The organism is Novipirellula aureliae, assembly GCF_007860185.1.
In the GTDB taxonomy this organism is placed as follows: Bacteria; Planctomycetota; Planctomycetia; order Pirellulales; family Pirellulaceae; genus Novipirellula_A; species Novipirellula_A aureliae.
Genome location: NZ_SJPY01000008.1, coordinates 294473 through 337357, shown reverse-complemented (window position 1 = coordinate 337357; position 42885 = coordinate 294473). Strand labels below are relative to the sequence as shown.

The window sequence follows — 42885 nt, the reverse complement described above, 5'->3', positions numbered from 1 at the left end:
ACACCATCAAACGCTGTTGAAAACCTGTTAGAAACCACCACTTTATCGGTGCATAAAATGTCAAAAAAAATCCATCACGCGCTAGAACCGCCCTAGACAACGTGCCTCAGATGTCTCCGTTGCAACCGATGGTTCCCCATCCGTTTGGTTCGTCAGCTGTCGAAGTGGGGCGTCGCCTTGCTCGTCGAAGAGTTGAGCACCATCGGGGGACGCAAGCAATTTCTTCAGCATTTCCGAACTCTTGAGGTGGACGTCAAAACGGTCATTCTTTCGTACTTCAACGGTTCCGTCTAGCGTTCCAGAAGTTACCGCCTTGCGAAAAGCGTCTGCGTTGCAGGCTCTAGCGAATATGGAGCCATCTTTGATCTCGGAGAGCCAAAAGAAAACAAGTTTGTCGTTCTTGCGAGTGTCCTGCGGAATGAACAGAAATGTTCGATTGTGTATTGTCCGTACAGATATAGGAACGCTTTGCGTTTCAAAAACGTTTGACCCAGAATTCCATTCTGTGAAGCCAACGACGAGGTCGCTCGTCGCACCAAGTTCGACGAAATAGACGTTCCCCTGCTTGTCAGCCCATGTTCCACGAAAGGATTTAAGGGTAGAAGTCCGTACGGAGTCACCGAAAGGAGCGTCAACGGTAACGTTGTTGCATCCGAGCGTACATGCGATTAGCGTTACAATTAGAGCGGTGATGGAACGCATGGTATTCGATTGACGAACGCCGACGATAACCGCGTCGGCTAGATTAACGCTGACCACAGAGTAAACGCTCGTGGCCGACTGCGGTTCATCGATTGGTTATCGGACAGTATGGGGATCGACGAGATGTTGGCGACGCAGAATTTCAAGGATGAACTAAGCGGCGGCATTGGATCAGAGTCGGTCCAGTCTTCGACCCCTTCGGTGACACATTCGCCCCGATTCGGTATCGCGATCATTGTAGCAGATAGAAGCGAGACATATCAACAATCGAACGAGTAAACATTGCAGACGGGACATCAGCGCATCAATCGACCGAGCAACAACATCGCACCAATTGCAGCATGAACGCCAGCGCATCAATCCGATAACGGCGGTCGTCACCGAGGACCGCGAATGTGGTTTCCATTTGTAAATGCCGTACGCGGTCCTTCGGTGCACGACATGGTTCTGGGCATTTCTGAGTGTGACGACTGTGTTTCGGTCACGGCAGTTCAAGCCCGTCAATAAGTGACTGCAATTGTGGCGGAATCTGATTGTCGGTGCTAACAGGATAGTTGAGTTGGCACGCAATACAGAATTCGCCCGTCCGACGAATATATGCCACCTGTCGAAAATCGCCATCGAATTTTGGGTTCGTCATGGTGAAATGCATACGGTGATAGCGAGAGCCAACAAATTCTGTTTCAGATTCGTCGAGCAATGTGTTTCCAGAAGCGTGGGTGAGCATCTGGTTCCGAACGGCTTCAAAGTAGGTCTCATCAGAAACCATGGTTTTCGGAACATCTTCTGTTAGTTTGATAACGAGCGACATCCCAGTTGTGTTATCGATTGCACCAGCAGTTACTGCCTTCTCAGAATCCAAGAATGGTTGTAATAGCGTCCAGTCACGCGGGTATTGAAAGCTGACATCGTGATGATCACTACGCCAAGTCGCTGGTGTTGTTTGCTCATGATTACGCTTGTTGCACCCAGCTTGGGTAATGGCGATCAGAACAAGTATGGAGAGCCAAAACGATGCGTAACGCATTGCCAAGAGGTAATCCTTCGCGTTTGAGAGTGTCGAAAATCTCATGCCCCAGAACATCTAAAATCACCGGGTCGCGACGAGAGATTCTCCATTGCCAAAACGCCCGACTTCGCGACTCGGGTGCATTTTTTTGTTATGCCTTGTATCGGTCGCCAGCGATCTGGCAAAGCTCGATACATCGATCAATCCAGTTTTCGTACCAATACCAAACACCCTGGACAAGGGTGCCGTAGCCTTTAGCCGGGTCCTTGGCGTCCTCTGCATTCCACATTCCAGAGTGCTCCGGCGTCGGTCGAAATTTTGTGAAGCCGGCCTCTTTTACTCGTTTGCAGACGTCGGTAGCCCGGAACTTAGGTTTCTCAACCTGTTTCTGTACCCAGTACTCTTTGTCGATCTGCTTGGCGAGGTCTGAGTCTGGTTTAATAAATTCAATAACGCGGTCCGCCTGACCGGGGCGGTTTACAAGTTTCTGCTTGAACACCATGCGGTATGAGTAATTTGGGCTGTTGTATTCGTCGTGTTCGAGTGCACCGTCAAAAACGGAAATGTACGCTCGAAGCCGCGGTGGAATATCGACCTCCGGGACCGGGCCCGACATTTGTTCTTGCGACAGTTGAAGAAACTGAATGCTGTACGTGATCTGTGAATCGACACCGAATTTGTCACCAAAAAACTGCTTGATGTATTGGTTGTAGTTGAGGGCGCAAGCCTGATACCTGCCGCTCAAGTAGTTGTCGAGGCTGAGCGTCATCTGATGTTCGATCTCATGACGCAAACCGATCAGGAATCGCAGGTTGTTGCAGGTGTCTTTGTCGATTGGGCATGCGTCGTCGTTTAAGCAGCGTTCGAGTTCCCAATACTTGTACGCACCGTGTTTCGTTCTATTGAAGACGCGTCGAGTGCTGCGTTGTCTGTGGTAACGATACTCGATCCCCTTTTCTCGGTAGTACGCGTGCAGCAGGTACGTCCATGCAATGTTCATTAGGACGATGAATGACTCGGATTTGAATGTGACCTGCGGGTCGTTGAAAATCCGAATCGCACCGAGTGCTGCTTCACGCGACTTCGTGAGCAACTCGTGCTTCAGTGATCCGACACGGCGTTTACGTTTTTTCTTTGCCATGTTGGTTCAGTGAAGGCATAACGGTGCCCGTCACCGGGCCGGGAGAAAAAATCAACCATTGCCAAAACGCTCGCAAGCCCGGCTCCGGTGCACGGGATGGTTCCCCGCATTTCCTCAGAGATTACCAGAACCCCGTTCGTTGAAACATTAGGCCAGCATCAGCATCAAAATAGTACGTCGCGCCACCGCCATCACCCTCGGATGGGCTGTAGTAGACGATAGCGGCCGACGGACACGTCCAGTTTAGTCCGTCAAATGTATGGTTGAATAGTTCAGGTGACACCGCTTGCCCCTCGTCCATGAAACCGCCACGTTCAACGGCGGAATACTCACCGTATTGCGTCCACAATCCGTCGAGATAGGTGTCAAAGTCAGTGGCGGATATGTCGTACCGTGCTCTATAGCCATTGGCGTGCTTGTGCATCTCAATGTTCGATGCGGCCTTGGGCAAATAGCGTTGCGATCGAAGGTCGGGAATTGCGTCGAACGAGTCGTAATGAAAGTGCCCGAAGCGGATTGAGTCAGCGACCAGCATGACACCAGTGCACGAGGGTATGAAAAGAACGATCGCCGCGGTGGACGAAATCAGCAGTGTCTTGATGCGACTCCATTTCCGCGGCGTTCGGCTGGCAGTCAGCAGTACGACCACAAGCAGGAAAGCAACGCCTGTAATTTGAAACGGTAGGACAATCGGCCAAAGCATGAAGCGTATTCAGTACTGCCATTCAGTCGGGGAACGTTAACGATCACGTGGTCGTCGCGAACGACGTACCACTTCAATAAGCTCAGTTCGGCGACTCACGTGCATCGTCTGGTTCGCCGTTCATTTTTTGCTGGTTGATCCAATCACGGAACTTTCGGGTAAGCACGTCACGCTCCCGCAATCCGACCAGCGTGTCAACATGTGAACGCCCACGAAAGAACCCGAGTGCCGGCAGATTGAGAACGCGGCATGCTCGAATGAAGTCCCAAGCTTCTTTGCGATCGGTATCCATGCACAGGAAAGTGATCTCCTGATCAAATCCTACCCTGATTGCGGCAAGGTCGGCGTCCATTGCTTTGTCTATATTGTTCCACGTCGCCCAGAAATGTACTACGGACAAGTGATTGCCGGAAAGCTCATGATCGAGCGTCTCCATTGTCATTGCTCGTGTTGAAGGGTGCCAATGCTTAGGACAAAACGGTTGCATTCGATTTCGGTTTGGTCGTCGGCGAACGACACGCGTCAGCCGGCACGCGCGAAAGATTCTCAATGTCAAAACGCTCGGCTCGCTTGCCGCTAGGACGCTTGACAAGCAAGCGTAAAGCGATGTCATGGTTCCCCGCTCCTTCTTCGCGTCTTCATCCAGGCTGAAATCGTCTGTGAACCGTAGACGCGCGTTCTGGAATAGGCCCAGTCGTAATCATCTGGAAGCACGACGCTGCGTCTCCGGTTGCTCGAAGGATACCAGAAGTCGCCATCGGGTTCACGCACTCCGCACGAGAGTGTGGCAAGTTGAAGATCGGTATTTGTAGGGTCAGGAACTACGGAAAACTGCCCTGGTGCTTCCCAGAATCCATCCGGAGCGTCAAGGAACAGCAGTCGAAAATGCAGTTTAATCGACCGACAGAAATCGATGGTCACGCTCTCTATTCCAATTCCATCCGATGTGACGCATTCACCGTTCGTTTGTTGCGCAACCGCGTCAGCAAAAAGATCGTCGGTGGTTCGGACAAAGCTATCGTCGGCTTGAAAGTCGTCAATCAATGCAGAGTTCCAACGTCCGCACGCATCGACGGAGTTGAAGCGGTGGAGCCGATCATCGATCGACCGGAAAACAAGGTCAAATTTTTGGTTGAACGCTGGGACTCCAGTGTCTGTCGGGGAACGTCGGCGATGTGCGGGCGGCGGGAGTTAAGTTTTCATTTGAGAGCCGCGTCCACCGCCGCTCCGTCACCATTGCATGGTTCTGGCTTTTGGAGCAAAAGCAAACTTGGCCAATCCAAATCGACTTGCCTGCTCACCAGCAACTCACCGACCACGCAACTCTTCGTAGCCACCCTCTCTGCGACACTCTGCGTCTCTGTGATCTCCGCGTTTATTGTTTTTTTAACGCAGAGTGCGCGAAGACGCAGAGAAACGCAAAGGAAACGCAAAGCGTTGGCGAGATTCACAGTGCCAGAACGGTACGCGTTGTATGGTTGAAAGTAAGCGATTTCCAATATAGCCAGATAGAGGCTTTTGGTAAACTAAAATGTGTCGTGCGTTCCAGGTGGAGACTGGGCGTTTGATGTTTTTTCTGCTCGGTGGCCATGATCGCCGCTTGGCAGGATTCGGTGTCGTGAGGCGAGTCCCTTTTACGCGTTGTTGCTCTGACTACCTGCGGTTAGATTGGACACCTCCGAACCCACTTCCTAAGATCGATAGGTATATCTTGTGGCTCTGACCACCCTGATCACAAGGCTCATCCCTGAAGCGGGTAAGTGGCCCTCGACATTCCAGGGCCAAGCCGAGGAACTTACGTCGCGCAGCACATCGAATCGTCGACTACTCTAACCGGGAACGCGCGGAAAAGTCTCTAACAACCAAATCGCTCAGCTCGCGTTCTCCGGTTCACGCGATGGTTACCCGCCGCATTGTACGGTTCGTGAAAGACCGATGTCACGTCCCGATTGAAGAATCGACAAGCACGCGACGCCCGCAATTGGGGCAATTGCCGGTCGCAATGATAACGGATTTCATGCGGGACAGATTTCCGTCGCAGTGCGGGCAAACCAACGCTGGGAAATTGCGATAGGTCCTATCGGCACGGACAAAGCCAAGCAGCATGATCGGAAATCCGACTGCAAACATGATGATCGGAGCGAGAATGTCGGCGAGGTCTGGGTTGTTGTAGCGAACAATCCCCGCAACGCCCAACGCGGCAAACATTGGTGCGAGCGCGCAGGCCATGCGCCAGGACAGCTGGCGTTGGCATCGGCTGACTTCGGTGTTGTATTCAGCTACGGTCATGCGTATCTAGCAGCATGAATTTCAGTCGGCGAACGGCGGTCGTCACCGAGGACCGCGAATGTGGTTTCCATTTGTAAATGCCGTACGCGGTCCTTCGGTGCACGACATGGTTCTGGGCATTTCTGAGTGTGACGACTGTGTTTCGGTCACGGCAGTTCAAGCCCGTCAATAAGTGACTGCAATTGTGGCGGAATCTGATTGTCGGTGCTAACAGGATAGTTGAGTTGGCACGCAATACAGAATTCGCCCGTCCGACGAATATATGCCACCTGTCGAAAATCGCCATCGAATTTTGGGTTCGTCATGGTGAAATGCATACGGTGATAGCGAGAGCCAACAAATTCTGTTTCAGATTCGTCGAGCAATGTGTTTCCAGAAGCGTGGGTGAGCATCTGGTTCCGAACGGCTTCAAAGTAGGTCTCATCAGAAACCATGGTTTTCGGAACATCTTCTGTTAGTTTGATAACGAGCGACATCCCAGTTGTGTTATCGATTGCACCAGCAGTTACTGCCTTCTCAGAATCCAAGAATGGTTGTAATAGCGTCCAGTCACGCGGGTATTGAAAGCTGACATCGTGATGATCACTACGCCAAGTCGCTGGTGTTGTTTGCTCATGATTACGCTTGTTGCACCCAGCTTGGGTAATGGCGATCAGAACAAGTATGGAGAGCCAAAACGATGCGTAACGCATTGCCAAGAGGTAATCCTTCGCGTTTGAGAGTGTCGAAAATCTCATGCCCCAGAACGTTTAAGTTCACCCCTGTTCGGCCGTTGGAGTTTGACTTTCAAAAGACGTTTCACGCCGAACGGGGGTGCAACGATTGGTTGCACGGGCCGGATCATCGAGTGGAGTCTTGAATCGCCGATCGAGCCCTCGAGCTTAGGATTTTACCAGCGAGCTGGAACGCTGTAAAGCAAGTTTGGCTGCGCGAAACTCGCTGCCGCGAAGAGCCGACAGCGACGTGTCGATGCAGCTTCGTTAACGTCGGTGACATTGGGTTGGGTGTCCATTGTTGATTCATGCAATCATGCCTCCTGCAACGATGCTTTGTTTCTTCCTGGGTCGCGATGACAAAGCCGCCAGCGGTGGTCCGCGACCTGCCGAGAACTCGTGGTGACTGATCAATTGCTTGCCGCATTTTGGACAGCGACACGCTTCGCTCATCCCTGCTGCTTCGCACCAATCCTGCCAACAACGAGCTTCTTCGACCTGCTTGGCCTCAACGATGCCTAACGCCTTGGCGGCCTGTTCCCATTGCGAGTGCTGGTTGCCGCTGTAGAGCCCGTAGCCACGCACGGTCTGAAAACGCCGTGGCGGCACATGTTGTAGCCAACGACCGATAAACGTTTCGACCGGTAGACGGGTCTTCCCTTGACGCTTCCCGTCGCCTCCTTGTCGCTCGGACAATCGATAACGAAACCTGACTTGCCCGTCTTGTAGCGAAAGCAAGCGAGAATTGCCGATCGGCCCACCTTTGATGTAGCGTGCCAAATACGTTGCGACAGTGACGCCATTACGATAGGCGTTGTAGACCTTCACGTTCCAAGGCACAGCCGTAAGCTTGCCCAACAATCGCTCGAAGTCATTGCATGTGAAGTCAGGCGGCAGTTTCAGGACTCCTCGCCGAAGTGTGTCTCGGAGCATGGCTTTGAACTTGCCGCGAAACTTGATCATCAGGACCTTTCGCGGTAGCAAGCATTTCTTTTGCGGTTTGTGCCATTGCCCATCACTGGCGAGTCCTCCTGCAGTGACAATCGCGTGCAAATGGACGTGCCGTTGCAGCCTCTGGTTCCAGGTGTGCAGTGCCGCCAGGATACCGATGCGGCCCCCTAGGAACTTGGGATCGCCGAGTAGTTCCGTGAGTGTCTGTGAAGCGGCGGCAAACAGCGTATCGGCGAAGACAGCCTTGTTGAATCTCCAGAGGTCGTTGAGTTCGTGAGGGACGGTGAAGATCACGTGATGATGAGGGCAAGGCAGCAGTCGCTTTCTCCAGCCATCGAGCCACAACTCTTTGGGCAACCATCCGCACTGCGGGCAACTTCGGTGTCGACAGGAGTTGTAGGCGATTTGATGGTAGTGCCCCTCGGGGCAACTGTTGACGTGCCCGCCGAGTTCGCGAGTACGGCAATGTCGAACGGCCCAAGCCGCGCGATACATGTCACGCGTGCAACGGTGCCTTTGAGAGAAACCGTCGAAATGTTGTTGGAACAAAGTTTGAAGCGTGACAGTCATCTACGATCAGTCAATCATCAAAGCCGCGTCGAATTCAAACCCCCGAAGGCCAGTGCAACAATTAATTATTAGATAAACAACTGCAGATAATACCACATTATCGGTAGTTCAACAACGGATAATCGGAACCCCCTAGAGGTATGCCACCCATCGGGTGGTGTATGCTTGACAACTCGTGTTTTTTGTGGCATAAAAGTGGTTCGGTAAAGTTGTTTGTCTGTCTAAGGGGGGGAATTCAGATGTCTTTGGATCGGTATCGGCAATGTTTGGCTGTGATGAACTTGCCGGAAAATGAGCGAACTTGGTTTCCAAAGTGGATGGGGAGCTACGCGGCTAGGAAATCGGTTTCTTCGGCAACGGGATCGGAAGGCCCGATCGCGGTCAGCGAGGAGTTGGTGATCGAGTTTTGAGGAGCTTGCGTGACTCGAAGATACCAGCTTGGCGTCGGTTGCAGGCCGCTCGCGCGATTGAAATTTATCAGGCCACCGTGCGGCAATCGAATGAGGTCGACTTTCGGCCAATCCGAGAGACATTGCAGGCGATTGCGCGGCGTGAGAAATCGGCAGGCGCTGCAGAACTTGATTATCAACCTAATTTGGTGGCGGGCGAAGGCAATCCAGGGCAAATCGACCTCTCGGAGCCTAAGTGTATCCAGCGAATGCGGGCGACGCTCCGGCGGTTGCATCATCCTAAAAGTACGGAAGACGCCTATGTGGGTCAGGTTAAGAAATTCATACGCCATTTGGACGATGATCGATTGGAACGATTTGGCGAACCGGAAATTGGTGATTTCTTAACGGATCTGGCGATTGAGCGAAACGTCGCAGCCAACAGTCAGAACCAGGCCCTCTCGGCGATTCTGTTCTTCTATGAAAAAGTTCTGGGTCGAGACTTGAAGTTTGTGCAGGCGGTTCGCGCCAAGGCAAGCGAGTACCGACCGGTCGTGCTAACCAAAAAAGAGGTGAGAAGTCTCTATCCGTCTTTCTCGGGCGTCTATCGATTGATGTTTTTGTTGATGTATGGAAGCGGATTGAGGCATCGCGAGTGCCGAACGCTGCGCGTGAAAGATATTTGTTTGGAAACGAGACAAATTCTCGTCCGCGACGGCAAGGGTATGCTTTGGCACGGAAGTACCCCAATGCTGCTCGGGAATTCGGCTGGCAGTATCTCTTTCCATCGGTTCGACTTTCGCGTGACCCGCGTAGCGGAGCGACTCGCCGCCATCATCTGCACGAGAAGACCTTTCCACCCCATTTTGCCAAAGCACTTCGCAGAACAGCGATTGTGAAGAACGCAAAACCGCATTCTCTACGACATTCGTTCGCAACTCACATGCTTGAAGATGGCGCGGACATTCGCACGGTTCAAGAACTACTCGGTCACAAGGACGTTAAGACGACGATGATCTACACGCATGTGATGAACCGACCTGGTCTGGTCGTGACGAGTCCAGTGGATCGGTTGGAGTTCGCAAGTTAAGGCAGCGTCCGTCTGCACTTCGTGCTCTTGGGTGACAGCAGCAGCCTGTCAGCTCCGGCGAGTTGAGTGGAATCGTGTTCCCGATAAGTTCATGTTATGACGCGGGCGGTGGGAATGCAACTCGTTATCACCGGTTCGAGGAGGATTATCACCGCTTGGAATTTTCGTCCCGTGTCGGGCACCTCCAAGCCCAGGTCAAGCAATTTTTGCTCAAACTTTTTACTGCGTTTGCTGGCCGGCTCTATGGAGGGGCGTGAACAATTGAAGACATCATCGAATCATCCCTACCTCGAAGCTGGCACGTGATGGGAGAAAAAACACGGGAGGATGGCACCGTCCCGTTGACTTTGGAATTAGACGAAGGTTCCGCCTCCTCTTGCCCTCGCTCCCAGCGAGATGAGGCGGACGGAGCAAGCCAAAACGATGACGATTTGGCAGAGGGCATGCTCGATTTTGTTCACCTTCGCCAGCGATCAGGTGCCAGCGATCAGGTGCCAGCGATCAGGTGCCAGCGATCAGGTGCCAGCGATCAGGTGGTTGTGACGACGAGACGAAACAAGAAATCAGCCGAGTTCTGATAGGGGGAATGCGTCGTTCGGATGACCGAGCTCGACGATGGTCTGCGATGCGGCGCCGCAATCGCGACGGCGCGAGCGGCTCACACGGTAAAGGGAGGCGTCGCGTTCTTTGCGGCCAAAGCCTTCGTGCATCAAATTGAACGATTCCTCGAACGATTCCTCGAACGATTCCTCGATGGCGATGGTTGCACAGAGTAAGCATGGATAGTAAAAACGCGTGCCTCCGATGGGGCGGCAAATGCAGTCAGGCCGTCTTGCGGGAAAATGATGCCTCCTATTATCGGCACTTAACATGCAAACAGCAAACGTCACGGATGAGTTCACCGATGATTTTGATGGCAACGGGGTCGTCGAGAAACCGCGAGTGATGCTGGCGTCATTTTGGCGTGTGATCGAAGTTCCGAATTTGATCGCTCTTGATGCACCGATCGTGGCGATTTGTTGGCAATATTGGCTGTCGGTCACTCTCAGTGAAAAACCCAAACCGCTGATTCATTTGCTGCTGTTTCTCACCGTATGGTTAGTCTACATTGCCGACCGTTTGCTGGATTGTCGGCGATTAGATTTTCAGTTGGACGTTCCCCTGCGGCACCAGTTTGCCAACAAATGGGGATGGGTTTTGTGGCCGATTTGGTGTGGGGCGTTTGTCTTCAATGGCCTATTAGCGATTCTGTTCGTTGACTCTTTCTTGGTGATTGCCGGAGCGATCCTGTTTAGCGTTGTGCTTTTCTATGGCTGGGTGGTTCACGGACGACCTACAACTGGGCAGTGGTTGCCCAAGGAATTCTTTGTAGCAGGGCTTTTCTCGCTCGGTGTTTGCTTACCCATTTTTGTGTCGAAGAACACCTTATCCACGCTCGTGTTGACGGCGCTTTTGTCATGGCTGTTTTTATTAAATTGCTTTTGCGTGGCAGCTGCTCAGCGAAAGAGCGATCAATTACAAAACATCGGTTCGGCGATACGCTTGTTTCCGAGTCTTTGCTCACGCATCCCGCTGCTCGCTTTTTTGCTAGTCGCCGCAGCGATGATAGCCAACCATGCTGACATCGTTTCGTATCCGATCACATTAGCAATCTCTATCAGTAGCGTCGGGTTGATGTTGCTTTCTTATGCCATCGACCGTGCCAATGATTGGAGCAAGAAAACTCGCTACGGCTTGTTGGCGGACAGTGCACTGTTATCGCCGCTAGTGGTATTGGTGTTGTACCGATGAGTGACAAGTTGCGATCGGGCTACGATCGATTGGCTCCTTGGTATCAGATGATTGAGCGTTTGCGTTTCGGAGGAACACTCGATCGCGCCCGCGTCTCGCTGCTTCCGACCCTGCTCGAACAAGCCAAGTCGAAGCAGCATCAAGAGCGGTTGGAGGTGCTGTTTCTGGGCGATGGTGATGGCAGATTGCTAGCCGCTTTTTTGGAGTGTTGTCCAGACGCGAACGTTTTCAGCGTTGACGTCAGTGCGAAGATGTTGGCAATTCAGCAGCGTCGCATTAAAAGACTCGGAATGGTTAAACGCGTCAACTGGCTAGCTGCTCCGGTCGATTCCGTTGCACTACCATCCTCTCGTTATGACATCGTTTTCACCGCATTCTTCCTTGACTGTTTCGATGAACCGGTGTTCTCTCATGTGGTCTCAAGCATTGCGGATTGGCTGCGTCCTGAGGGCATCTGGTATCTCGTCGATTTCCAAGAGCCTGGGGGCGGGATTCGGCGAATTTGGGCGAAGTTTTGGCTGCATGTGATGCACGTTTTCTTTCGTTGGCAAACGGGACTCGCCTCGCGTCGGATCATTGATCCACAGCCGTTGCTGAAATCGTTAGGGTTTCGTGAGTTGGCGGAGCACCGGCTACATTTTGAAATGATTCGTGCGAGTTTGCACCGCCGTGTTTAGGAGCGGATGGTCTACATCACTCGTTCTGGCACCGGTTTGATTTCGTCGCACATTCGGCGGATCAAGTCGTCAATGGTGATGCCTTCGGCTTCGGCGGCAAAGGTGGGGACGATGCGATGCCGAAGTACAGGCAGCGACAATGTTTGAACATCCTCCATCGAGACACACGGCCGTCCATGGAGCAGGGCTCGAGCCTTCGCGGCCAGCACTAATTGCTGGCTCGCTCGCGGTCCCGGTCCCCACTGAATCAACTCGTTGGTCCATTTGGCGGCTTGAATGTCGCCGGGGCGAAGGGTACGGACAGCATCGAGGACCCATTGTTTGACGTGGGGTGGCAGCGGAACGTCGCGGACGGTTTGTTGAAACCCGACAATTTGTTCGCCCGTCATCACTGGTTCGACCGACGCTTGAAAGTTGGATGTCGTACGATCAACGATCTCCGCTTCCTCGTCACGCGAGGGGTAGCCAACCAAAACGTGGAACAGAAATCGGTCACGTTGGGCCTCGGGCAATGGGTAGGTGCCTTCTTGTTCGATCGGGTTTTGCGTTGCCAAGACGAAGAAGGGTTCGGTCAAGCGAACGGTTTTTCCAGCGGTCGTGACCTCGTGTTCCTGCATCGCTTCGAGCAAAGCCGCTTGCGTCTTCGGTGGTGTACGGTTGATTTCGTCCGCCAACAACATTTGGGTAAAAATCGGTCCACGTTCGAAGCGAAATTCGCGTCGTCCTGTCGCCGGATCTTCTTGAATAATCTCGGTCCCGGTAATATCGCCGGGCATCAAGTCGGGAGTAAACTGGATTCTGCGGAACGACAGATGCATCGAATCCGCCAACGTGCGGATCATCAGAGTCTTGGCCAGTCCAGGCACCCCTTCGAGCAAGCAATGGCCACGAGCAAGGATAGCGATCAAGAGTTGTTCGATCACTTCCTCTTGGCCGACAACCACCCGAGCCACCTGTTCACGAACTCGCTTGCACGCAGAAACCAAGCGAACCGATGCGGTCGCGTCATCAGTCGATTCAATCGGTGGCGGCTGGACCAAGACGATTCCTTTTGGGTAAATCAAAGAATTTGTGAGGAAAAGATTGTAATCGGCAGAATCTTTCCCTGCCATCCTATTAACTGCATCCTCTTAGCGAAACGGCGGCAAGCGGGCTGTCGATTTAATCGGTTTGACTCGACTTATTGTTTAACGCCAAGCCATAGGCGACCGCTTATGAAAAAGCTGGCGTCTTCGGCTAAGCGTTAAACGATTCAATCGACAGCCCGCTAGCGGCCGATGTTTTATCCTATTCAGGTTGGTAGAATACCGCAGAAAAGGTACTCCGCCAGAACCACAGAGACAAAACGGTTATGTCACCCTCAGCCTATTCCATTCCTCTTTCGAAGGCCCCATCGCCAATCGATCGCCGCTTTCAACAGGGGGGCTGGTTGCTGCTCGCGTCGCTGGTGATGTTTTTCCTCAGCAGCGTTCTGCTTTACGGATTCTATGCTTATTGGCGGCGTGATGACCCATTGTCGCTTGTACCGCTACCGATGGATTACCTGTTCAGCACCGTCATGCTGTTTGCAACGAGCGGGACGCTGCATCTGGCGACTTTAGCAATTCGCCGCGAAAAACGAGTCCGCACGGTGTTCTGGATCATCGTCAGTTTAGTGTTGGCGATCGGCTTTACCGGGATGCAGTTGACGGCAACCAACGAAATGCTCAGCGGCCCAGCGTTAGCGGAGGGCAACGGCAAAGGCTTGGCGGGGATGGTTGCCGTCTTGGTATTCTTGCACGCACTGCATGTCGCAGGCGGGATCATCGCTCTAGCGATCGTCTTGGTGAGGACACTCAGGCGCAAGTATGACCATGAGTGTTATTGGCCGATCCGGTTTGCAGCTCAGTATTGGCACTTCTTAGATCTGGTGTGGATCGTAATGCTGATATCTTTCTGGTCCACCACTGGTGGCTTTGTGATTGGTCATTAGTCATTCGATTCACGGTAGAGCCACGGTAGAGCCACGTAGAGCCACGGTAGAGCCACGGTAGAGCCACGGTAGAGCCACGAGGGGGTGCGTCAGGTCTCGTTTAGGGTAGTGGACGACCAACCCTGATTTTTGGCCTCTCTGGGCTAGTGGGTCGATGGTGCAACTATCCACGGATTCTTCTATCCACGGATTCTTCGGTGGAGCCTGACTTTTGATCTAGACGCAGCACTAGGAGGTTGGCGGTTCGCTGTGACGATTGGCGACCTCTTGGCGAAGGTCGATCACTTCTTTGCGGAGTTCATTGTAGACCTCTGCGACGTCGCTCCAATGATCGTGTTCTCGAAAGTGCAGTTCGGAGGCGCTTTGATTGTCAATCAGTAAACGCATTTCCCGCCGCAAGCGACAAATCGGTCCTGCGAAGCGATTGGTCATCGTTAGCAGATCGTAGGCGGCGATTGGGCCAAGCACCAACAGGCCTGGCAACCAGGTGATTGCATCATCGATAAAGGTCAGTAGGCGTTCGGAAGGCGGTGTCTGATTGTCCGAGATGTAAACCGAAAAAAAGATCACAACGACGTAGTAGGCGAACGCTGCCATTGCATACAGGGCGACTCGCCGCAGAATCGCTCCTTGGACATAGGGGTCGGCAATCAGGTATTTTCGAGTCGACAGAGAGGGGAGCGATTTCCAATTCATGGTATCAGCTGCCAAATGCGCCCGTGATCGCGTCGGCTGAATCGTCAAAGCTCGCGCTTGTCCTGTCTGACAGCACTCCCACGCTTCCAATACAAGCAAGAACAATGAGCGCCAGCATGACGGCATACTCGACCGCAGTCGTAGCGTCTTCTTCCGTCAGGAATGACAGGACGGCATTTCGTGCAGATTGCTTGGTCATGGTATTGCTCGTGATCTGTTCCATCGATGGCTTCAAAGTCCGCTCGGACATCAAAACCATAGTGCGCCGCACAGCGTAGAGATGGTATCAAGCGAAAAAATCGTTGCGGAAACAGGCTGGTTCGATTGCAAATTGATTTAGATTTTCCGGCGATGACGGTCGTAGGGCTCACCCAAGCGGCCACGGTTTGGTAATCTAAGCTCCTCGGATTTTCATTTTTCCTTTTCCCACGCTAGCCCACTCATGTTTGGCCCCGTATTTAATCGCGAAGCATCGGTCGTGCCTTTGCGTCCAAAAACCTATCTCAGCCGAGCGGTTTATGTTCTGGTTCTGTTTCTGTTGTTGTGTACCGGCTATTTGGTACTTGACGGTTCTCGATCGCTATTGGCGACATCCGATTCCGCTCGTTTTGGCGGATGGATGTTTGCATTGTTGTCACCGCTTCAATTGTTGGTACTCGCTAGTCTGGCGGCGGTTGGCGCGGCCAGCAGTGTGGCCCAGGAAAAAGATCGCCGCACCTTAATCTTACTCTTGATGACTCGGCTGAGCGGGTTTGAGGTCGTCGCAGGGAAATTAACAGCCAGTTTGCTGAACCCCCTGGCGATGCTATTGGCGGCGTTACCTCTCTTTTTGGTACTGCCCTTGATGGGTGGGGTATCCCCCGAGCAGGTGTTGGGGGTCTTCATCGTGACCGCGGCTGCCATCTTGTTTGCCGCCAGTGTCGGGACGGTGGTTGGTTTGTGGCGTGAGAAAACGTTTCAAGCCATCGCATTGACGGTACTGTTACTTTTAATGTACTTGGCCTTTGGTGAATGGATAACGCTTTTGGGAACGGTTCCCGAAACGATCTCATTGGCGTTTAGCCCCCCACGTGCTTTGTTCGCGGCCTCGTCTCCGTTGGCAAGTTTGTCCAACCAAACCGCGACTGGCGTTCAGTCGTTTGTGGTGATGTCCGTTGTTTTGTCGGTAGTCGTAATCGCATTTGGCATCGCCAAAGTTCGTGTTTGGAACCCGTCGCGTGAACTTCGCCAAACTCAATTACAAAGCGAAGCATCGGAACAGGGAGAGCCAGCGAGTTGGAAGGTTCGTCAGCCAAAGCATGTTTGGAAGAATCCCATCCTCTGGCGAGAAATCTGCACGTGGGCCTATGGACGCAAAGTCGTGATGATTCGTACGGCATTTGTCATTCTCTTTTTACTAACGACCGCCACGGTTTTTTTTCAAGTTCAAAGTGGGGTTGCCTTCGAACCGGCAGGCCGAGTCGGACGTGCATTGCCAGCCGCGACGTTGCCGTTGGCATTGCTCGGCGTGATCAGTTTGGTGCTCGTCAACGCCTTGGCCGTCAATGCGGTCACGGGCGAGCGGGATGGATTGGCATTGGATCTTTTGCTGGTAACGGACATTTCGCCACGTGAGTTCGTGTTTGGAAAGCTACTGGGGGTGCTCTACGTCGCCAAAGAGATGATCATTTTGCCACTGTTGCTAGTTGGGTACATGGCCTATGCAAACGTCATATCAGCTGAAAATGCGACGTACCTGTTTGTCGGTGCGATCGTCTTGTATCTTTTCGTCACGATGCTTGGGATCCATTCTGGGCTCAACTATGTTGCAGGCCGAACCGCGACGTTGGCCAGTCTCGGGACGGTATTTTTCTTGTGCGTTGGGATCGCGATATGCATGACGATCATGGTCAGTTTTCGAGGTGCATTTCAACTACAGCTCGCGCCGTTCTTGGTAATGATTCTTGGTGGTGGTGCGGCATTGTTCGCGTCACTTGGTTGGCGAAATCCGTCGTCTGCGATCTTTTCCGCCTCGTTTTTGTTGCCGCTCATCACATTCTATGCGATCACGCAATTCCTGCTGCAAACCGATCATTTGCTTGTCGTCTTTCCATTGGTCGTCGGCTACGGCTTTACGATTGCGGCGATGATGATCCCGGCGTTAAGCGAGTTTGATGTATCGCTTGAAAAAGACCGTGGTGGGGCAGGAGATTCCGCTTGAGTGCGCTGGCCGATGTGTGGATTTTGCTACTAGCAATGGCGTTACTCATGGGCATGAGTGCCTTGTTTAGTGGCAGCGAGGCCGCTTATTTTTCACTACCGCCTCGTGAACGAGAGCGTCTGAGGCGTCGTGGCGTTCCTGGACGTATCGCGGCGAGTTTGTTGTCCGATACCGATCGCTTGCTTTCTGCGATCTTGTTTTGGAATCTGCTGATAAACATCATTTACTTTGCCATTGCCTCGATTGTCGGAGGAAAGTTTCGGGAACACCCGACGGCGGGCCCCTCGGTTGCGATCGGGTTTACATTTGCCAGCGTGATGATGCTCATTTTCTTTAGCGAAATGTTGCCAAAGAGTATCGCGGTACTTTCGCCAACGCGAATCTGCCTAATCGTTTCGGCTCCACTCAGCGTCGCGGTCAAGATTGTCAGTCCGGTTCTTCCTTTGGTGCGGACGACCAATTTGGCCGTCAGCCGTCTGCTTTGGCCATCGTTTCAGCCGGAACCCGAGATTGATTTGGCTGATATTGAACGGGCAATTGAATTGGGCACCGACGACGCCGCACTGCTGCAGCGAGAGCGACTCGTGTTGCAGGGACTTGTCGAGATGGCTGAAATGCGAATCGGGGAACTGATGCGACTTCGAAGTAGGTTGCAACTTTGCCGGGTCGATGATTTGGGAAAGACGTCACTTACCGAATATCCACCAGGCGGCTATTTGATGGTCACCGATTCCGACGGCGATCTCATTACCGGTTCCGTTCCGATTCGGCTGTTACGGCCGAGTCAAATGGATGATTGGGTCGGTTCGATGGAGCCCGTGATCTACGTTCCTTGGTCAGCGAGGACCGCACAGGTGCTCGATCAACTCAATCAAGAAGACCGCAGCGTCGCCGTCGTGGTCAACGAATTCGGTGAAGCACTCGGAACGGTTGCGATTGATGACATTCTATCGAGAGCCTTTGCAGCGCGACACGATTTCGACAACGAAGTGCTGGGAGAAGCGTCTTTTCAAGAACTCGCCCCCGATCACTATCGGGTTTACGGGACGGTTAGTGCGCGCGCCCTCGCCAAGCGTCTTGGAATCGAAAGCCGAGAAGAAGGGGTCACGACCGTTGCTGGTTTGATCCAACGTCACAACGAGCGTTTGCCGCGAGTGGGCGACCGTGCACCGCTTGATCGATTTGAACTCCAAGTCGTCGAAGCGGTAGATAGCGGCGTTTGGGTGGAAGTCAAAGCCGGTGAAACGGCTGCGGCGGAGGAGTTCAAAGGATGACCATTGCGATCATCACATTCGTCGTTGGCATGATGCTAAGTGCCTTTTTTAGCGGCAGTGAAACGGGGCTGTACCGAGTCTCGAGGACTCGTTTAGTGCTCGACGGGCTTAGCGGATCGCGGATGGCGCGTGCCATCGTATGGTTGCTCAACCATCCCGCAATCTTTGTGGCAACGATGCTCGTTGGCAACAATGTCGCGAATTATTTGGTTTCTTTTTCGATCGTTTCGATCGCGGTTCTACTGTTCGGAGCTGACTCGATCGCTGAGATCATCGGCCCCATTTTGTTAACTCCCTTCGTGTTTGTACTCGGCGAGTTGTTACCGAAGTACTTGTTTTTTCATGCACCCTATCGCATGTTGAACGCGGTGCGGCCTGCATTGTTGTTGGCGACTCTCTTCTTTGCCCCGATCACGGTAGTTCTAGGACTACTTGGCAACTTGCTACGCTGGATTACCGGCGAAACGCCTTTCCGCGTCCGTTTAGTGATGGCGCGCGGTGAATTGGATCAAGTGCTTCGCGATGGCCATGCAGCGGGGATTTTGTCTGCCGGGCAAAGAGTGTTGGCACAAAACCTTTTCGAGGTCGGCAACCTACCGGCCGTTTCATTTGGCGTCGCACCAAACCGATTGGCGATCGTTGATTCTCCCGTCGATTTGAAAGCGGCCCGACATCAGGCAAGAAGGCGGAACCACCCGATCGTCTTGGTTGAACGGCAAGGTCGTATTATTGGCTATGTCCGCTTTGCGGATTTATCGTTGGCGGAGCCGGTGATCGACATCCGACCGGTGATTCGAGGTCGAGTGGGCGATCGGCATTTACGAATTCTGCTCCGTCTCTTCGATGCCGCGACCGACGTTGCCGTCTTATATGACGAAAACGGTGACATGCGAAGCGTTGTCACGCAACGTCAATTGTTACAGCCGCTAATCAAGTAGCGCTAATCAAGTAGCGCGCAAGCCGGTTGGCTCTTCCCCGCCCTCAATGGCCAATCCCAAGAACGGGATCGTCTTCTTGAAAGGGGTGCCATTGAACAGCACCCCATACACTTCGATATTGCGGAAAGGCGATAATCGCAATGAAACGACGGTCAGAATTCGCTGTATTTCTGTAAGCAAATCAAGATTTAACACTTGGATAAATACGCAAAACAGGAAGTGTCTTCTAGATATGCCGGTTTTGCAGATATTCTGACCCCAGAACGAAAGAACCGGGACAAATTAACACGCATTTGTCGGTTTCGCTCTAGTTTGTGACCGATGTTAATACAGACGAATAAGCCTTCCTAACACTTTCCGCGATCGACGTTCGGTCGCAAATTTCGGGCAGCGTCTATTTCGCCGGTCCGTCGCGGCCGGATCCAAAACCAGTAAGCGATTCGCCGCACATTAACACAGGGGTTTATAGCCATGACCAGAATTAACACCAACGTATCCTCACTTGTTGCACAAAACCGCTTGATGCGAAGTAACAATGACTTGCAAGAAGCGATGACTCGCCTAAGCACCGGTCTTCGCATCAACAGCGGTAAGGATGACCCCGCCGGTTTGATCGCCAGTGAAGCACTGCGAAGTGAAATAACGAGCTTCAACAAAGCGATCAGTAACACGAACCGAGCCAACCAGATCATCACCACCGCGGATACTGCACTGGGTCAGGTCAGTTCCCTCTTGGGCGACGTGCGCGGTTTGGTCGTTGAAGCGGCTAACACAGGTGCATTAAGCGATAATGAAATTGCAGCGAACCAACTGCAAATCGACAGCTCCCTCGAAGCGATAAACCGAATCGCCCAAACGACCACCTTCCAAGGTCGAAAACTGCTTGATGGGGGACTCGACTTCTTGACCACGGCGGGCACCAACTATGACAAAGTTGCAAATTTGCAGGTCGACCAAGCCAACTTGGGACCAAGCGGCTCCTTAAAGGTTTCCGTTTCGGTTACCGCTGCTGCGGAGCAAGCACAGATTACGGTTGCCGACATCCCAGCCGCGACGGCTGCTGTCAAGTCGACCGGTTCCCTTGAACTGACGGGCGCTGCGACCGTCGATGCGAAAGCAACCGCTGCGATCAACTTTTCGCAAGACAATCCGGATGTGAACGCTGTCGGTAGCATTGTCCTCGATGATGGCTCGGGCAACGGCGTGACCTTGGACATCACGTCCGATTTGGTCGGTACCGCTGGGGACGGCAAAACGATTACCTTTGTCGAAGCAAACGGTCATGGAACCACCCCGACTGCGGCTGTCGACGGCAGTGGTAACTTGACGGTGACCGTCGATGATACGGCTGCTACGGCGATTGCCGACATCGTCTCGGCAATCGAAAATGAAGGTTACACCGTCGCTTCCACAACGAACGGTACCGGCTTGACCGACTTCACCGGTGCGAGTGATTCGGGAACCGAGACAGACTTCGCCAATGGTGAAGACGCTGCAACAGTGACCGCATCGATCTCGCTCGAAGCCGTCGCCAATGGGACGGATGCCAATGGTGCAACGATCACCTTCAGTCAGGTTGATGGTGTTACCACACCAACGGCCGTCGTCGATTCCGATGGTAACATTACGATTGAAGTCGAAGACACCGATTCCGTCGATTTTGCTGACATCAAGACAGCGATCGATAACGAAGGCACCTACGCGGCAACGATCGACACCTCCGGCGGATTGGCGGCATTCGATGGTGATACCGCGACGGCGACGCAAACCGCGTTTTCAGGTGGCTCCGCAGCAGGAACACCGACGTCGACGATCACTTTGTCCGCAAAACAAACCGGTGCGGATGCGAACGCGGCAACGATTACTCTCGATACAACCGGTACCGGAGCGCCGTCCGCCGCCGTCGACAGCGATGGCAACATCACCGTTACAATTGAAGGCGGAACGGATGTCAATGTTGCCGACATCGTCAGTGCGATCAACAGTGAAGGCACTTACGAAGCGGAAGCGGATGATGCCGACACGATGACCGCCTACAACTCGACCGACGGAACGGCCACACCCACCGCGTTTGCTGACGGCGTGGATGCAGCAGGCGGACTCGCCGAAGACGTTGTCTTCGAACTGCTGGGCAAATCAGGCTCCGAAGTCTTGATGCGTGTACCTTGATGCGTGTACCTTGATGCGTGTACCTTGATGCGTGTACCTTGATGCGTGTACCTTGATGCGTGTACCTTGATGCGTGTATCACCCAAATTCTTTTCAAACGTTCTCAAATCAGAACGCTCGTGAATAATCCGGGTTAGGGAAAAGGCAAATCCGCCAGAATCATGCTCTGTCCCTTTATGCGTGATTATGCTCTGTCCCTTGATGCGTGTATCACCCAAATTCTTTTCAAACGTTCTCAAATCAGAACGCTCGTGAATAATCCGGGTTAGGGAAAAGGCAAATCCGCCAGAATCATGCTCTGTCCCTTTATGCGTGATTCGCCAGAATCATGCTCTGTCCCTTTATGCGTGTGCGTGATTCGCCAGAATCATGCTCTGTCCCTTTATGCGTGATGTGTCTCTTTATGCGTGCGTGTCATGCTCTGTCCCTTTATGCGTGATGTGTCCCTTTATGCGTGCGTGTCATGCTCTGTCCCTTTATGTGTGTGTCCCTTTATGTGTGTGCGTGCCTCCCTTTGTGCGTGCGTGTCCCTTTGTGCGTGCCTTTATGCGTGCGACGTGCCCCAGTTTCGGGGAAATTGAATAAAGACATCAGTCCGCTGATTGCGAAGGGCTGTTTAGCGACGGCGCACGGCGAACCACAGCACGAAAAATCCGATGACGCCACCCAGTACATACGGCGGTATGTCATTCCAAACAAACTCGCTACCCAACAGCGCCGCGCCAAACCGTGTCGCGCGGAAGTGTGCTAACCAATCCGGTTTCCAAAGCTGCATGAATTCCAAAGCGCAAGTAACCAAAGTCGCACCAATGCAAATCGGCAAGATGGTCTTTCGACTAGGAAAAAACATGATCAAAAACGTGATCCAAAACACCACGTAAGGAATTCCGCCGCCATGATGCCGCCACCAATCGGGCAATGAAGCTCGAAAGAATGCATAAGCGATACAGACCGCAGTCGCGAAGATGCACAGTACAAGCCCAATCAGTCGGTTGACGTTCTGAGGCGAATCGGATGGCGAATGATTCATGAACGTTCGACGGTTTAGACGCAAAAAAACGTCGCACACCGCGGGAGGTGTACGACGTTAGGATGGGCGACGCTTTTTGAATCTCGTTCAAAGCAGCCGTTGATGGGCAAGCCCATCAACGGCAAGCAGCGAACTAGACCAATTCTTTCTTGCTTCCGACGAGGGTTCGAAGTCGTTCGGCGAGCAAATGCGCGTCGAAAGGCTTCTTGAACGTCTCGTTGATACTGCTTCGGTCGAAGCTCATCGGTTGCCCGTCATCGGGAAGCAATGCAATCAGGACGATATCGGTAAAGTCGATATTCTTGCGCAGATTTTGACAAATCTGAACAGCCTCGATCTTACCGATCGAGAAGTCAACAATGATACAATCCGGATTAAAGCTTTCCGCTTGAATCCCCGCTTCGAAACCGCTCGCAGCGACAGCCACTTTGAACGCTTTCTCAGGCGGTAATTCTCGCTTGAGGTTCTCGATCAGCACCTGGTCTTGGGCAACGATCAGGCATTTCGCCATCGCTTCGTCTTCCAGATCCCCCAGGGGCATACCGTGTTCCTTAAGGAACTTAATCAAATACTCTCGCGGGATTCGCCGGTCCTGACTTCCAGGAATGCGATAGCCCTTTAAACGCCCCGAATCGAACCACTTTGACACGGTTCTCGGAGCCACTTTACAGATCTTTGCGACCTGTCCAGTTGTGAAGACCTTCATTATAGGTTCTCCATAACGCCTCGTTAATTTCCCTCGAACAATGGTGCGTCGGTAACCATTTGTTCTAGCGGCCTTCTTCGTTGTCAAGAGATTTTGCTCGCCCGGTCCTGAAGCGGTCGTGACATTCGAAATGTGGGTGAAATCGAATGAGTTGGCAAAACGTCTTTCTTACGCTGGGTCGGGCCTGCCGGCTCGCGTCCTGCGACACTTACCGAACGGGATTCCTCGCGGTTGGTTGTAAATTTAGCACGACCAATCATGACGAATGGTCGGTTTTCAGGGGCACAGAAGCTGCGTGCAGTGATTTCGCGCAATATCGCATTTCCAAAATCACTCTTCGCGAAGCGTTTTCCAATCAAGTGCCGAAGTAAACACTCAAAGGGTCCACGTTATTTCGTTTCGAGCAATCAAAAACGATCGAACGATAAATCAGTGCTGCTTACTTCGTCGTCGGTCTTGAGCTTGTCGTTTCCGATCAAGGCAAAACTGAAAAGGAAGTAACGCGTTTCCCAGATTCCCCCCTGGGGTGGCTCGAGTGGTGATGTGTCGTCTCTCAAACTTCGATTCGCATCCACAAAAAACGTCTGGTAAACCAAACAAGTAACAGGAGCAAAAAGTTGCGTGGGAGAAAACACCTCGATCCCAAGTTTATTGTCGAGCCAAATAGGCCCAATTCTTTAGTGCGTTTGAGCACGAAAAAGCAGTATCAACGGTTTCTCATGTCAAGAGCATTTTGCCGACTCGAACGACTCGATCGGGGCAAACGCAAAAACACCGAGATTATTGACGTATTCAAGACTTTCAAAGACCAAAACAGCCAATAACCGAGTCGCGAGTGCGGGCAAATTTATTTTCTTGCTGGACAAGAAACGGCATCACCGCAGCCATTCCTAGCTCGGTAATCGTCGTGTGAGCACTGCCTTCCATTAAGTTTACTCAATTCCTACAATCGGCAGCTCTTTTTTCTGGTTCGATTTCAACCAATTTCAGTGAATCCACCTATGTCGAAACCCTCCTCGTCTCAGCCTAACCGTTCCCTTGACAACCCTCACGCGATCGATCCAGCCGCATTGGCCTTTTTTCAATGCTCCATCGAAACCCCAAGTCCGTCGGGTTACGAAGAGCCAATCCAGGCATTGATTCGAGACTACATCACTCCTCATGCCGACAAGGTTCACACCGACGTGCATGGCAACGTGATCGCATCGCGAGGGGACGCCGCTGGCCCACGTCTCATGTATGCAGGGCATTGTGATCAAATTGGGTTGCTGATTTCACATATTGACGAGCAAGGTTTTCTGTACGCCCAAACCATTGGTGGTTGGGATCCGCAGCAATTGGTCGGACAATCGATGACCATTTGGACCGGTTGCGGCCCTGTCGCTGCGGTCATCAGCCGCAAACCGATCCATTTGCTCTCCAGCAAAGAACGCGAAGAAGTCGTTCAGCTCGGGCAGATGTGGCTTGATATCGGTGTCGAAAATCAAGAGCAGGCGAAAGAAACCGTTCGCGTCGGCGATCCGGTGACATTGGATTTGCGCTATCGCCCACTGATGGGTGATCGTGTAAGCGGTCCTGGAATGGACAATAAAACGGGGATGTGGACCGTGATGGAATCGCTGCGTCGCTGTGCGGCCGCGCCCGATCCATTGCGGTGTCATCTGCACAGCGTGGCAACGGTCCAAGAGGAAATTGGGCTCCGAGGGGCCAAGACCGCAGCGGGAAGTATCAACCCCGATGTTGCGATTGCCGTTGACGTTACTCATGCTTCCGATTGTCCCACGATCGAGAAAAACCAACAGGGGGACATCCGCATTGGCGGAGGCCCCGTGATTTTCCGAGGTCCGAACATCAACGCCAAAGTTGCCTCGCGATTAATCGAGCTCGCAGAAAGTCATTCAATCCCCTATCAATTGGCTGCCATCGGGCGGGCAACCCCCAACGACGCGAACGTTTTGCAACTTCATGGATCGGGGGTCGCAACCGGCCTGGTCGCAATCCCGAATCGCTACATGCACTCGGCGGTGGAAGTGATCTCGTTGTCGGACATCGACCGTATCGCGGACTTACTTTCCCTGTTCGCTCAGAATTTGTCATCCGACGATGATTTCGTGCCCTCTTGATCGCCATCTCCCTTCACCCCATCAGCGATTACGGCGGCTGAGTTTTTTTAGCGGACGATTTGGACTACCGATTTGCCATTCGAAATTTTTTCATTTTCATTTTTGCTTGCGGTCGACGGACGGATTCGTTGTTGGACCGTGTTTTCGAATTTATAAATTTCAAATTTGGAACGACCAATTTGGAACGACAAATTCCTACCTGATGGCGACTCATGCCCACACGGACTATGATCGAGTGTTAGGAAGGACACTAGCTAGACTCCCACACAAAAAGCATCATCATGTCAGAAAATAGCGGATTTCTGAACCGTGTTTTTGCGAACGCTCGCTCAACCTATCAGGCGCTCGCGGATGCCTTGCCGGTCAGCCTCGTTGTCAAAGACCTAGAGGGTCGCCGACTGTTTGCAAACAAGCAATACCTAGCCTTGGTCGACAGAGCGATTGAAGACATTCTCGACAAGGACGATTTTGATTTGTTTCCTGTCGAAGAGGCAACGGGCTACGTTGCTGACGATCAGGTGGTCATTCGAGATGGTAAAACTCTTCACAGCGTCATCGAAGTCATGTTCGCTGATCAAAAGTTGCATTGGATCGAGAAGTTTAAGTGTCCGATCTTCGACGAGCAACACCAGGTCATCGGCATCCAAGTGATGTTTTGGGATGTAACCGATCGGGTTCGAGCCAACGAGAAACTCCGCGACGAGCAACGCCTACTAAATACGCTCTTAAGCAATATTCCTGACAGTATTTACTTCAAGGATACCGAGAGTCGGTTTTTGCGTATTAGTAGAGCGATGAGCAAAAAGTTTGGAATGCTATCGGAAGACGGAGTGATCGGCAAAACGGATGCTGACATCTTTACGAGTGAACATGCCAAAGCGGCTCGCGATGATGAGCTTCGAATCATGCAAACGGGGGTCCCCCTCGTCGATCGCGTTGAACGCGAAACTTGGCCCGATCAAGAAGATAGCTTTGCAATGACGACCAAGATGCCGCTTCGTGACGAGGCGGACAATATTATCGGCACATTTGGTCTTAGCCGCGATGTGACCGAGCTAATGAAGTCACAAGAAGCCCTTCGCGAAGCACGTGATGCCGCGACCAAGGCAAACGAGGCGAAAAGCAATTTTCTGGCCAACATGAGCCATGAAATTCGTACACCGATGAATGCGATTATCGGCATGTCGGAATTGTTGGCCATGACGGACTTGACCCCTGAACAGCGGGATTACAATCGTCTGGTCAGCGATTCGGCCGATTCGCTGCTGCGACTACTCAACGAAATCCTCGACTTTTCGAAAATCGAAGCCAACCGGTTGGAGCTAGAAGAGATCCCGTTTTCCATTCGTGACGTGATCGAAAAGTCTGGCCAAACATTGGCATTGAGAGCTTCCGAAAAGTCGCTCGAACTGCTTTGCCGCGTTGCCCCCGAAGTCCCTGACCAATTTGTGGGCGACCCCGGTCGACTTCGTCAAATCTTTGTCAATTTGATCGGAAACGCAGTCAAGTTCACCGAACAGGGAAGTGTTTTTGTCGATGTCAATGTGGCAGATCCGCTCGAGGCTGACTTATCGGATGCCGAGTATCGTGAGCACGCCTCAAGCTCCCAAGAGATATTTTTCTTGAAATTTGTCGTCTCGGATACCGGGATTGGTATTCCGGCTGAGAAAAGGGATGCCGTGCTCGAAGCGTTCACGCAAGTCGATTCGTCAACGACTCGCCAATTCGGTGGTACAGGGCTTGGATTGACAATTTCCCGTCAATTAGTCGATTTGATGGGCGGTAATTTAGTGTTGGAAAGCGAAGTTGGCAAAGGCACGACTTTCCAGTTTGTACTGCCCATGAAGGTTTCCGAGACTCAACATGTTCCAGATGGCGAATTAAAAGTACTCAAAGGAACGCGAGTACTTGTGGTTGATGACAATGAGGTGAATCGGCGAATCCTAAAGGAGATTTTCACGAATTGGGGATTCGATGTGCAATTGGTGGCAAGTGGTAAAGAGGCTCTTCACTGCTACGAGATGGCCAATCAAACAGCGAAACCTTTTCAATTGGCTATCCTCGATTGCATGATGCCTGAGATGGATGGTTTTCAATTGGCCGAGGCGATACGTGACAATTATCCAAACAACGTTACAAAAATGATCATGCTGTCCTCCGCCGGTTGTCATCATGAGCGTTCGGTTTGGAAATCGCTGGGGATCGCGCGGTACTTGGCCAAGCCAGTCGTTCAATCCGAACTACTCGATACGATCGTGCATGTTCTTGAGGCCAATCGGTCATCCAAAATAGATCAAATTTCACCGGAAATCGCCGAGTGCAAGCCATTGCATGTGCTGGTTGCCGAAGATGGGCTTGCAAACCAACAGGTGGCGATCGGAATGTTGTCCGCTTGCGGCCATACCGCTGCAATTGCAAAAGATGGTGCCGAAGCGGTCACCCGTTGGCAGGCCGAGCCATTCGATATCATTCTAATGGATATGCATATGCCGGTACTCGATGGCATCGAAGCGACCCTTGAGATTCGTAAACAAGAACGACAAAAAGGCGGACATAGCCGAATACCGATTATCGCGTTGACGGCCGCTGCGATGCAGGAAGACGTCAATGCATGTCAAAGATGTGGCATGGATGGTTATCTGTCGAAGCCCGTTCATGCACGCAAACTACAAGAAATGTTGAATACTCACGCACCGCCCGTTACGGTGAAGGAGCAGCTAGGAGCAGAGCAAATGAAAAGGATGGACGCGACGGATGCTGCTGTGCATGTCGGTGAAAGTGAAAACAAGCTCAACGACATTGACGTGGATGCGAAAGACATCGTCGATCTCCAGGCCGCAGAAGAACAATTGCCCGGCGGAAGAGCGGGACTCGTCAAGCTAGCCAGCGTCTTTATAGCGGAATGTGAGTCGTTAATGAAAAAGCTTCAAGCGTTGGTTCCCGACGGGGATTTGGGTGAACTTCAAAGGGCAGCCCATACGCTAAAAGGATCATCCGATTTGTTCCTTGCCAAGCAGGTTTGCGAGACATCGCGGTTGATCGAAACAGCTGCGAAAGAGAGCAATCGCAATGATTTGACATCTTTGTTTGAAACGCTCAAGCCGCAAGTCAACGCGATGCTACGGGTGTTACGTAAGGTCACCGCCGACGTACAGAGTTAGTTTACCCGGCGTGTCCAACGGAACCGCGTCACATCCACGCATCCCCCCCGACGCCTGCCTGAGAATGCACTCCAAGCGAGGCTCCCGTCCCCCACGAAACACTCTGCAGGCGGCGGCCCGCCATCGATCGGGTTCCCAGGCAGGGGTTCCCAGGCAGGGGTTCCCAGGCAGGGGTTCCCAGGCAGAACCTTGATCCCCGTGGTAACATTTCAACGAACATCCATCGCAGACTCTCACAAGTTAACATTATGTCCTCCGCGTCCAATCCCATTCAGATTCTCGACTCCCTAAACGATCCACGGTTGGCACCTTATTGCAATCTACGCAATCAACCTCGTGGCAATTTGACGGGCATGGATGGTCAATCAACTTTCATCGCCGAAGGTCGATTGGTGGTGGACCGGTTGCTCGAGAGTGACTACGAAATTGAATCGCTGCTATTGCAAGCCGGATCGCAACAATCGTTACTCGATGGTATTCCCAATCACATTCCCGTTTACAGTTTGCCGGGCGACGAAATTCGCTCTTTGGTCGGATTTGATTTTCATCGCGGGGTCATGGCCTGCGGCTATCGAAAACGGCTAAGTTCGATCGAGGAATTTTCGGAGAGGCATGTCATTCCGAAGGTTGCCGTCGCGATGCTTGGGGTTACGGAGTTGGAGAATGTAGGAAGTATTCTACGGTCTGCGGCGGCATTTGGGATTCATGCTGTTCTTGTCGATCAGCTCACGGCTGACGTTTACTCACGGCGTGTTATTCGAGTCAGCATGGCGACGGTTTTTCAACACTCCTTTTTTCAATTCGACGATGTGGAATCACAGCTGCGACGATTGGCCAATGATGCGAGTTTCAGAATAATCGCCACAGCGCTTGGAACGGATTCGATTCCGATTAACGACTTTGTTCATCGCGACCAGCCGACGATTTTGATGGTCGGCAACGAAGCTCAGGGACTTAGCGAAAGGGTGAAAAAAATCGCGACCGATAGACTGACCATTCCGATGATGCCTGGAACGGACAGTCTAAATGTGGGGGTCGCAACCGCAATTTTTATGCACGAACTGACGCGGCAAAAAAGCTAACCAATCCGAGTAAATGGAACTCCTTTCGAACCACCGAAAAAATGCGTAGAATGTTCGCTCGATGTTTAACGTCTCACTTGACGTTCGTGCTATCAAGCAAGAAATAAACCAACTTTTTTCACTTACAACCGAAAACGGTGTCACCATGAGTGTACTTGTTCAACAACAGGCTCCTGAATTCACGGCCCAAGCGGTCATGCCCGACGGTCAATTCAAAGAGGTCTCTTTGTCAGATTATCGTGGCAAATATGTCATGCTTTTCTTCTGGCCACTCGACTTTACTTTCGTTTGCCCAACCGAAATTATCGCGTTCAGTGATCGTGCGGCCGACTTCGAAAAACTGGGCGTGCAAATCCTTGGCGTTTCGGTCGACAGTCACTACACCCATTTTGCTTGGACCAATACTCCTAGAACCGAAGGCGGGATCGGAAAGACCGACTATCCACTGATTGCGGATTTGAACAAACAAATCGCTCGCGACTACGATGTGCTACTCGATGCGGGTATCGCACTTCGTGGATTGTTCCTGATTGATAAAGACGGTGTGGTACGTCACCAAGTCGTCAACGATTTGCCGCTAGGTCGGAACGTGGAAGAGGCGTTGCGGGTTATCAAGGCACTCCAGCATTTTGAGCAGCATGGAGAGGTTTGCCCAGCGAATTGGCAAGAAGGCGATCGGACGATCAAGCCAGGCGTCGCTGAAAGCAAAGAGTTTTTTAGTGCCGAGTACAAGGCCTAACCAGTATGTGGAACGTGAATGAGCAAGGGCATGGATCGTGGACGGAAAACACGAACACTTGGTGGTTTGACGCGCGAGGAGGAACGCGGGGCGTTTCGATCGGTTTCGGCCGCTCCGAAGAACCGCTTGTGCAGTTGACGGCAGCCGACCAAGATGCGATGCCAAAATTGGCCGAGCAATTCGTACGTGGTGATCAGTGGCATTTGTCGTTTCCTGAGACCGACGATGATACGTATTCACTAAAAGTCGTGCTGCGTCCAATACCAATCAATGGCGAAGGGCTGCTGATTGAGTTCATTGTCTCGTTGCAAACACGTCTCCTCGATACACACCCTACCGTGGACCTTGTTGCGGTTGGCAACAAGAATGAGTCGATTTCGCCATCCGAAGTCGGATGCGCAGTGGCAGCCGAAAGTGGCTCCAATCCAATCACGATCACTCACGATTTGAACCGTTCGGTGGCTATCGTGATGGGCACACGCGACTATCCGTTTACGACGGATCGCAGCAATGCCGATGGGATCCGACTTCGCTTGTTTGGCGAGTTCTTGGAGAAGGGTGTGATCCGCAAAGCAAGATTCTGGACAAGACTGATGCCCACGTCGAGCTCGATCGATCGCGAAGAGCTAGTGGGTATTTTCCAAGAATTAGAAAACGCAGCGCTCCCGCTCAGGTCCTAGTAGCGGCGTCTCTCCGAGACGCCGAAGATGGATTCAGCGTCTCGGTGAGACGGCGAAGATGGATTCAGCGTCTTGGAGAGACGCCGAAGATGGATTCCAGCGTCCGGTGAGACGGCGAAGGTGGATTTCAGCGTCTCGGTGAGACGGCGAAGGTGGATTCAGCGTCTTGGTGAGACGGCGAAGGTGGATTCAGCGTCTTGGTGAGACGGCGAAGGTGGATTCAGCGTCTTGGTGAGACGGTGAAGGTGGATTCAGCGTCTCGGAGAGACGCTGCTACTGAGACGCTGCTACTGGGCGTCGGTTAGTAGTCTTAGTGTTTCGTCGAGCGGATCGAAGTCGTCTCGATCCTCGCCAGCGGTCGTCTGGCTGGGGTTCTGCACTTCATCGGACGCACGATCGATAGACCAGGACGGGTGATTCGCTTCGGTTTTCTCCGTCGTCTCGACAATCGCTCGATCTTGCGTTTCGGTATACTGGCGGGCATCGGGCGAGAGATCTTCGCCCTCCGAGAGCGTATCGGATTGTTTGGCTTCCGCTAGCGCTTCGCCTTCGGCATCGGTACTCGATTCCTCTCCACCAACCGTCCCCGTATTTTCCGAGGTTCGGTTGATTTCGTTGATCACAAGTAGCGCGTCGACCGCTGTGATTAAACCATCCGCGTTGACATCTAAACCGAACCTTGGGTCACCGTGGCCGATCGGCCCCGAGCCGAAGTCATTCAAGTGGTTGATGATCATTAACGCGTCGGACGCGGTTACTCCATCAACCAAATTGACATCGTAGGGGTTGTCACGATTGTGGAACGGCGAGCGATTCCGTATGACGGAAATGACGTAGGGAGCGGAGGTCAGAAGCACAGTCCCGACGGCGTCCTCGGCTCGAATGGTCAATTCAATCTCATTTTGGACCGCCCACTCGACCGATTCGTCGTCACGTAACTTGAGTGTTTGCCCATCGATTTCAAAGCGAGAATCGTCAACCGTTAGAACCACGCCTTGCCCTGGTGCAGTGCCATCGACGGTTACCGTTCCGACTTCTTCACCAGGGATTAGTTCAAGGATCGTGTCGCCCACTAATTCGATCGTTTGCGGTTGCTCGAACACGTCGTTGATTCGAATCGTGATGGGCTGGGTAAATGTTTCCTTGGTGTCAAACTCGGTCGCCGTAACGTTGATCGTGACGACCGTCGACGCCTCGTAATCGAACGAAACCCCCGGCTTAATTCTCAAGTCAGCATCTTCGACCACAAAGCGATCATCATCGACCGTGTATGTATGAAATTGTTCGGTATCTTGATCGATCACGAGAAGTTCAGCGATCACTCCGAGTGTTCCCCCATCGACATTCTCGTCAATGGATATTTCATGCGGAATGATTTCCGTCATCGGGTCGTTGGCGTCATTGATCGTCAATACGGAATCACGAATGATCTCCGTTTCTGTTTCGGAGTCGGTCACCGAGATTCGAAGCGGTATTCTCGGCTCGGTTTCAAAATCCAAACCGTCGCCCATTGTACCACCGACAAAGATAATCACGCCATTGTCGATGACAAAGCGGGGATCCTCTTCAATTCGAATGACATGGTCCCCCGGTTCGCCCGGTTGGCGCAGTCCATCAACATCGATCACCTCGACGAGGCCAACCGGTCCGTCTAAACCCAACGCTTCGCTGGAGGGATAAAGCGTAATGACGACATCCGATGGCGGATCTGGGACAGGGGTCACAAGAAGATTCAATACGACAGGTCCGGTCCGATTGATGCCATCATGAATAACAACCGATACCTCATCGACACCAAAGTAATCGGCATCAGGCGTGTAGATGACACCGCCGTCGACATCGATGGTGATCGAACCGTGTAATGCACCACCTTGTTGAATCACTACCAGATCGTCGTTTTCATCATCGACAACGCCATGGAGAGCGGCACCGGGAGCGTTCAATGTCACGTCTTCGATCGTCGTCAACGACGGCGTTGATTCATAGAGTGGTGCTTGATTGGCAATGTCATCGATCTGCATAGCAAAGCCAACCGGTAACGGATCTTGATTGTTCTCGACGGTAACTCGATGAGCATCAGGACGTTTCAGGGCCACTTCCATCACCCCTTCGTTACCGAGGATGGTGACCGTGCCTGGACTACCATCGGTTGCAACCGCCGTTGCTCCACCGATCGAGGACAAATCGACAGCTAAGTCAGTGACAATATCACCACTGCGAAGATCGGTAATCCGCAAAACACTTTCGTTTGGCAGGATACTAAAGAGCAATTCTCGTTTCGCATCGAGTGAGACAGGTCCCGTCAAATCATCAAACGAATACAGCGGAGCGAAGCCATCCGTATCGACCACCGTCACGCCGCCGTCAAGTTCGCGAAGAACAGCCAAACCGTGCTCATCATCAAAACTCAACAATTTACTCGTTCCACTCACCTCAACCGGTTCGTCCGAGATCATCGACTTCGATGTATTGCTCCAAAGCGATAATTGAATTCCACTTTCTCCCGCCCAAGCCAAGACGGTCCGAGTTCCGGTCAATGGGTCGTTTGAGGAACTCGACGCCGATGCCGTCATAGCGACCGTTCCGTTTGGTACAGTCGTCAACGTATCGGTCACCACAATCCCAATTTCGGGGTCCGATGCATCGATCGAGCGAAGTGTCGTCGTTTCCCCCTCTGACGCCGCTTCGATCAGCACACCGATCCCGTTCGGATCGATCGCAACATTGGCCCAGGAGGGCTGAGTCACAGCCGTTTGCAAATCAACCCCCGCAACGGTCGCCGTACCTGAATCAACGATCCAAGCCGACGGCCCATCGCTTGCGTCTCCTACCAACAGCAACCGCCCGTCGGGCAACCGTTGTGAATTCGCAAGCGTGCCACCAACCGATAAAGATTGTGCCGACGATGTCTCGAAATCGAGTATCTCGACCGAAGATTCTGTTTGGACGATGGTTTGGCCATCGGTATCGAAGAAGACGGCAAGTCCGCCAGCAATTTCAATTGCATCGGATTGCCCACTCACGTCGATCGGGAACAATTGATGTTGGGTCTGGGTGCCGTTGAAAAGCCGAACTTGGTAGACCCCATCGGCAACGCCATCAAATGAGAATTGGCCGATTTCATCAGCAAAGGCCACTCTTTCGCCGCCATCAAGCGAACCGTTCTCGTTTGCATCGATGTAAGCCAATCGGTTCGGCAATGCGACCTCACCCGGTTCTTGCCGAAACGAGTGGTCAACGTCGTCAAAAACGACTCCCGTGATCGCTGCTAGAACACGACGATCCCCCAAATGCTCCACTAGCAACCGACGCCGTTTCGTCCGACGATGCGATTCTGGGGTTGCAGCAAAATGCAGTTTGCGTCCAGGTTGCCCTAGGGAAATGCCGAGTTTCGCGAGTCGTCGGATTTTTATCGACATAATTCTTAAATCAAGTAAATGCAAACTTTGGAGTGTCGGTTCGAGTTTGACTCGCCAGGAGTGCAAAAAGTTCCACGCAATGACGCTCAATCATCGACGCAACCCCCCGCCTAACGGTTATCATAGTCACAAGGCTGCCCAATTCGGCATCACGATGGACAAAACGACCCTCCTAGCAGAAGAATCTTAGCCCTTTACGATCAATTTAACCATTGTACCAGCATTTTTTAGGGTTTGCCTTCCGTCTTTAAGCATCGCGATTCGCAAATGGGACTCGCAAGTTGCATATCGAACAAACCTGAACTACAACAGAGAATATTCTTGCAGAGAAACCCCAGGGATGGAACCAGCAACGTCAAACGCGATGGACATGGAGTATTCATGAATCAACTCAACCAATTATTCCATTTTCCGTTGAACCGAAACAGGTGAAATCATGCCGTCCATTCCCCTTTTTTCTTTGCGATTTGCTCGCATTCAGCCGTGGCATTTTGTCGCTGCCGCGTTGTTCATTTGCATGATGCCCCTCCCCCTCAACGCTCAAGGTTGGGACGATGAAGATGAGTACGGGCTATACGGTGACGAGTATGACTCGAACGGCAACGCAGAACCCACGGCGATCAAAATAGGATCGCTGGATCTTACGCCACTGTTTGCCCCGCAAATCGATCCGTCACTCAAGGACAATCGGCCGCTGCTTAAGCAGCAAGTCGAACAGGCTTTCCGCAATGGCCAGATGGCAACAGCAATGGAGTTGTTCTTTGGGCATTTGGTTGTCGATTACGATGCCGCCTCAGCAGACCTTGACTCGGTGAAATTCAGTCCTGTCTTGAAACGTCCTGTTTGGCAATCTCGATGGGCCGTTTCGTTGGCAGTTCGAGGGGACCAAGTGATTTCCAAAAGCCCGATCCTAGAGGACAAGGGGGCCATGACGACGCGTCAGGAGTCAATGGATTATGACTCGGAGTTTGATGAAATGGGTTATGGCCACCAAGATAGACCCTCGAATAATACCGCCGCGACTGAAATGCTCAGCCGCACAGCCGACGAGATGCTCCAAGAGACACTCGGTCTTGTCGCCAAGGTGACCGCGGAGCAGTTTACGCAACGATTTTCAAACGGGGTCTTTGGGCCGGCGTTAGCGTCGATCATCCCCCAACCCATTGTCGAGAATTCGGAGGCGAATGGCGTCGGCGGGGCAGCCGATCCGACCCGCCGCACAGGCTCGGATTTCCCCCGTGGTCGACCCGCCCCAGGTCAAATGCCTCCTGAAAGTGGTTATGAAGAGGAATACGAAGAGGATGAGGAGGAGGATGCGTTCCCGAGCGAAGAGAATTCGCCCGCCCGCCAAAACGAAAGCGGATTCAATGCTAACCCCAACGTATTTCAGCTCGGGAGCGGAATGGAACCTTTTCCAATGTGGCAACCGGGCTTGGTTTATCTCGGTGAATGGAGTTCGGCCGAAGCGATCGAGATGGCTCAGAAGAACAAAATTGATTTCGTCCTGCACTTCGACGTGACATTGAAGGAGATCCGCAATGCCCGCAAGCCAGACGCGGCCGCGTACACCCAAAACATTTCACGATGCCGCTTGATTCGGGTCGGGGATGGAAAAACCGTTACGGTTTCAAAACCGATGGACAACCTTGAAGCGGCGAGACAGAAGCGGACGAGCCGAGAATACGTGGACGAACAGATGGGCAACTTGTTTGCCGTTATCGATCACCAATTAACATTGCAGGAAATGCCTGCTTTAACGCCCGAGATCGTCACTCGCCGCGTGACAGCCTTGATGGCGGGCCGTGAGCCAAAGAGCTTGGCGGCGATGGCAGAGATTCGCTACTACCAACGCAAAGGGTTACTTTCCCAACAAGACACGGAGAAAGCGTTCTTCCTCCTCGGCAGCGACGATGGCCTGAAAATGCTCTACGCAACCGAAGAGGAGAAAGTCGAAGTGATTCACAAGTGGGTCCAGGATGCAATGGCCCCCAAATGAGAGCCAAGTCATCTCAATGGCCGTAGTGGATCTTGTTAAAGATCCATTCACACCCACGGGCTTGCATAGGGATCTTTAACAAGATCCACTACGCCCCCCCGTTCAAGTTATAAACGGCGAAAACGCTAACCCAATCGTTACATGTCGATCTCGTAACCGTTGCCGTATTCGCGACTCAGCACAATGGCTGTAGTGGATCTTGTTAAAGATCCATTCCCACCCACGGGCTTGCATAGGGATCTTTAACAAGATCCACTACGCCCCCCCGTTCAAGTTATAAACGGCGAAAACGCTAACCCAATCGTTACACGTCGATCTCGTAACCTTTGCCGTATTCGCGACTCAGCACAATGGCTGTAGTGGATCTTGTTAAAGATCCATTCCCACCCACGGGCTTGCATAGGGATCTTTAACAAGATCCACTACGCCCCCCCGTTCAAGTTATAAACGGCGAAAACGCTAACCCAATCGTTACACGTCGATCTCGTAACCTTTGCCGTATTCGCGAGCTTGTCACCCGTGATCGACTGGGTTGCTTGATCCCATTGATTTCGCGCCCCAAACGAGCGGTAATGCCAGCCAAATGACAGATATTGAGTGCTCGCATGTGGGAATGGACATCTGAAATCGGTTCTTGCCGGTTACGAACACAAAGCAAGAAGTTGGCCCAGTGGGCTTTGCGTTCATTGGCAATCAACGGGTGCCCCTTGTAAACTTTCTGAATCGCATCTTCCGGCAATGGATTGTCCTCGAGCTCCTCAACCGGCGCTCCGGTGAGGGTGCCACGACTAACGAAGATACGGCCTTTGTCACCTTCGATGAGGACACCGACTCCCCAATGTCTTTGCGAATTCCGCTCTAATGATTGCAAGCAGATACAGATCACCCGCCACCACTCCCCTCCAGAATACAACCTCTGTCGTACAAGAAAGTCGTAAAAAAAACTGTGTGCCCCTGTTCCGAGACACCCTCCCAACCCATATGGCCCACAACACCATGCGTTACGTCCAATTCTCTAAGCTTGTCTTGGGATGCGTATGCATCGTTTCGGCAATCCTTTGGTCGATTGGATTCCCCTGCTAGCTCGGACGATTCATCCGGGCTAGCGCCAGAAAGTTCACTCACAAGAACCAGTGTGTCGATCCTGTTTTCGAAGACGACCGATGAAGACGACGGATCACGCGACATGCCGGATGTGCTATGATGAATCTTCTTGTCGCCTACTTTGCATTTCATGGAGTTGAATCATGAAACGATGGATCAGTCCACCTCGACTTGTCGTAGCTTTGATACTGGTTCAGGTCCCGGCCCTTTGCTCTTACTCCGCTGCACAGTCGACGGGGCCCATGCAGTCGACGGGGCCCATGCAGAGCACCACACCAAGCAGCGATATCGATGGCGGGAAGGGGGGAAATTCGTTTGCCGATTTTAGCTCGTTGATGGAATTGATCCAGACCACGGTGGACCCAACGATGTGGGAGGAACTCGGCGGCACCAGCACGATGGCACCGTATCCTCAAGGGGTTCTGGTAGACCCTAGCAAAACGCTGGCAGCGAGTTCGGTCAGTGAAGTGCGCTCGGGCAAGATGGTTCCTAGCAATTCAGCCGAGTTAGTGAATCGTCAACCAACCCGGCTGATGCCGAAGCCGGTAACAAAGGACGACGAATCGGCATGGCTTCAACCGTCGTCCCTTCGTCTTGTATCGCTCAAGCGACTGTGCGACCTACGTGCAGCCTACCAATTGCGGGGTGAAACACCGCCTGAATCGTTCGCTTGTCTGGCCGGATTGTCGGACGTCCACTTTGTGTGTCTTTGTGTCGAAGACGATATCCTACTGGCGGGGTCGGTGGGCGGTGTTGTTCGTGATGGAAATTGGTTTCGAGACGCCCGGTCTGGCCGCAGTACGATGCGGCTCGATTTCTTACAGGCCTGCTTTGCATCGGTCGCCAACCAGTCGCCGTTCGGCTGTACCATCGATCCAGAAACCGATGGAATCAAAGCTGCAATGGTGATCGCCCAGAAGATCAACGATGGATCAATCGCCCAAGAGGCATCTGAGAAAGCACTTCGCGAGGCACTGGCGATGCAGCGGGTGGAAGTGTTTGGGATTCCAGCGGAAACGATGACTGGCTACTTGATGGTCAAAGCTGATCGACACATGAAAGAGTTGGCACTCGGAAAACACCCGCTGCCGAGAAACGCCGAGGATTATTTTGACGCGATCGAACACCGCCTCTCACAAGGCATTCCCGACAACCTACTGCTTCGATTGTGGTTCACGGCTGCGGAACGATCCTTGCGGTTTGATCCAGGCCAGACGGTCTTTCATCTATCGGGAACTTCGATTCGCTTGAGTGCGGAAAACGAACGCGCACAGGCCTCGGGTCAGAGAGGATTCGTGACGGTCGATCCAGCAAGCGGCGACTTCGTCGAGAATTTCAATCAGCATTGGGATGCAATCTCGAGCGGCTATCCTTTTTACAGTGCCCTTGAATCGTTATTCCAGTCGGCGTCGATCGCCGAGGTGGCTAGGCGATTCGCGATTCGCGAGCCTCAGCGTCTGCTGAGACAACGGCTCGGGAAGCTTCCATTGGACCCCTGGGAACTGGCGGTTCCCGAACAAGTCGAATCGATCACGGCCTCGCGGCGGATACGTGACGGGAATCGGGTACACCGAATCATGATTGCGAGTGGTGGTGTGCTGGTCGATCCACGTAAAACCCTAGCCAAAACGGCAAGTTCGGGGGCTCTACAAAGTGCCTCTCGTTTTCAAATGCAACTGCCACCCCCAGAGCATCAATGGTGGTGGGATCTTCCAGTGGAATAAGTCAACGTGGTCAGCAGGTTGAGAAATCAAATGGGTCAAAACCAATACTGTTCGACACGGTTGTTGCTAAGAAGAGACGTGCGAATCGGCTAAGCGTTAAACGATTAAATCGACAGCCCGCTAACGCCAAAACGGCTAATACGCACACTGTTTTTCGAGCAATGAACGTAAACGCTTGAAGGCGTAGACGTTAGCAAAACAATTTGCAAGCCCATGAATCATCCGGGCTAAGCCTGACGTACTGTAAAGCCTCGATTGCCGCAATTGTGTGCAAGGGACTTGCTTTTCCGATAAACTACGTTGGCGGCTCCCTCTCGTTGTTACTTGACCTCCTCTTCTCTTGCTTATGTCTAACGAAGAAAAGACCTTCCAAGACCGTTCGCTTGCATCAAACATCCCGTCAGAGCGTCGCGGCCCCTTATCGGTGCAACCGGTGCTACCTAGTCGTTTGCTTCCGAGGATTTCCTTTCGTTTCGTAATGGTTTCCATGTTCTTTGCAGCTGTCTTCTATGCGGTTGCAAGATCGGCGGGCGATGGCGGAGCCGTCGCATTCGCAATGGTTGTGGCCGTTTTGTTTCCAGCCGCCTGCTTTGTTTTATTTTGTGTTTTGTTTTTGTTCGCTTGGGCGATTTCATCGTTGTGGTATCGTCATGGCACACCGGACACCCTCAAAGGGAGCCCCTTCGCGGATGGGCAATTGCCCCCTCAGATTTTGCCGCCTCGAGAGACCCCATGATCCGATTATTGCTAACGTCTCTTTGCTTCTCGGTGATTTTCATCGCTCCCAACCTCGTCGGTTCGAGCCTCTCAACCGACTTGCGAGCTCAATCTGCTTCGCAACCCGCTAGTATCCCCATCGTCGGTGTTCGCTCTGAAACGGTGTCCTTACCTGCGATCAAGACTACCAACACGCCCAATAAGCTAGGCTTCATTGCCAATGTGTCGATCGGATTACACGACAACGCAGGATCGGTACCCGTTCATATCGTGGTTGATTCGACCACTGTATTTTCGGCGGATCGTGAATTGATCTTTCGCTTTTCGAGTGACCCTAGCGGGCAAACTCCTGTAGCCAACATGCTCGTCGTTGACATTGCGGTTTCATTGCCGCAAGGCTCAAAACAAGTTGTTCAAACGCATTACATTCCCAAGTGGTCATTTGGAATGTCCCAAAAAATGCAAATCCTCGAACGTCCGAGCCCAGGTGAACCAGGTCGACTGTTAGAGGGGTGTACTCATTTCTTCGCCGCTCGTAGAGGATTTCCGGCTTTCGACCCTTTTCTAGAAACCGAATACAAACTGAACTCATTGTTTGTTGTGGAAACCGAACAGGTGAACTACGAACGTTTGCCCGATCTGCGTCCGTTGCTTTTCCTAAACTCGGTTGACGCGGAGCTCGACGATGTTCGCACGCCTAGCGATGAACCGATGTTTTGGTCATCCATTTTGAGATCGACTTCGTCCGACCACGGTTTGTCGGTTGCCGGCCAAGCGGATTTGCCAAACGATTGGCGAGGTTATCAAAATTTAGATTTGATCGTTCTTAGCCGGGCGGCGCTGTCGCGGATTAAGAGCAACGGACGATTTGCTGCAATTCGCCATTTTGTCATGACAGGCGGTTCCATCTTCCTCTACGGGGCTGAATCCGAACAGGATTGGATCGAATCGTTTCAAATCCCTCAGCAGCCGACGCAACAGGTTGTCAAAATCCAAGAGGATGTCACGTTGTTCCTTCAGCATTTCCAACAAAACGAACTTTTGCCGATCGAGGAGGAGCCCTTATGGACGCGATCATTAGGAATGGGCTACGTTTTTGGCACCCCTGCGGTGGACGTTCCATCCGGACCCGACAGACGCGAAGCCGGTGCATTTCCAAGCCCCCAATCGCTGCGCACGATTGACGTCATGTTGGGGCACCGAAAATCGCCAATGCTGCGGCGCGGCGTCGATCCCATTCTTGGCGATCAGGGATATCAAAATTGGTTGATTCCCGGAGTTGCCCAACCGCCTGTTTACACGTTCATGGGCCTACTGGGATTATTCGTTATCCTTGTCGGACCGGTGACCTATCGAAGCACTGCCAAAAGGGGCCGTAGTTACTTGATGTTCTTCATCGCTCCATTGCTAGCGATTGTCACCACGTTGTCGATGTTTGCATATGGGATTTTGGCAGATGGTTTTTCAACGGTTTCGCGAATTCGCCAATTGACTTGGATCGACAGCCATTCGCGAACTGGCTTCGAGCGCGTTCAAGCAACCTATTTTGCAGGCCTAAGCTCAAGTGATGGGTTGTCCTTTCCTGTTGAAGCCGAGGTGGTACGTTATCCTGATGGGTCGGGTGATTCGCTCGAACAACTAGCCGAAAGGGCACCCGAGCAACTCGGAAGGGTTATGCTCGACGAAGAAAGTCAGCGGCTGAGCCAATCGTTTTTGCCGTCGCGTCAGCAACGCCAATTCGTGTTTCATCAGGCCAGACCCGCTTTGGGGCGTCTCACGCTTCGGTTAGATAAAAAGAGAGCCAGCGAAGGGCCCCCGGATCAATCGGTGTCGAAGGCGTTTCTGACGAGTGAGTTGCCCTTCGAGTTGAAGCGTTTAATTGTACGCGATTCGGAAGGTAATTATTGGCATACCGAGCAAGTACAGCCAACCATCGGAGGATCGCAACCCAACGAAATCGAACTGGCTCGAGTCGCGGCCAAAGATGCGTCTACCATGCTTGGCAAACTGTATATCGAATTTCGTCCACTCGCTGAAATCACTTCGCAGCGCGACGACCGTTCTTCTAACCGCAATCGCCGATTTCAAACCAGGGATCTAATTGAAACGGTTAACAGCTCCTTTAACAGAGGCTTGGATGGCTTTCGAAAGGTGTCAAGCGGCACGTTCGAAACTTGGCTCAATCAATCGCTACAACTCGACGGTGAGCTTCCCCGTCTTCACTTCGTTGCAATCTCAACCGTCTCAGACGACGTGGTCGCTGCAAAGGACGCGGAAGTCGTCGGCAGTGTGCGATTTGTATTTGGAACCGTGGAACCGCAGGACTCACGTGAAGGATCGATCCATGAGTCGTGATTGCATCGAAGTCCGCCGATTGCACCGTTTTTTTGGAAAGACAAAAGCGGTTAATGACATTTCGTTCTCCGTCTCGCGAGGTCATGTCTTCGGCTACATCGGACCAAACGGAGCAGGAAAAACAACGTCCATGCGGATTCTGGCAACGCTTGATCTCCCCAGCTACGGGGATGCTTTTGTTGACGGTTTTTCGGTCGTCAACGATCCTGAATTGGTTCGCCGGCGACTCGGTTTCATGCCGGATTCGTTTGGGACCTACCGCGATGTCAACTGCTCGGAATATCTCGATTTCTTTGCGCGGGCATACGGTCTGGTAGGCCGCGAAAGAAATCAACGTCTGAAGTGGGTCTTGGATTTCACGGGCACCAAGGGGATGGCTGAGAAGCCGGTTCGAGGGCTCAGTAAAGGAATGAAACAAAGACTTTGCTTGGGGCGAGCTTTGATTCACGATCCAGCCGTCATGATTTTGGACGAGCCGGCTGCGGGTCTAGATCCACGTGCCCGGATCGACCTGCGAAAAATGATTCGCGAGTTAGCCGATCGAGGGAAAACCATTTTGATAAGTAGCCACATTTTGACCGAGCTGGCCGAAATGTGCGATACGGTTGGCATTATCGAACAAGGGCACTTGTTGGCGACCGGTAGCGTGGAGCAAATCCAACGCGAACGAGCCAAGCATCGTGAATTGGTCGTTCGTCTACTTGATCGTGCTGAAGAAGCAGCGGCCGATCTGACGGCTCGCGACGCGATCGGTGGACTTCATCGCGATGGCTGC

39 protein-coding genes and 1 pseudogene (1 of these 40 running past the window's edge) are annotated in these 42885 nt (G+C 52.4%); 22 read left to right on the top strand and 18 right to left on the bottom strand.

Translation table 11 applies throughout. The annotated features are described in order from the left end of the window. Positions 1-81 precede the first annotated feature (81 nt). From Q31b_RS23635 to Q31b_RS23590, 9 genes are all read right to left on the bottom strand, one after another. Positions 82-702 carry a hypothetical protein gene (locus Q31b_RS23635; protein ID WP_146602107.1) on the bottom strand — a complete coding sequence of 207 codons (621 nt, stop codon included), beginning with the start codon at positions 700-702 and terminating at the stop codon, positions 82-84. A gap of 481 nt (positions 703-1183) precedes the next feature. Then, positions 1184-1735: a hypothetical protein gene (locus tag Q31b_RS23625; RefSeq protein ID WP_146602102.1), complete on the bottom strand. Its 552-nt coding sequence runs from the start codon at positions 1733-1735 to the stop codon at positions 1184-1186. Between the two features lie 127 nt (positions 1736-1862). Beyond that, the gene (locus tag Q31b_RS23620) at positions 1863-2852 is read right to left on the bottom strand and encodes a DUF3644 domain-containing protein (protein WP_146602106.1); all 990 of its coding nucleotides are present in this window, start codon (positions 2850-2852) and stop codon (positions 1863-1865) included. 121 nt (positions 2853-2973) lie between these two features. Beyond that, positions 2974-3555: a hypothetical protein gene (locus tag Q31b_RS23615; RefSeq protein ID WP_231617797.1), complete on the bottom strand. Its 582-nt coding sequence runs from the start codon at positions 3553-3555 to the stop codon at positions 2974-2976. An 82-nt stretch (positions 3556-3637) separates the two neighbouring features. Further along, positions 3638-3991 (bottom strand): thioredoxin family protein, encoded by a 354-nt coding sequence (locus Q31b_RS23610; RefSeq protein WP_197172157.1) that lies wholly within the window; start codon positions 3989-3991, stop codon positions 3638-3640. A gap of 173 nt (positions 3992-4164) precedes the next feature. Further along, positions 4165-4599 carry a hypothetical protein gene (locus Q31b_RS28635; RefSeq protein ID WP_197172155.1) on the bottom strand — a complete coding sequence of 145 codons (435 nt, stop codon included), beginning with the start codon at positions 4597-4599 and terminating at the stop codon, positions 4165-4167. Positions 4600-5493: 894 nt separating this feature from the next. Further along, entirely contained in the window at positions 5494-5844 is a 351-nt protein-coding gene (locus tag Q31b_RS23600) for a hypothetical protein (protein WP_146602103.1), read from the bottom strand. Positions 5845-5990: 146 nt separating this feature from the next. Beyond that, positions 5991-6542 carry a hypothetical protein gene (locus Q31b_RS23595; RefSeq protein ID WP_146602102.1) on the bottom strand — a complete coding sequence of 184 codons (552 nt, stop codon included), beginning with the start codon at positions 6540-6542 and terminating at the stop codon, positions 5991-5993. A gap of 321 nt (positions 6543-6863) precedes the next feature. After that, on the bottom strand, positions 6864-8078 hold the full coding sequence (locus Q31b_RS23590) for an IS91 family transposase (RefSeq protein WP_146602101.1): 1215 nt from the start codon (positions 8076-8078) through the stop codon (positions 6864-6866). A gap of 239 nt (positions 8079-8317) precedes the next feature. Between Q31b_RS23590 and Q31b_RS28630 the strand changes: the two genes are divergently transcribed. From Q31b_RS28630 to Q31b_RS23565, 7 genes and pseudogenes are all read left to right on the top strand, one after another. After that, a complete protein-coding gene (locus Q31b_RS28630) occupies positions 8318-8488 on the top strand; it encodes a hypothetical protein (RefSeq protein ID WP_197172152.1) in 171 nt (56 codons plus the stop codon). A gap of 248 nt (positions 8489-8736) precedes the next feature. Continuing rightward, positions 8737-9132 (top strand): annotated as a pseudogene (locus Q31b_RS29425) (phage integrase N-terminal SAM-like domain-containing protein); the annotation flags it as partial. Beyond that, complete coding sequence (locus Q31b_RS29420) at positions 9123-9557, top strand: tyrosine-type recombinase/integrase (protein ID WP_261343880.1); 435 nt, start codon at positions 9123-9125, stop codon at positions 9555-9557. The pseudogene Q31b_RS29425 and the gene Q31b_RS29420, both read left to right, overlap by 10 nt. A 305-nt stretch (positions 9558-9862) precedes the next feature. Continuing rightward, positions 9863-10135: a hypothetical protein gene (locus Q31b_RS23575; protein WP_146602098.1), complete on the top strand. Its 273-nt coding sequence runs from the start codon at positions 9863-9865 to the stop codon at positions 10133-10135. A 21-nt stretch (positions 10136-10156) separates the two neighbouring features. Then, positions 10157-10333: a hypothetical protein gene (locus tag Q31b_RS28625; RefSeq protein ID WP_197172149.1), complete on the top strand. Its 177-nt coding sequence runs from the start codon at positions 10157-10159 to the stop codon at positions 10331-10333. A gap of 94 nt (positions 10334-10427) precedes the next feature. Continuing rightward, on the top strand, positions 10428-11348 hold the full coding sequence (locus tag Q31b_RS23570; RefSeq protein ID WP_146602097.1) for a hypothetical protein: 921 nt from the start codon (positions 10428-10430) through the stop codon (positions 11346-11348). Continuing rightward, positions 11345-12025, top strand: a complete 681-nt coding sequence (locus tag Q31b_RS23565; protein ID WP_146602096.1) for a class I SAM-dependent methyltransferase — start codon at positions 11345-11347, stop codon at positions 12023-12025. Before Q31b_RS23570 ends, Q31b_RS23565 begins: the two co-directional genes overlap by 4 nt. Positions 12026-12036: 11 nt before the next feature. On the opposite strand, the gene Q31b_RS23560 is transcribed toward Q31b_RS23565, so the two are convergent. Continuing rightward, positions 12037-13065: an AAA family ATPase gene (locus Q31b_RS23560; protein WP_146602154.1), complete on the bottom strand. Its 1029-nt coding sequence runs from the start codon at positions 13063-13065 to the stop codon at positions 12037-12039. 311 nt (positions 13066-13376) lie between these two features. Between Q31b_RS23560 and Q31b_RS23555 the strand changes: the two genes are divergently transcribed. Further along, the gene (locus tag Q31b_RS23555; RefSeq protein ID WP_231617796.1) at positions 13377-13997 is read left to right on the top strand and encodes a cytochrome c oxidase subunit 3; all 621 of its coding nucleotides are present in this window, start codon (positions 13377-13379) and stop codon (positions 13995-13997) included. 228 nt (positions 13998-14225) lie between these two features. Here Q31b_RS23555 and Q31b_RS23550 read toward each other — a convergent pair whose 3' ends face one another. Both Q31b_RS23550 and Q31b_RS23545 read right to left on the bottom strand, forming a co-directional pair. Beyond that, on the bottom strand, positions 14226-14693 hold the full coding sequence (locus Q31b_RS23550; RefSeq protein WP_146602095.1) for a hypothetical protein: 468 nt from the start codon (positions 14691-14693) through the stop codon (positions 14226-14228). A gap of 4 nt (positions 14694-14697) precedes the next feature. After that, a complete protein-coding gene (locus Q31b_RS23545; protein ID WP_146602094.1) occupies positions 14698-14892 on the bottom strand; it encodes a Flp family type IVb pilin in 195 nt (64 codons plus the stop codon). Positions 14893-15135: 243 nt separating this feature from the next. Here Q31b_RS23545 and Q31b_RS23540 point away from each other — a divergent pair, with 243 nt between their 5' ends. From Q31b_RS23540 to Q31b_RS23525, 4 genes are all read left to right on the top strand, one after another. Beyond that, positions 15136-16893: a hypothetical protein gene (locus Q31b_RS23540; RefSeq protein WP_146602093.1), complete on the top strand. Its 1758-nt coding sequence runs from the start codon at positions 15136-15138 to the stop codon at positions 16891-16893. Further along, positions 16890-18167: a CNNM domain-containing protein gene (locus Q31b_RS23535; RefSeq protein WP_231617795.1), complete on the top strand. Its 1278-nt coding sequence runs from the start codon at positions 16890-16892 to the stop codon at positions 18165-18167. The genes Q31b_RS23540 and Q31b_RS23535 overlap by 4 nt, the downstream gene beginning before the upstream one ends. Then, a complete protein-coding gene (locus tag Q31b_RS23530) occupies positions 18164-19105 on the top strand; it encodes a CNNM domain-containing protein (RefSeq protein ID WP_146602092.1) in 942 nt (313 codons plus the stop codon). The genes Q31b_RS23535 and Q31b_RS23530 overlap by 4 nt, the downstream gene beginning before the upstream one ends. Before the next feature lie 471 nt (positions 19106-19576). Continuing rightward, positions 19577-21274 carry a flagellin N-terminal helical domain-containing protein gene (locus Q31b_RS23525; protein ID WP_146602091.1) on the top strand — a complete coding sequence of 566 codons (1698 nt, stop codon included), beginning with the start codon at positions 19577-19579 and terminating at the stop codon, positions 21272-21274. Between the two features lie 616 nt (positions 21275-21890). On the opposite strand, the gene Q31b_RS23520 is transcribed toward Q31b_RS23525, so the two are convergent. The 3 genes from Q31b_RS23520 to Q31b_RS29415 form a co-directional block, all read right to left on the bottom strand. Continuing rightward, entirely contained in the window at positions 21891-22304 is a 414-nt protein-coding gene (locus Q31b_RS23520) for a ribosomal maturation YjgA family protein (protein ID WP_146602090.1), read from the bottom strand. A gap of 133 nt (positions 22305-22437) precedes the next feature. Beyond that, positions 22438-23010, bottom strand: coding sequence for a helix-turn-helix domain-containing protein (locus Q31b_RS23515; RefSeq protein WP_040770725.1), 573 nt, complete (start codon positions 23008-23010; stop codon positions 22438-22440). Between the two features lie 801 nt (positions 23011-23811). Beyond that, entirely contained in the window at positions 23812-23937 is a 126-nt protein-coding gene (locus tag Q31b_RS29415) for a hypothetical protein (protein ID WP_261343879.1), read from the bottom strand. Positions 23938-24011: 74 nt separating this feature from the next. On the opposite strand from Q31b_RS29415, the gene Q31b_RS23510 reads away from it, so the two are divergent. The 5 genes from Q31b_RS23510 to Q31b_RS23490 all read left to right on the top strand — a co-directional run bounded on the left by Q31b_RS23510 (position 24012) and on the right by Q31b_RS23490 (position 30795). After that, complete coding sequence (locus Q31b_RS23510; protein WP_146602089.1) at positions 24012-25133, top strand: M42 family metallopeptidase; 1122 nt, start codon at positions 24012-24014, stop codon at positions 25131-25133. A 281-nt stretch (positions 25134-25414) separates the two neighbouring features. Continuing rightward, a complete protein-coding gene (locus Q31b_RS23505; RefSeq protein ID WP_146602088.1) occupies positions 25415-28294 on the top strand; it encodes a hybrid sensor histidine kinase/response regulator in 2880 nt (959 codons plus the stop codon). Positions 28295-28542: 248 nt separating this feature from the next. Further along, positions 28543-29376: a TrmH family RNA methyltransferase gene (locus Q31b_RS23500; RefSeq protein WP_146602087.1), complete on the top strand. Its 834-nt coding sequence runs from the start codon at positions 28543-28545 to the stop codon at positions 29374-29376. Between the two features lie 145 nt (positions 29377-29521). Beyond that, on the top strand, positions 29522-30115 hold the full coding sequence (locus tag Q31b_RS23495; protein ID WP_146602086.1) for a peroxiredoxin: 594 nt from the start codon (positions 29522-29524) through the stop codon (positions 30113-30115). Positions 30116-30120: 5 nt separating this feature from the next. Continuing rightward, positions 30121-30795: a hypothetical protein gene (locus Q31b_RS23490; RefSeq protein ID WP_146602085.1), complete on the top strand. Its 675-nt coding sequence runs from the start codon at positions 30121-30123 to the stop codon at positions 30793-30795. 287 nt (positions 30796-31082) lie between these two features. On the opposite strand, the gene Q31b_RS23485 is transcribed toward Q31b_RS23490, so the two are convergent. Further along, positions 31083-34214: a dockerin type I domain-containing protein gene (locus Q31b_RS23485; RefSeq protein WP_146602084.1), complete on the bottom strand. Its 3132-nt coding sequence runs from the start codon at positions 34212-34214 to the stop codon at positions 31083-31085. Between the two features lie 436 nt (positions 34215-34650). Between Q31b_RS23485 and Q31b_RS23480 the strand changes: the two genes are divergently transcribed. Then, on the top strand, positions 34651-36210 hold the full coding sequence (locus Q31b_RS23480; RefSeq protein WP_146602083.1) for a hypothetical protein: 1560 nt from the start codon (positions 34651-34653) through the stop codon (positions 36208-36210). Positions 36211-36646: 436 nt separating this feature from the next. Here Q31b_RS23480 and Q31b_RS23475 read toward each other — a convergent pair whose 3' ends face one another. Both Q31b_RS23475 and Q31b_RS23470 read right to left on the bottom strand, forming a co-directional pair. After that, positions 36647-37096: a hypothetical protein gene (locus tag Q31b_RS23475; RefSeq protein ID WP_197172147.1), complete on the bottom strand. Its 450-nt coding sequence runs from the start codon at positions 37094-37096 to the stop codon at positions 36647-36649. Then, positions 37093-37446, bottom strand: a complete 354-nt coding sequence (locus Q31b_RS23470; protein WP_146602081.1) for a hypothetical protein — start codon at positions 37444-37446, stop codon at positions 37093-37095. Before Q31b_RS23470 ends, Q31b_RS23475 begins: the two co-directional genes overlap by 4 nt. Positions 37447-37457: 11 nt before the next feature. On the opposite strand from Q31b_RS23470, the gene Q31b_RS23465 reads away from it, so the two are divergent. The 4 genes from Q31b_RS23465 to Q31b_RS23450 form a co-directional block, all read left to right on the top strand. After that, positions 37458-39038: a DUF1598 domain-containing protein gene (locus Q31b_RS23465; protein ID WP_146602080.1), complete on the top strand. Its 1581-nt coding sequence runs from the start codon at positions 37458-37460 to the stop codon at positions 39036-39038. A gap of 487 nt (positions 39039-39525) precedes the next feature. Next, complete coding sequence (locus tag Q31b_RS23460) at positions 39526-39774, top strand: hypothetical protein (RefSeq protein WP_146602079.1); 249 nt, start codon at positions 39526-39528, stop codon at positions 39772-39774. After that, positions 39771-42110 (top strand): hypothetical protein, encoded by a 2340-nt coding sequence (locus tag Q31b_RS23455; RefSeq protein ID WP_146602078.1) that lies wholly within the window; start codon positions 39771-39773, stop codon positions 42108-42110. The genes Q31b_RS23460 and Q31b_RS23455 overlap by 4 nt, the downstream gene beginning before the upstream one ends. Then, positions 42100-42885 carry the 5' portion of an ABC transporter ATP-binding protein gene (locus Q31b_RS23450; RefSeq protein ID WP_146602077.1) on the top strand. 153 nt of this gene lie beyond the right edge of the window, so only the first 786 of its 939 coding nucleotides appear in the window; its start codon is at positions 42100-42102; the stop codon falls past the right edge of the window. Before Q31b_RS23455 ends, Q31b_RS23450 begins: the two co-directional genes overlap by 11 nt.

Coding starts and splice junctions, on each gene's coding strand:
- Q31b_RS23635 (WP_146602107.1), bottom strand. CDS start 702: ATGCGTTCCATCACCGCTCTAATTGTAACGCTAATCGCATGTACGCTC.
- Q31b_RS23620 (WP_146602106.1), bottom strand. CDS start 2,852: ATGGCAAAGAAAAAACGTAAACGCCGTGTCGGATCACTGAAGCACGAG.
- Q31b_RS23615 (WP_231617797.1), bottom strand. CDS start 3,555: ATGCTTTGGCCGATTGTCCTACCGTTTCAAATTACAGGCGTTGCTTTC.
- Q31b_RS23610 (WP_197172157.1), bottom strand. CDS start 3,991: ATGGAGACGCTCGATCATGAGCTTTCCGGCAATCACTTGTCCGTAGTA.
- Q31b_RS23600 (WP_146602103.1), bottom strand. CDS start 5,844: ATGACCGTAGCTGAATACAACACCGAAGTCAGCCGATGCCAACGCCAG.
- Q31b_RS23590 (WP_146602101.1), bottom strand. CDS start 8,078: ATGACTGTCACGCTTCAAACTTTGTTCCAACAACATTTCGACGGTTTC.
- Q31b_RS28630 (WP_197172152.1), top strand. CDS start 8,318: ATGTCTTTGGATCGGTATCGGCAATGTTTGGCTGTGATGAACTTGCCG.
- Q31b_RS23575 (WP_146602098.1), top strand. CDS start 9,863: ATGGGAGAAAAAACACGGGAGGATGGCACCGTCCCGTTGACTTTGGAA.
- Q31b_RS28625 (WP_197172149.1), top strand. CDS start 10,157: ATGACCGAGCTCGACGATGGTCTGCGATGCGGCGCCGCAATCGCGACG.
- Q31b_RS23570 (WP_146602097.1), top strand. CDS start 10,428: ATGCAAACAGCAAACGTCACGGATGAGTTCACCGATGATTTTGATGGC.
- Q31b_RS23565 (WP_146602096.1), top strand. CDS start 11,345: ATGAGTGACAAGTTGCGATCGGGCTACGATCGATTGGCTCCTTGGTAT.
- Q31b_RS23555 (WP_231617796.1), top strand. CDS start 13,377: ATGTCACCCTCAGCCTATTCCATTCCTCTTTCGAAGGCCCCATCGCCA.
- Q31b_RS23550 (WP_146602095.1), bottom strand. CDS start 14,693: ATGAATTGGAAATCGCTCCCCTCTCTGTCGACTCGAAAATACCTGATT.
- Q31b_RS23545 (WP_146602094.1), bottom strand. CDS start 14,892: ATGACCAAGCAATCTGCACGAAATGCCGTCCTGTCATTCCTGACGGAA.
- Q31b_RS23540 (WP_146602093.1), top strand. CDS start 15,136: ATGTTTGGCCCCGTATTTAATCGCGAAGCATCGGTCGTGCCTTTGCGT.
- Q31b_RS23530 (WP_146602092.1), top strand. CDS start 18,164: ATGACCATTGCGATCATCACATTCGTCGTTGGCATGATGCTAAGTGCC.
- Q31b_RS23525 (WP_146602091.1), top strand. CDS start 19,577: ATGACCAGAATTAACACCAACGTATCCTCACTTGTTGCACAAAACCGC.
- Q31b_RS23520 (WP_146602090.1), bottom strand. CDS start 22,304: ATGAATCATTCGCCATCCGATTCGCCTCAGAACGTCAACCGACTGATT.
- Q31b_RS23515 (WP_040770725.1), bottom strand. CDS start 23,010: ATGAAGGTCTTCACAACTGGACAGGTCGCAAAGATCTGTAAAGTGGCT.
- Q31b_RS29415 (WP_261343879.1), bottom strand. CDS start 23,937: ATGGAAGGCAGTGCTCACACGACGATTACCGAGCTAGGAATGGCTGCG.
- Q31b_RS23510 (WP_146602089.1), top strand. CDS start 24,012: ATGTCGAAACCCTCCTCGTCTCAGCCTAACCGTTCCCTTGACAACCCT.
- Q31b_RS23505 (WP_146602088.1), top strand. CDS start 25,415: ATGTCAGAAAATAGCGGATTTCTGAACCGTGTTTTTGCGAACGCTCGC.
- Q31b_RS23500 (WP_146602087.1), top strand. CDS start 28,543: ATGTCCTCCGCGTCCAATCCCATTCAGATTCTCGACTCCCTAAACGAT.
- Q31b_RS23495 (WP_146602086.1), top strand. CDS start 29,522: ATGAGTGTACTTGTTCAACAACAGGCTCCTGAATTCACGGCCCAAGCG.
- Q31b_RS23490 (WP_146602085.1), top strand. CDS start 30,121: ATGTGGAACGTGAATGAGCAAGGGCATGGATCGTGGACGGAAAACACG.
- Q31b_RS23485 (WP_146602084.1), bottom strand. CDS start 34,214: ATGTCGATAAAAATCCGACGACTCGCGAAACTCGGCATTTCCCTAGGG.
- Q31b_RS23480 (WP_146602083.1), top strand. CDS start 34,651: ATGCCGTCCATTCCCCTTTTTTCTTTGCGATTTGCTCGCATTCAGCCG.
- Q31b_RS23470 (WP_146602081.1), bottom strand. CDS start 37,446: ATGAAATGCAAAGTAGGCGACAAGAAGATTCATCATAGCACATCCGGC.
- Q31b_RS23465 (WP_146602080.1), top strand. CDS start 37,458: ATGAAACGATGGATCAGTCCACCTCGACTTGTCGTAGCTTTGATACTG.
- Q31b_RS23460 (WP_146602079.1), top strand. CDS start 39,526: ATGTTCTTTGCAGCTGTCTTCTATGCGGTTGCAAGATCGGCGGGCGAT.
- Q31b_RS23455 (WP_146602078.1), top strand. CDS start 39,771: ATGATCCGATTATTGCTAACGTCTCTTTGCTTCTCGGTGATTTTCATC.